The sequence below is a fragment of the Halobacterium sp. KA-6 genome (genome assembly GCF_021029015.1).
Classification (GTDB): Archaea; Halobacteriota; Halobacteria; order Halobacteriales; family Halobacteriaceae; genus Halobacterium.
Window position 1 is genome coordinate 323,475 of the sequence record NZ_JAJJZH010000002.1, and the last position, 54,130, is coordinate 377,604.

61 protein-coding genes, 1 tRNA gene and 1 pseudogene (2 of these 63 only partly in view) are annotated in these 54,130 nt (G+C 67.7%); 33 read left to right on the forward strand and 30 right to left on the reverse strand.

Annotated features, from left to right (window positions below; translation table 11 throughout):
• Positions 1–366, reverse strand: the 5' end (the start) of a protein-coding gene (locus LPA46_RS06705; protein WP_230891917.1) for an aspartate kinase. 819 nt of this gene lie to the left of the window's left edge; the window shows 366 of its 1,185 coding nt (coding positions 1–366); the start codon lies at positions 364–366; its stop codon lies beyond the left edge, outside the window.
• Positions 367–502: 136 nt separating this feature from the next.
• On the opposite strand from LPA46_RS06705, the gene LPA46_RS06710 reads away from it, so the two are divergent.
• Complete coding sequence (locus tag LPA46_RS06710; protein WP_230891918.1) at positions 503–880, forward strand: hypothetical protein; 378 nt, start codon at positions 503–505, stop codon at positions 878–880.
• Here LPA46_RS06710 and LPA46_RS06715 read toward each other — a convergent pair.
• The 4 genes from LPA46_RS06715 to LPA46_RS06730 form a co-directional block, all read right to left on the reverse strand.
• A complete protein-coding gene (locus tag LPA46_RS06715) occupies positions 877–1,725 on the reverse strand; it encodes an ABC transporter permease (RefSeq protein ID WP_230891919.1) in 849 nt (282 codons plus the stop codon). The genes LPA46_RS06710 and LPA46_RS06715 overlap by 4 nt on opposite strands.
• Positions 1,722–2,645 carry an ABC transporter ATP-binding protein gene (locus LPA46_RS06720; protein ID WP_230891920.1) on the reverse strand — a complete coding sequence of 308 codons (924 nt, stop codon included), beginning with the start codon at positions 2,643–2,645 and terminating at the stop codon, positions 1,722–1,724. Before LPA46_RS06720 ends, LPA46_RS06715 begins: the two co-directional genes overlap by 4 nt.
• A gap of 72 nt (positions 2,646–2,717) precedes the next feature.
• Positions 2,718–3,500, reverse strand: coding sequence for an ABC transporter permease subunit (locus LPA46_RS06725; protein ID WP_230891921.1), 783 nt, complete (start codon positions 3,498–3,500; stop codon positions 2,718–2,720).
• 87 nt (positions 3,501–3,587) lie between these two features.
• On the reverse strand, positions 3,588–3,842 hold the full coding sequence (locus LPA46_RS06730) for a hypothetical protein (RefSeq protein WP_230888268.1): 255 nt from the start codon (positions 3,840–3,842) through the stop codon (positions 3,588–3,590).
• 85 nt (positions 3,843–3,927) lie between these two features.
• Between LPA46_RS06730 and LPA46_RS06735 the strand changes: the two genes are divergently transcribed.
• Positions 3,928–5,658 (forward strand): excinuclease ABC subunit C, encoded by a 1,731-nt coding sequence (locus LPA46_RS06735; protein ID WP_230891922.1) that lies wholly within the window; start codon positions 3,928–3,930, stop codon positions 5,656–5,658.
• Between the two features lie 27 nt (positions 5,659–5,685).
• Here LPA46_RS06735 and uvrB read toward each other — a convergent pair whose 3' ends face one another.
• On the reverse strand, positions 5,686–7,752 hold the full coding sequence (gene uvrB / locus LPA46_RS06740) for an excinuclease ABC subunit UvrB (RefSeq protein WP_230888270.1): 2,067 nt from the start codon (positions 7,750–7,752) through the stop codon (positions 5,686–5,688).
• Positions 7,753–7,886: 134 nt separating this feature from the next.
• Between uvrB and LPA46_RS06745 the strand changes: the two genes are divergently transcribed.
• From LPA46_RS06745 to LPA46_RS06770, 6 genes are all read left to right on the forward strand, one after another.
• Complete coding sequence (locus tag LPA46_RS06745) at positions 7,887–9,077, forward strand: outer membrane protein assembly factor BamB family protein (protein ID WP_230891923.1); 1,191 nt, start codon at positions 7,887–7,889, stop codon at positions 9,075–9,077.
• A gap of 42 nt (positions 9,078–9,119) precedes the next feature.
• A complete protein-coding gene (locus tag LPA46_RS06750) occupies positions 9,120–9,419 on the forward strand; it encodes a DUF7553 family protein (protein WP_230888272.1) in 300 nt (99 codons plus the stop codon).
• A gap of 42 nt (positions 9,420–9,461) precedes the next feature.
• On the forward strand, positions 9,462–9,737 hold the full coding sequence (locus tag LPA46_RS06755) for a DUF7553 family protein (RefSeq protein WP_230888273.1): 276 nt from the start codon (positions 9,462–9,464) through the stop codon (positions 9,735–9,737).
• 249 nt (positions 9,738–9,986) lie between these two features.
• Positions 9,987–10,388: an Hsp20/alpha crystallin family protein gene (locus LPA46_RS06760; RefSeq protein ID WP_230891924.1), complete on the forward strand. Its 402-nt coding sequence runs from the start codon at positions 9,987–9,989 to the stop codon at positions 10,386–10,388.
• 273 nt (positions 10,389–10,661) lie between these two features.
• The gene (gene leuS / locus LPA46_RS06765) at positions 10,662–13,511 is read left to right on the forward strand and encodes a leucine--tRNA ligase (RefSeq protein ID WP_230891925.1); all 2,850 of its coding nucleotides are present in this window, start codon (positions 10,662–10,664) and stop codon (positions 13,509–13,511) included.
• A 50-nt stretch (positions 13,512–13,561) separates the two neighbouring features.
• Complete coding sequence (locus LPA46_RS06770; RefSeq protein ID WP_230888276.1) at positions 13,562–13,750, forward strand: DUF7535 family protein; 189 nt, start codon at positions 13,562–13,564, stop codon at positions 13,748–13,750.
• A gap of 159 nt (positions 13,751–13,909) precedes the next feature.
• On the opposite strand, the gene LPA46_RS06775 is transcribed toward LPA46_RS06770, so the two are convergent.
• The 7 genes and pseudogenes from LPA46_RS06775 to eif1A form a co-directional block, all read right to left on the reverse strand.
• Positions 13,910–14,896 carry an ornithine cyclodeaminase family protein gene (locus LPA46_RS06775; protein WP_230888277.1) on the reverse strand — a complete coding sequence of 329 codons (987 nt, stop codon included), beginning with the start codon at positions 14,894–14,896 and terminating at the stop codon, positions 13,910–13,912.
• A 262-nt stretch (positions 14,897–15,158) separates the two neighbouring features.
• Entirely contained in the window at positions 15,159–16,838 is a 1,680-nt protein-coding gene (gene thsA / locus LPA46_RS06780) for a thermosome subunit alpha (RefSeq protein ID WP_442903360.1), read from the reverse strand.
• A gap of 213 nt (positions 16,839–17,051) precedes the next feature.
• Complete coding sequence (locus tag LPA46_RS06785; RefSeq protein ID WP_230888278.1) at positions 17,052–17,603, reverse strand: KH domain-containing protein; 552 nt, start codon at positions 17,601–17,603, stop codon at positions 17,052–17,054.
• 58 nt (positions 17,604–17,661) lie between these two features.
• Complete coding sequence (locus LPA46_RS06790) at positions 17,662–18,471, reverse strand: ArsR/SmtB family transcription factor (protein WP_230891926.1); 810 nt, start codon at positions 18,469–18,471, stop codon at positions 17,662–17,664.
• A gap of 49 nt (positions 18,472–18,520) precedes the next feature.
• Positions 18,521–19,656 (reverse strand): annotated as a pseudogene (locus tag LPA46_RS06795) (tryptophan--tRNA ligase).
• Positions 19,657–19,856: 200 nt separating this feature from the next.
• Positions 19,857–20,741 carry a serine/threonine-protein kinase Rio1 gene (gene rio1 / locus LPA46_RS06800; RefSeq protein WP_230892069.1) on the reverse strand — a complete coding sequence of 295 codons (885 nt, stop codon included), beginning with the start codon at positions 20,739–20,741 and terminating at the stop codon, positions 19,857–19,859.
• A gap of 10 nt (positions 20,742–20,751) precedes the next feature.
• A complete protein-coding gene (gene eif1A, locus LPA46_RS06805) occupies positions 20,752–21,039 on the reverse strand; it encodes a translation initiation factor eIF-1A (RefSeq protein WP_230888281.1) in 288 nt (95 codons plus the stop codon).
• A gap of 106 nt (positions 21,040–21,145) precedes the next feature.
• Between eif1A and LPA46_RS06810 the strand changes: the two genes are divergently transcribed.
• Entirely contained in the window at positions 21,146–21,322 is a 177-nt protein-coding gene (locus tag LPA46_RS06810) for a DUF7470 family protein (protein WP_230888282.1), read from the forward strand.
• A gap of 289 nt (positions 21,323–21,611) precedes the next feature.
• On the opposite strand, the gene sufU is transcribed toward LPA46_RS06810, so the two are convergent.
• The 4 genes from sufU to LPA46_RS06830 form a co-directional block, all read right to left on the reverse strand.
• A complete protein-coding gene (gene sufU, locus LPA46_RS06815; RefSeq protein WP_230888283.1) occupies positions 21,612–22,037 on the reverse strand; it encodes a Fe-S cluster assembly sulfur transfer protein SufU in 426 nt (141 codons plus the stop codon).
• 326 nt (positions 22,038–22,363) lie between these two features.
• Positions 22,364–23,608 (reverse strand): aminotransferase class V-fold PLP-dependent enzyme, encoded by a 1,245-nt coding sequence (locus LPA46_RS06820; RefSeq protein WP_230888284.1) that lies wholly within the window; start codon positions 23,606–23,608, stop codon positions 22,364–22,366.
• 82 nt (positions 23,609–23,690) lie between these two features.
• Complete coding sequence (locus LPA46_RS06825; protein WP_230888285.1) at positions 23,691–23,981, reverse strand: DUF424 domain-containing protein; 291 nt, start codon at positions 23,979–23,981, stop codon at positions 23,691–23,693.
• A complete protein-coding gene (locus LPA46_RS06830) occupies positions 23,981–24,742 on the reverse strand; it encodes a tetratricopeptide repeat protein (protein ID WP_230891927.1) in 762 nt (253 codons plus the stop codon). Before LPA46_RS06830 ends, LPA46_RS06825 begins: the two co-directional genes overlap by 1 nt.
• A 54-nt stretch (positions 24,743–24,796) precedes the next feature.
• Between LPA46_RS06830 and thpR the strand changes: the two genes are divergently transcribed.
• The 7 genes from thpR (at position 24,797) to LPA46_RS06865 (ending at position 29,897) form a co-directional block, all read left to right on the forward strand.
• On the forward strand, positions 24,797–25,354 hold the full coding sequence (gene thpR, locus LPA46_RS06835) for an RNA 2',3'-cyclic phosphodiesterase (protein WP_230891928.1): 558 nt from the start codon (positions 24,797–24,799) through the stop codon (positions 25,352–25,354).
• Between the two features lie 65 nt (positions 25,355–25,419).
• The gene (locus tag LPA46_RS06840) at positions 25,420–25,572 is read left to right on the forward strand and encodes a 50S ribosomal protein L39e (RefSeq protein WP_059057931.1); all 153 of its coding nucleotides are present in this window, start codon (positions 25,420–25,422) and stop codon (positions 25,570–25,572) included.
• Complete coding sequence (locus LPA46_RS06845; RefSeq protein ID WP_230891929.1) at positions 25,572–25,850, forward strand: 50S ribosomal protein L31e; 279 nt, start codon at positions 25,572–25,574, stop codon at positions 25,848–25,850. Before LPA46_RS06840 ends, LPA46_RS06845 begins: the two co-directional genes overlap by 1 nt.
• A 4-nt stretch (positions 25,851–25,854) precedes the next feature.
• Positions 25,855–26,520, forward strand: coding sequence for a translation initiation factor IF-6 (locus LPA46_RS06850; protein WP_230888289.1), 666 nt, complete (start codon positions 25,855–25,857; stop codon positions 26,518–26,520).
• Between the two features lie 136 nt (positions 26,521–26,656).
• Entirely contained in the window at positions 26,657–27,115 is a 459-nt protein-coding gene (pfdA, locus tag LPA46_RS06855) for a prefoldin subunit alpha (RefSeq protein ID WP_230888290.1), read from the forward strand.
• 4 nt (positions 27,116–27,119) lie between these two features.
• Entirely contained in the window at positions 27,120–28,211 is a 1,092-nt protein-coding gene (ftsY, locus tag LPA46_RS06860) for a signal recognition particle-docking protein FtsY (protein ID WP_230888291.1), read from the forward strand.
• Positions 28,212–28,253: 42 nt separating this feature from the next.
• A complete protein-coding gene (locus LPA46_RS06865; RefSeq protein WP_230888292.1) occupies positions 28,254–29,897 on the forward strand; it encodes an aldehyde ferredoxin oxidoreductase family protein in 1,644 nt (547 codons plus the stop codon).
• Here LPA46_RS06865 and LPA46_RS06870 read toward each other — a convergent pair.
• Entirely contained in the window at positions 29,894–30,322 is a 429-nt protein-coding gene (locus tag LPA46_RS06870) for a hypothetical protein (protein ID WP_230888293.1), read from the reverse strand. The two genes, LPA46_RS06865 and LPA46_RS06870, sit on opposite strands and share 4 nt — an antisense overlap.
• Positions 30,323–30,566: 244 nt before the next feature.
• Between LPA46_RS06870 and LPA46_RS06875 the strand changes: the two genes are divergently transcribed.
• Both LPA46_RS06875 and LPA46_RS06880 read left to right on the forward strand, forming a co-directional pair.
• Positions 30,567–31,955, forward strand: coding sequence for a signal recognition particle protein Srp54 (locus tag LPA46_RS06875; RefSeq protein WP_230891930.1), 1,389 nt, complete (start codon positions 30,567–30,569; stop codon positions 31,953–31,955).
• Positions 31,956–32,003: 48 nt separating this feature from the next.
• Complete coding sequence (locus LPA46_RS06880; RefSeq protein ID WP_230891931.1) at positions 32,004–32,930, forward strand: hypothetical protein; 927 nt, start codon at positions 32,004–32,006, stop codon at positions 32,928–32,930.
• On the opposite strand, the gene LPA46_RS06885 is transcribed toward LPA46_RS06880, so the two are convergent.
• Positions 32,922–33,497: an NUDIX domain-containing protein gene (locus LPA46_RS06885; RefSeq protein WP_230891932.1), complete on the reverse strand. Its 576-nt coding sequence runs from the start codon at positions 33,495–33,497 to the stop codon at positions 32,922–32,924. The genes LPA46_RS06880 and LPA46_RS06885 overlap by 9 nt on opposite strands.
• A 78-nt stretch (positions 33,498–33,575) precedes the next feature.
• Here LPA46_RS06885 and LPA46_RS06890 point away from each other — a divergent pair, with 78 nt between their 5' ends.
• Genes LPA46_RS06890 through LPA46_RS06900 form a run of 3 tightly spaced genes read left to right on the forward strand, consistent with a single transcriptional unit; the run spans position 33,576 to position 35,711 of the window.
• Positions 33,576–34,154 (forward strand): magnesium transporter, encoded by a 579-nt coding sequence (locus LPA46_RS06890; protein WP_230891933.1) that lies wholly within the window; start codon positions 33,576–33,578, stop codon positions 34,152–34,154.
• Positions 34,155–34,712: a magnesium transporter gene (locus LPA46_RS06895; protein WP_230889821.1), complete on the forward strand. Its 558-nt coding sequence runs from the start codon at positions 34,155–34,157 to the stop codon at positions 34,710–34,712.
• Positions 34,713–34,757: 45 nt separating this feature from the next.
• Positions 34,758–35,711, forward strand: a complete 954-nt coding sequence (locus LPA46_RS06900; protein ID WP_230889820.1) for a hypothetical protein — start codon at positions 34,758–34,760, stop codon at positions 35,709–35,711.
• A gap of 1 nt (position 35,712) precedes the next feature.
• Here LPA46_RS06900 and LPA46_RS06905 read toward each other — a convergent pair whose 3' ends face one another.
• Together LPA46_RS06905 and LPA46_RS06910 are read right to left on the reverse strand one after the other, a co-directional pair.
• Positions 35,713–36,144 (reverse strand): RNA-binding domain-containing protein, encoded by a 432-nt coding sequence (locus LPA46_RS06905; protein WP_230889819.1) that lies wholly within the window; start codon positions 36,142–36,144, stop codon positions 35,713–35,715.
• Positions 36,141–36,716, reverse strand: a complete 576-nt coding sequence (locus LPA46_RS06910; RefSeq protein WP_230889818.1) for an AAA family ATPase — start codon at positions 36,714–36,716, stop codon at positions 36,141–36,143. Before LPA46_RS06910 ends, LPA46_RS06905 begins: the two co-directional genes overlap by 4 nt.
• Positions 36,717–36,818: 102 nt before the next feature.
• Here LPA46_RS06910 and LPA46_RS06915 point away from each other — a divergent pair.
• Positions 36,819–36,893: transfer RNA gene (locus LPA46_RS06915), tRNA-Arg, on the forward strand.
• Between the two features lie 240 nt (positions 36,894–37,133).
• Positions 37,134–37,628, forward strand: coding sequence for a hypothetical protein (locus LPA46_RS06920; RefSeq protein WP_230889817.1), 495 nt, complete (start codon positions 37,134–37,136; stop codon positions 37,626–37,628).
• 125 nt (positions 37,629–37,753) lie between these two features.
• On the opposite strand, the gene LPA46_RS06925 is transcribed toward LPA46_RS06920, so the two are convergent.
• Together LPA46_RS06925 and LPA46_RS06930 are read right to left on the reverse strand one after the other, a co-directional pair.
• A complete protein-coding gene (locus LPA46_RS06925) occupies positions 37,754–37,903 on the reverse strand; it encodes a hypothetical protein (RefSeq protein ID WP_230889816.1) in 150 nt (49 codons plus the stop codon).
• 309 nt (positions 37,904–38,212) lie between these two features.
• Complete coding sequence (locus LPA46_RS06930) at positions 38,213–39,322, reverse strand: aminopeptidase (protein ID WP_230891934.1); 1,110 nt, start codon at positions 39,320–39,322, stop codon at positions 38,213–38,215.
• Positions 39,323–39,427: 105 nt separating this feature from the next.
• Between LPA46_RS06930 and LPA46_RS06935 the strand changes: the two genes are divergently transcribed.
• The gene (locus tag LPA46_RS06935) at positions 39,428–40,444 is read left to right on the forward strand and encodes a threonine aldolase family protein (protein WP_230891935.1); all 1,017 of its coding nucleotides are present in this window, start codon (positions 39,428–39,430) and stop codon (positions 40,442–40,444) included.
• On the opposite strand, the gene LPA46_RS06940 is transcribed toward LPA46_RS06935, so the two are convergent.
• Positions 40,441–40,578 carry a DUF7859 family protein gene (locus LPA46_RS06940; RefSeq protein WP_230889813.1) on the reverse strand — a complete coding sequence of 46 codons (138 nt, stop codon included), beginning with the start codon at positions 40,576–40,578 and terminating at the stop codon, positions 40,441–40,443. The genes LPA46_RS06935 and LPA46_RS06940 overlap by 4 nt on opposite strands.
• Positions 40,579–40,681: 103 nt before the next feature.
• Between LPA46_RS06940 and LPA46_RS06945 the strand changes: the two genes are divergently transcribed.
• Complete coding sequence (locus LPA46_RS06945) at positions 40,682–41,311, forward strand: ArsR/SmtB family transcription factor (protein WP_230891936.1); 630 nt, start codon at positions 40,682–40,684, stop codon at positions 41,309–41,311.
• Between the two features lie 95 nt (positions 41,312–41,406).
• Here the strand turns inward: LPA46_RS06945 and LPA46_RS06950 are convergent, their stop codons facing one another.
• Together LPA46_RS06950 and LPA46_RS06955 are read right to left on the reverse strand one after the other, a co-directional pair.
• Complete coding sequence (locus LPA46_RS06950; RefSeq protein ID WP_230889811.1) at positions 41,407–41,919, reverse strand: metallophosphoesterase; 513 nt, start codon at positions 41,917–41,919, stop codon at positions 41,407–41,409.
• A gap of 37 nt (positions 41,920–41,956) precedes the next feature.
• Positions 41,957–42,343 (reverse strand): hypothetical protein, encoded by a 387-nt coding sequence (locus LPA46_RS06955; protein ID WP_230891937.1) that lies wholly within the window; start codon positions 42,341–42,343, stop codon positions 41,957–41,959.
• Between the two features lie 57 nt (positions 42,344–42,400).
• Here LPA46_RS06955 and LPA46_RS06960 point away from each other — a divergent pair, with 57 nt between their 5' ends.
• Together LPA46_RS06960 and dpsA are read left to right on the forward strand one after the other, a co-directional pair.
• Complete coding sequence (locus LPA46_RS06960; RefSeq protein ID WP_230891938.1) at positions 42,401–43,348, forward strand: cation diffusion facilitator family transporter; 948 nt, start codon at positions 42,401–42,403, stop codon at positions 43,346–43,348.
• Positions 43,349–43,444: 96 nt separating this feature from the next.
• Complete coding sequence (dpsA, locus tag LPA46_RS06965; protein ID WP_230891939.1) at positions 43,445–43,984, forward strand: DNA starvation/stationary phase protection protein DpsA; 540 nt, start codon at positions 43,445–43,447, stop codon at positions 43,982–43,984.
• Positions 43,985–44,072: 88 nt separating this feature from the next.
• Here dpsA and LPA46_RS06970 read toward each other — a convergent pair whose 3' ends face one another.
• The gene (locus tag LPA46_RS06970) at positions 44,073–44,225 is read right to left on the reverse strand and encodes a hypothetical protein (protein ID WP_230889807.1); all 153 of its coding nucleotides are present in this window, start codon (positions 44,223–44,225) and stop codon (positions 44,073–44,075) included.
• 173 nt (positions 44,226–44,398) lie between these two features.
• On the opposite strand from LPA46_RS06970, the gene LPA46_RS06975 reads away from it, so the two are divergent.
• The 4 genes from LPA46_RS06975 (at position 44,399) to LPA46_RS06990 (ending at position 51,100) form a co-directional block, all read left to right on the forward strand.
• Positions 44,399–46,582 carry an ATP-dependent DNA helicase gene (locus LPA46_RS06975; protein ID WP_230892070.1) on the forward strand — a complete coding sequence of 728 codons (2,184 nt, stop codon included), beginning with the start codon at positions 44,399–44,401 and terminating at the stop codon, positions 46,580–46,582.
• Between the two features lie 111 nt (positions 46,583–46,693).
• Complete coding sequence (locus LPA46_RS06980) at positions 46,694–47,983, forward strand: amidohydrolase (protein WP_230891940.1); 1,290 nt, start codon at positions 46,694–46,696, stop codon at positions 47,981–47,983.
• A 98-nt stretch (positions 47,984–48,081) separates the two neighbouring features.
• Positions 48,082–49,512, forward strand: coding sequence for a hypothetical protein (locus LPA46_RS06985; protein WP_230891941.1), 1,431 nt, complete (start codon positions 48,082–48,084; stop codon positions 49,510–49,512).
• Between the two features lie 304 nt (positions 49,513–49,816).
• Positions 49,817–51,100, forward strand: coding sequence for an adenosylhomocysteinase (locus LPA46_RS06990; RefSeq protein ID WP_230891942.1), 1,284 nt, complete (start codon positions 49,817–49,819; stop codon positions 51,098–51,100).
• Positions 51,101–51,257: 157 nt separating this feature from the next.
• Here LPA46_RS06990 and LPA46_RS06995 read toward each other — a convergent pair whose 3' ends face one another.
• Positions 51,258–51,680: a dCTP deaminase gene (locus tag LPA46_RS06995; protein WP_230891943.1), complete on the reverse strand. Its 423-nt coding sequence runs from the start codon at positions 51,678–51,680 to the stop codon at positions 51,258–51,260.
• 111 nt (positions 51,681–51,791) lie between these two features.
• Between LPA46_RS06995 and hjc the strand changes: the two genes are divergently transcribed.
• Positions 51,792–52,286 (forward strand): Holliday junction resolvase Hjc, encoded by a 495-nt coding sequence (hjc, locus tag LPA46_RS07000; protein ID WP_230889802.1) that lies wholly within the window; start codon positions 51,792–51,794, stop codon positions 52,284–52,286.
• Here hjc and LPA46_RS07005 read toward each other — a convergent pair.
• Positions 52,283–52,885: an SWIM zinc finger family protein gene (locus tag LPA46_RS07005; RefSeq protein ID WP_230889801.1), complete on the reverse strand. Its 603-nt coding sequence runs from the start codon at positions 52,883–52,885 to the stop codon at positions 52,283–52,285. The genes hjc and LPA46_RS07005 overlap by 4 nt on opposite strands.
• A 177-nt stretch (positions 52,886–53,062) precedes the next feature.
• Between LPA46_RS07005 and LPA46_RS07010 the strand changes: the two genes are divergently transcribed.
• Complete coding sequence (locus LPA46_RS07010; RefSeq protein ID WP_230889800.1) at positions 53,063–53,263, forward strand: DUF7472 family protein; 201 nt, start codon at positions 53,063–53,065, stop codon at positions 53,261–53,263.
• Here the strand turns inward: LPA46_RS07010 and priL are convergent, their stop codons facing one another.
• Positions 53,264–54,130, reverse strand: partial view of a DNA primase regulatory subunit PriL gene (gene priL / locus LPA46_RS07015; protein ID WP_230889799.1) — the 3' portion only. 228 nt of this gene lie beyond the right edge of the window; the window shows 867 of its 1,095 coding nt (coding positions 229–1,095); its start codon lies beyond the right edge, outside the window — the gene reads right to left on this strand; its stop codon occupies positions 53,264–53,266. It lies immediately after the preceding gene.

The following is a 54,130-nucleotide window of genomic DNA, read 5'->3' on the forward strand; positions in this document are numbered from 1 at the left end:
CTCGGCGAGCGCTTCGACGCGTTTCTTCGTCTCCTCGACGTCGACTTCGCCGCGGTCGTTGGCGACGACCGGCCAGTCGGGGTGGCCGGGTTCGAGGAAGACGGCGTCGACGCCGCGGGCGGCCAGCGCCGCCTTCAGCATCCGCACCGACGTGCGTTCGCCCATCGAGACGATTTCCGCGCGGTCGGCATCGTCGGCGTCGAACGTGATGTCGTCGAGGAGTTCGTCGGTCGTGTTCCCCATCGCCGACGCGACAACCGCCAGTTCGTGGCCGGCGGCGACCGCGTCTGCGATGGAGTCGGCGGCCCGCTCGATGCGGTCGCCGCTCCCGAGACTAGTGCCGCCGAACTTCGCGACTACGCGCATCGCTTCCCACCGGTCCTCGGAGCCGTGCTCATAGCCGGGTCGTAGGGACGCGGGCGGTGATAACTGCTTGCATGCACGAAACGGTTGCCGTTCTCGCGGCCGCGGCGTTAAGTTGGTCGCTCGCGTACTTGAGGGTATGAACGTTCGTGACGCGACGGCCGAGGACGCGGCCGCGCTGGACGCGCTCGCCGACGACGACCTCGACGCCGCGCGCCTCGTCAGGGACCGCACGGTACGCGTCGCGGAGAACGACGACGGGCTCGCGGGGTTCGTCGCGTTCGACGCGTGGCGCGGCGCCGTCCACGTCACGCGACTGGCGGGCGACCCGGAGACGCTCGGCGAACTGCTGGACGGCCCCCGCGACTTCGCGGCCCACGAGGGGCTCGCGGTGGAGGCCGTGCTGGTCGAGGGTGACGAACTCGGCGACGTCCTGTTGAACGAGGGCTTCGAGGACGCCGGGGCGGGACCGCGCTTCGACGGCGAGCAGACGCGGCGGTACCGGTACGTGCCCTAGAGGTCCGCGCGCTCGAAAACGTAGTAGCCGAGCGCGGGGACGACGACGAGCCACGCGAACATGGTCGCGAGCGCGGCCCACTTCGAGAGGTAGATGGGGGGATTCTGCGGGAACAGCTGGGCGACGAGCGTGGACTGCCCGGGGAGGAACTGGAAAACGGCGTTCGTGAACGCCGAGGACGGCGGGACGCGGTTCAACAGGAGGTACCAGTCCGGAACCGAGCCGGCGCTCATGGGCCCGAAGGTGCCGTTCAGGAGGTAGTAGACACCGCTGACGACGGCGCCCCACGCGACCTCGAAGACGACGAAGAACGCTGCGGCGACGATGGTGGCGCGCCCGGAGTCCTTGGTGGTCGCGGAGAGCCCGACGCCGATGGCGGTGTACAGCACGGCGAGCAGCACCGTGAGCGCCGAGAAGCCGAGGAACGCCAGCGCGTCGAAGCTGTCGTAGAGCGCGACCGTGACGACGGCCGCCACGACGAGCCCGACGACGACGGAGACGCCGAGGACAGCGCCGCGACCCACGACTTTCCCGACGATGGCGTCCCGGCGGGTGTGGGGCAGCGACAGCAGGAACTTCGCGCTCCCGGACTCGACTTCGCCCGCGATGGCCTTGTGGGACATCACGAGCGCGGTCAGCGGGATGAGCAGCGTCACCGGGCTGAGCAGGAAGAAAATGAGCCCGATCGTCTCCAACTCCCCGCCGCCCTGCCCGCCGCTCTGGAGGAGCGTGTAGACGTACGCGACGCCGGCCATGAACAGCACGAACAGCGCGGTGAGCGCCCACAGCGCCTTCGAGCGCGCGGCGTCGTGGAAGTCCTTGCGCGCGATTGCCGGCCAGCTCATGCCGACACCTCCTCGTCGCGGTCGTTCGTGTACGCCGCGAACACGTCGTCCAGCGACGCTTCCCGGGTGGCGAAGTCGACGACCTCCCCGCCCGCGGCCTCGATGGCGTCGAGGATGTCGGTCTTGGACGCGTCGTCGGCGCTCACGGTGAGCACGTCGCGGTCGGTGTCCACGCTCGTGACGCCGGGGACGTCCTCGACGGCTTCGACGATGTCGGGTGTGAGTGCTTCGACGGTGACCGTCAGCGTCGCGCCCGTGCCGGCAGCCTCGCGGAGCCCGCGGATGGTGTCCTGAGCGACGAGTTCGCCCTGCTGGAGGATGCCGACGCGGTCGCAGACGGCTTCGACCTGTTCGAGGATGTGACTGGAGAAGAAGATGGTCGCGCCCCGAGCGGCCTCCTCAGTGATGATTTCGCGCATCTCGCGGGCGCCGTTCGGGTCCAACCCCGTCGAAGGCTCATCCAGAATGAGGAGGTCGGGTTCGCCGACGAGGGCGATAGCGAGCGCGAGCCGCTGCTGCATCCCCTTCGAGAAGCCGCCAGCCTTCCGATCGGCGGCTTCCGGGATGCCGACGCGCTCCAGCAGGGCTTCGACGTCGTCGTCGGCGTCCTTCGACTCGATGGCGAATTCGAGGTGCTGGCGGGCGGTGAGGCGTTCGTAGACGTGGAACCCCTCGGGGAGGACGCCGATGCGCTGGCGGATGGCCAGCGACTCGTCGTGGGCGTCGTGACCGAGCACGGTCGCGGTGCCCGAGGTCGGGCGCACGAAATCCAGGAGGATGTCGATGGTGGTCGACTTCCCGGCGCCGTTCGGCCCGAGGAAGCCGTATATCTCCCCGGACTGGACCTGGAGGTCGAGGTCGTGGAGGGCGGTGACGTCACCGTATCGCTTGGTGACGCCAGCGAGTTCGATTGCTGCCATGCGGGGGAAGTCTCGCCGACCGCCTAAATCGATTGGGGTGGTTTGCAGCGCGAGCGACCGCGCGCCGGCGTCTCAGAGTTCGATGCGGGCGAATCGGCGCGACGCGAGCGCGAACCCGACCAACGTCCAGGCCAGTAGCACGGCGACGCCGACGCCGTCGGGGACGGAGCCGGTCGTCGCGACCGGGTCGATGCCGACGACGGTGAGCGCGTTCACGTACGCGTACAGCGGGCTGGCGACGACGAGCAAGTCCGTGAGACCGAGACGTACCTGCACGCCGAACTGGCCGGCGAGGACGACCCGCACGAGGCTCAGTGCAATCGGCCAGAACAGCGCGAGCGCGAAGAAGCCGAAGGTGGTCGCGGCGGCGAGCGTCGTGGACGTCGAGCGTGCGGTGAACGCGAGCGTCGCGGCGACGAACGCGGCGGCCAGCAGCGCGGCGAGCGCGAGCACGGCGAGCACCCGGAGCGCCGGCACCGGCGCGCCGCGGAGCGCGTAGACGACGGTGGCGACGACGATTGCAGCGACGACGGCGACGAGCGTCGTCGTGAGGCGGGCGGCGCCCGCGCCAGCGAGGAACGTCGAGCGCGAGTGTGGCAGCGAGAGCGTGAGTCGGACGCGACCGCTGGCGACGGCGCTCGGCACAGCTTCGTGGGTGAGCGTGCCGGCGGCCAGCGGCACGGCAAACATGAACAGGAGCGCGAGTGCGGTCGAGAGCGGGGTGACGCCGGCGCCGTTCGTGGCACCGTACGCGAGGACGGCCGCCAGCAGCGCGAAGAAGCCGCCGAACACCGCCAGCGAGTTGTCGGCGTGGAGGGCGCGGAGGTCGCGGCGCGCGACGACCGGCCACGTCACGCTACCACCACGGGGAGGGCTGACTGCATGGTCGGGCCGTCGCAGTGCGGCGGGAAGTGTCTTGCTCCCGACCGCAGCCGCTGCGAACTACACGCGGTCGTCGGGGTCGTGGGAGTCCCGCATCCGGCTGGCTTCCTGGCCGTAGCGCTCGCGGTCCTCGGGGTCTTCGACGGGTTCGAGGTCGTCGACGTCGGCGTCGACGGCGGCGGTGGGGTCGCCGGCGTTCAGCGAGCGCTGCTTGCGGAGCACGCGGTCACCCTCTGGCGTCGCGTAGACGAGGTTGAGCAGCCCCTTGTCGGTGTACTCCCGGAAGACCAGCCAGACGCGCTCGGTTTCGGGCATAGGTGCGGGTTCGGCGGCATTCGGTTCAAGCCTGGCGGTTCGGCGACCGCGCAGTTGAAAGTCGCCGCGGCCGTACCTCGAAGCGATGGACGCGGACGCGGTTCGGGAGCGCGCAACCGACCTGCCGACGGAGCCCGGCGTCTACCAGTTCCTCGACGGCGACACCGTCCTCTACGTCGGGAAGGCGGTGGACATCCGGGACCGCGTGCGGTCGTACGCAGACCCGCGCAGCGAGCGCATCGCGCGGATGGTCGAGCGCGCGGACGCCATCGACTTCGCGGTGACGGACACGGAGACGCAGGCGCTGCTGCTGGAAGCGAACCTCGTGAAGCGCCACCAGCCGCGGTACAACGTCCGCCTCAAAGACGACAAGTCCTACCCGCTCGTGCAATTCACGGACCACGCCGTCCCCCGCATTGAGGTGACCCGCGACCCCGACGAGGGCGCGGCGGCGTACGGCCCGTACACGGACAAGGGCGACGTCGAGATTGTGGTGAAGGCGATTCGGGAGGTGTACGGGCTCCGCGGCTGCTCGGACCACAAGTACCGGAACCGCGAGCGCCCCTGCCTCGACTACGAGATGGGGCTGTGTTCGGCGCCCTGCACGGGCGAAATCGGCGAGGCCGACTACGCGGCTGACGTGGAGTCCGCCCGCAGATTCTTCGAGGGGGAGACGGGTGCGCTCGCGGACCCCCTCGAACGCGCGATGGAGCAGGCCGCGCAAGCGCAGAACTTCGAGCGCGCGGCGCACCTCCGAGACCGCCTGGACGCCGTCGAAGCGTTCCACGGCGGCGCGGGCGCGGCGGTCGCGGGCGGCGACGACGCGGCGACGACGGACGTGCTCGGCGTCGCTGTGGAGGGCGAGGATGCGACGGTCGCGCGCCTGCACGCCGAACGCGGGCAGCTCGTGGAGCGTGACCAGCACCACTTGGATGCACCAGAGAACGAGAGTCCGGCGGACGTGCTGGCGGCGTTCCTCGTGCAGTTCTACGCGGAACGCGACCTCCCGGACCGCCTGCTGTTGCCCGAGCGCCACGGCGACGACGACGTGGCGGCGTGGCTCGACGAGGCGGGCGTCGAGGTCCGGGTGCCGGGCGCGGGCCGCGAGGCGACGCTCGTCGACCTGGCGCTGAAGAACGCCCACCGGCGCTCCGGCGAGCGGGACGAACTCGGCGCGCTCGCGGACGCGCTCGGCATCGACCGGCCGACCCGCATCGAGGGCTTCGACGTGAGCCACGCGCAGGGGAAGGCCGTGGTCGGCAGCGACGTCTGTTTCGTGGACGGGAGCGCCGAGAAGTCCGACTACCGCCGGAAGAAACTCGACGAGGAGAACGACGACTACGCGAACATGTACCGGCTGCTCCGCTGGCGCGCCGACCGCGCGGTCGAAGAACGAGACGACCGCCCAGCCCCCGACCTGCTCCTCATCGATGGCGGCGAGGGGCAACTGGACGCGGCGCGCGAAGCGCTCGCGGACGCGGGCTGGGACGTGCCGGCGGTCGCGCTGGCGAAGGACGAGGAGGTCGTCATCACGGAGCGCCGGACGTACGACTGGGCCGACGGCGCACCCCAACTGCACGTCCTCCAGCGCGTGCGCGACGAAGCCCACCGGTTCGCGGTCGCCTACCACCAGACGATCCGGGACGACGTGGAGACGACACTCGACAACGTCGATGGCGTCGGCCCGGAACTCCGCAAGCGCCTGCTGCGGCGGTTCGGGAGCGTCAAGGGCGTGCGCGAAGCCTCCGTCGAGGACTTGCGGGACGTGGAGGGCGTGGGCGAGGCAACTGCAGAAACTATCACGAGTCGACTCTGAGAGGGGAATCAGGGCGACGTCCGGCCGCTACCACTCGCCGGGTTCAGGCGCGACACCCGCGTCCTCGCCCTCGTCGCCCCCGGCGAGGTCGTACTCCTCGCGAACTTCGCGGATGCGGTCGCGGATATCCGCCGCGAGCTCGAATTCGAGGTTGCTGGCGGCCGCTTCCATGCGTTCTTCGAGGTCCTCGACGAGGATGGCGGCTTCCTGCTCGTCGCTCGGGCCGTCGCCGGCGACGTCGGACGTGTCGGTCTCCGCGCCGGGGAGGTTCATGTCGCCGACCTCCTTGTCGATGGTCGTCGGCGTCGTGCCGTGCTCCTCGTTGAACTGGCGCTGGATGCGGCGGCGGCGCTGAGTCTCCTCGATGGCGTCCCGCATCGCGTCCGTACGCTCGTCGGCATACAGCACGACCTCGCCGTTGACGTTCCGGGCGGCACGGCCCATCGTCTGGACGAGACTCGTCTCCGAACGCAGGAACCCCTCCTGGTCCGCGTCCAGAATCGCGACCAGCGAAACCTCCGGGATGTCCAGACCCTCGCGGAGGAGGTTGATACCGACGAGCACGTCGTACTCGCCGAGCCGGAGCCCGCGCACGAGCTCGTGGCGCTCGAGCGTGTCCGTCTCGTCGTGCATGTACTCGACGGCGACGCCCGCTTCTTCGAGGTACTCCGTGAGGTCCTCGGCCATGCGCTTGGTGAGCGTCGTCACGAGCACGCGCTCGTCGTTGGCGACGCGGTCGTCGATACGGTCCATCAGGTCCTCGACCTGGCCCGTGGCGTCGGCGATGTCGATTTCGGGGTCGACGAGGTGCGTCGGGCGAACAATCTGCTCGACGACCTGGTCGGAGCGCTCGCGCTCGTAGTCGCCCGGCGTCGCGGAGACGTACAGCGTCTGGTCGGTCTTCTCCTCGAACTCCTCGAACGTCAGCGGGCGGTTGTCGTACGCCGTCGGGAGCCGGAAGCCGTTCTCTACCAAACTATCTTTCCGGGACTTGTCGCCCGCGTACTGGCCCTTGATTTGGGGGACCGTGCGGTGGGACTCGTCGATGACGGTGAGGAAGTCGTCGGGGAAGTAGTCCAGGAGTGTGTATGGCGCGTCCCCGGGCTCGCGGTCCGAGAGGTACACCGAGTAGTTCTCGATGCCCGAACAGTAGCCCGCCTCCGCCATCATCTCGAGGTCGAACGTGGTGCGCTCCTCGATACGCTGGGCGGCCACCATGTCGCCGTTGCGCTCGAAGTGCCGGACGCGCTCGTGCATGTCCGTCCGAATCTTCTCGATGGCTTCCTCCATCTCGTCCTCGGGGACCGAGTAGTGCTCCGCGGGGTGGAACAGGACCGCGGGCTCCTCGCTCTCGACGGTTCCCTCGAGGGGGTCGAGTTTCGCCATTCGGTCGACCTCCTCGCCCCAGAACTCCACGCGCACGGGGTAGCGACCGTACATCGGGAACACCTCGACGGTGTCCCCGCGGACGCGGAACGTGCCCTGCGTGAAGTCCACGTCGTTGCGCTCGTAGTTCAGGTCCACGAGCCGCCCCAGCAGTTCGTCGCGCTCGATTTCCTGGCCGACTTCGAGGCGGAGGCTCATCTCCTCGTAGTTGCCCGGGTCACCCAGTCCGTAAATCGCGGAGACCGACGCCACGACGATGACATCGTCCCGGGTCAACAGCGAGCGCGTCGCAGAGTGACGCAGCCGGTCGATTTCATCGTTGATGGAGGCGTCCTTCTCGATGTACTTGTCCGTCTGCTCGACGTACGCCTCCGGCTGGTAGTAGTTGTAGTACGAGACGAAGTACTCGACGGCGTTGTCCGGGAAGAGGTTCCGCAGTTCCTCGTAGAGTTGGGCCGCGAGCGTCTTGTTGTGTGCGATGACCAGCGTCGGCTGCTGGAGCTCCTCGACCACCCACGAGACGGTGTTGGTCTTCCCGGAGCCCGTCACCCCGAGCAGCGTCTGTGCGTCGGCACCGTTCTCGAACCCCTCGACCAGCTGCTCGATGGCGTCGGACTGGTCGCCCGCGGGGTCGAACGGCGCGTCCACGCGGAACGGCACGTCGGCCTCCGGCCGGTCCGGCTGGAGGGGACCGCTGGCGTCGCTCATTATCTGATAGTAGGCGCGAGGACACTTCAGGGGCTCGCCACCGGCGGCGTGGGCGACCGCAGGGGGACCACGTTATCGCGAGCGGCGTGCGACCCGACAACAGACACTTGCCGGCGCCGGACGAACCGTCGACGATGCCCTCCAGACGCGACGTGTTGAAGACCGGCGCGCTCGGTGCAGCAGGCCTGCTCGCTGGCGGCGCGGCGCGATACGGTGCGTGGTCGCCGGCGCCGCTGGACCCGCCCGAGGGGACGTGGCTACAGCCGCGGTACGACGATGGCAACACCGGCCACAATCCGGACGCGTCCCCACCAACTGGGGACCCAAGTCTCGCGTGGACCTACGACGTTGCCGGGGCCGTGAACGCGCTCGCCTCGGGCGTCGGCCACCTGTACGTCGGCACCGACCACGCCGTCTACGCGTTCGCGGACGGCGACCAGCATCCGCGCTGGGACCGGGCCGCGAGCGGGTACCGAATCGCCGTCGGCCCGGACGTGGTCGTCGCGGTCGGCCGCGGGATGGTCGCCGCATTCGCGGCGTCGAACGGCGCGCTGCGGTGGCGGCACGACGTCGAGAGCCGGGTCTACGGCGTGCTCGTCGACCAGCGGACGGCGTACGTCGGCGTCGACGACCGGCTCGACGCGTACGCACTCGACTCCGGCCGTCGCCGATGGCGCGTGGAAACCGGCGCCGACACCTTCCCCGCGCTCGACGGGCGCCACCTGCTCGCCGGTGCGTCGAACCTCGCTGCGTACGAGCCACGAGGCGCGCTCCGGGGCGTCCTCGTGGACGCGCCGACACGCGCCTGGACGTCTCGCGACGTGTTCGGCCCGACGAGGCCGGTCGTCACCGGTAACCGCATCGTCGCGGGAGAGACCACCTGCTTCCAGACGGAGACCTGTGGCGTGAACGTGGTTTTGCCGGACGGCACCCGCGAGCACTATGTCGAACTCGGGAACAGCGCGGGTAGCATTGCCAGCGACGGTGACCGCGCGTACGTCGTCTCCATCCAGTACGAGGACTCCGAGAACGGCTACAACGTTCCGGACTTCTCAACGCTACACGGCATCGACGTCGACACCGCCGAGGAACGCTGGTCGTTCCAGCGACCCGGCTGGTTCTGTCCGCCGGTCGTCGCGAACGATACCGTCTACGTCGGCGAGGCTGGGAACGAACACGGCGACGGGAACGTGTACGCACTCGACGCGGAGACAGGCGAGACGCGCTGGACGTACGGCGAACCCAACGGCGTGACCGTCCTCGCTGCGGTGCGGGATGCCCTCCTCGTCGGCACGGACGACGGCGGGGTCCTCGAACTCCAGTAGTCGGCCCCAACGCTTTCGCCGCGACCGGGCGAAGCCGCGAGCATGAGCGACGACACCGGCAACGGCGAGCAACTGCTGTCCGCCGTGGAGTGCCTTCGAGACGCCGAGGAACTCGTCGAGGGTGGCGACATCGAGGATCAGTTGTACGCGGAAGCCGAGACGCTCGAAGAACTCGCGGCGCGGGACCGTGCGCCCGACCAGCGCCGGCTCTCGGGCCACCGCCACACGCTCCGGGAGTTCCACGGGCGCGTCGACGAAGACGCCCGCGACCTCGTCGCGAGCGCGCTCGACCACGTCGTCAGCGTCGAGGACGCCGTCGGCGAAGGGTCGGGGCCCTGGTAGCCACACCGCACCTATTTCCCGGACCCGGACGATATTCGACGCATGGTACGCGAAGACCTGCGCGCGGCGAGCGACCACCTCCGAGCCGCCTCCGTCGCCGCCGACGACCCCGACCACGAGCAGCGCCTCTACGACCAGTCCGACGCGCTCGCGGAACTCGCGACCGCCGACGACGGGCCCGACCACGGCCGCCTCGCCCGCATCACGCACGCGCTCGACGACCTCGCGGACGCGGTCGAAGACGAGGAAGCACGCGAGAGCATCGCCGACGCCAAAGCCAGCGTCGAAGCCTACCGCGAGACCGTCGAGGGGGTCTAAGACGCACTTTTGCTGTGAGAAGGCGCCAGAGGCGCCCTCTCTAGCAAGAACTTGCGGAAAAAGCACTCCTCGCTCCTGCCGCGCCCTGCGGGCGCGTTAGTCGGTCGTCGGCCTCGCGGCTTCGCCGCGAGTGAACCGCTCGCGCATTCCGAGGCGCTATGCACCTCGCGGCGCTCGCGGATGCTCGTCAGCCGTTATTTGACTCGGCTAGCCAGTAGATTTTCCGTGGTTCGCGGTGAATCCGGGTGTATGGCACGAGGCAGCCCGTTCGACGAGTTGGAGCGACTGCTGGACAAGATGAACGACGCACGCGAGCGCGCTGGCGGCGGGCTCGCGGTCGACGTTGAGGATGAGGACGACCAGTTCGTTGTGACCGCTGACCTCCCGGGATTCGACAAGGAGGACATCGACGTGGAGGTCCACGACCGGACGCTCCGTATCGAAGCCCGCCACGAGGAGGAGACCGAGGAGGAGGGCGAGGACAACTACGTTCGCCGGGAACGCAGCAAGCGCTCGCTCTCGCGGAGCGTCACACTCCCCGAGGAAGTCGACGAGGCGGGCGCGTCGGCATCCTTCGAGAACGGCGTGCTGACCGTGACGCTCCCGAAGGTCCATACGAGCGAGGAGTCGACGAGCGTCGACATCGAGTAGCGTCGCGGGCGTCCACGAGTCCTTTTCAGAGGCCGCCCGTGATGCGGTCGGCAACGCGTGCGACGGTGTGCTCGGCGTCACCGCGGACCGGCGGCGAGCGCGTCACGGCGGTGTACGTGCCCGGCACCGGTGAACTCGCCCACGACCTCGCGAGAGACACCTGGGCGTCAAAGACGTTCTGCGTGGGCCGACACCGGCAATCGAGTCCGGGAAGTGACAGGCCCCAGAGTCACGATGGGAGGGCTTTTGGCCCGGCAGAGTGTCACACCGGATATGACCTACGAGCCACGGGAAGTCGAGCGGAAGTGGCAGGACCGCTGGGAGGACGGCGGCCGCTACCACGCCGACCCCGACCCCGACGAGGACGCGACGTTCGTGACGGTCCCGTACCCGTACCCCTCCGGCGGGATGCACATCGGGCACGCTCGCACGTACACGGTGCCAGACGTCTACGCCCGCTACCGACGCCTCCAGGGTGACAACGTCCTGTTCCCCATCGCGTGGCACGTGACCGGTACGCCCATCGTGGGTGCCGTCAACCGCCTCCAGAAGCGCGAGGAAGAGCAGATGTCGGTGCTGCGGGACACCTACGACGTCCCCGAGTCCGAACTCGAACAGTTGGAGACGCCGATGGGGTTCGCGCGCTACTTCATCGAGAACCACTACAAGCAGAACATGAAGTCCCTCGGCCTCAGCATCGACTGGCGGAGGGAATTCACGACCAACGACGAGCGCTACTCGAAGTTCGTCACGTGGCAGTACGAGACGCTGCGCGACCACGGGCGCCTGGAGAAGGGCCTCCACCCCGTGAAGTACTGCACCGACGAGGAGAACCCCGTCACCACCCACGACCTGCTCGAAGGTGAGGAGGCGGAGTTCCAGGAGTACACGCTCGTCAAATTCCGGAAAGGCGACACGGTCGTGCCGATGGCGACGCTGCGCCCGGAGACCGTGCGTGGCGTGACGAACGCGTACATCGACCCGGACGCGAACTACGTGGAGGCGAACGTGGACGGCGAGACGTGGCTCCTCAGCGACGAGGCCGCGGAGAAACTCGTCCTCCAGCAGCGCGACGTCGAGATTCTCGACCGGTTCACGGGCGAGGCGCTGGTCGGCGAGCGCGTCACCAACCCCGTCACGGGCGAGGACGTGCTCGTGCTGCCCGCGAGCTTCGTGGACGCGGACAACGCCACGGGGATCGTGATGTCCGTGCCGGCGCACTCGCCGGACGACTGGATGGCCCTGCAGGAGGCCAAGGCCGACGACGAGCGGATGCGCGAGTACGGCATCGACCCCGCTGAGGTTGACGAAATCCAGCCGAAGGCCATCATCGACGTGGACGCCTACGACGACCCGTTCCCGGCGCGGGCGGCCGTCGAAGAGCACGGTATCGAGTCCAGTGACGACCCCGCGCTCGAGGAGGCCACGCAGGAGGTGTACAACCGCGAATTCCACGCGGGCGAACTGAAGGACATGTACGACGAGTACGCGGGCGCCGTCGTCGAGGACGTCCGCGACGAGCTGGCCGAGCACTTCCGCTCGACCGGCGAGTTCGACTCGATGTACGAGTTCTCCGAGGAGGTCGTCTGTCGCTGCGGCGGCGACGTCGAAGTCGCCAAGCAGGACACGTGGTTCCTGACGTACAGCGACGGTGACTGGAAGGAACTCGCTCACGACGCGATTAGCGACCTGGACGCGCGCCCGGACAGCGCGGGCGACCAGCTCGACCACACGGTCGACTGGCTCAACGAGTGGCCGTGCATCCGGAACTTCGGGCTCGGCACGAACCTGCCGTGGGACGACGACTTCGTCATCGAGCCGCTGTCGGACTCGACGGTGTACATGTCCTACTACACCATCGCCCACCGGCTCCAGGACGTACCGCCGGAGGAGATGGACCGCGAGTTCTTCGACACGCTGTTCTACGGCGAGGACGCCGTCGACGACCCCGACGAGACTGCCCTGGACCTGCGCGAGGAGTGGGACTACTGGTACCCCGTCGACCAGCGTGTCTCCGGCAACGACCTCATCTCGAACCACCTGACGTTCTACCTCTTCCACCACACCGACCTCTTCGAGAAGGCGAAGTGGCCGGAGGGAATCACCGTGATGGGGATGGTGTTGCTGGAGGGCGACGCGATGTCCTCCTCGAAGGGGCACGTCGTGCTCCCCACCGAAGCCATCGAGGAGTACGGCGCGGACACCGTCCGCTTCGTGCTGTTGAACTCCGCGGAGCCGTGGCAGGACGTCGACTGGCGCGACGACGAAGTCGGCACCACGAAAGACCAGCTCGCGCGCTTCTACGAGCGCGCGCAGGACGTCATCGAGAACGCGGAGGGCGTCGGCGACCGCGAGGACGTCGAGCTGAAGCGCATCGACCGCTGGCTGCTGTCGAAGCTCCAGTCGACGATTCGTGACGCGACCGGCGCGATGGACGAGTTCCAGACGCGCGCCGCCAGCCAGGAGGCGTTCTACCACTTCGAGGAGCACCTGACGTGGTACCGCAAGCGCACGGACCTCGACCGCGACGGCGCGCGGTGGACGCTCCGAGAAGTGCTGCGGACGCGACTCCGCCTGCTCGCGCCCATCGTGCCGTTCCTCTCGAACGAACTCCACGAGCAGCTCGCGGGCGAGCCCGTCGGCCAGGACGACTGGCCGGAGGCCGACCCCGAATTGGAGTCCGAGCGCGTGGAGGTCGAAGAACAGCTCGTGGAGTCGCTGACCGACGACGTGCGCGAGGTCATCGACGTGACCGACACCGACCCCGACCAGATTACCGTGTTCACGCCCGCGCCGTGGAAGCAGACCGTCTACGAGACGGTTCGGGAGACCGGCACTGATATCGGCGCGGTGATGGGGAAAGTGATGCAACACGAGAGCCTGCGCGAGAAGGGCGACGCGGTCAACGACCTCGTGCAGGACCTCGTCGCGGACGTCCGCGAGCGCTCCGCCGAGGAACTGACGGCGCTCGACGAGGTCGACGAGCAGGACGTCTACGAGAACGCGGCGGGCTTCCTCGCGCGCCAGTTCGACGCCGACGTCGACGTCGTCCCCGAGACGGAAACTGACGCCGAGCGCGCCTCACGCGCGGTGCCGTTCCGTCCCGCCATCGAACTCGAGTAGCGAGCCTGTCGGCCAGACTGCTTTTTCCGCGGCGCGTCGAACCGCGACACATGAGCGACCAGAACGACGAAGCGCCGCGGAGCGTCCGGCGACATGCGGAGGTGCGGCGGAATCCCGAGATGACCAGCGTCGGCTACGCGATGCTGCTCGGCCTACTCGTGTTGCTGATGCCGCTACTGCCGTTCCTCGTCATCATTTGGGTCATCGCGCGGCTCACGGACTACGCTGCGGGACGCTGAACAGCCGCGGACGAGCATTCGTGGCCTCGTGCCGCGATTCATCGCGCGAACGTAGTGAGCGCGGGCCGACGACTGACCATCGGGAGGGAGGAGTGCTTTCTCCGCAAGGTTTTGGAAGTGAGGCGCGCGGAGCGCGCCGAGCGCAGCAAAAAGTGCGTCTTAGACGCCGAGCATGTCGAAGCCGTAGCCGTTGTCGTGTTCTTCGGCGTGTTCGTAGGCGACGTGGGCGGCGGCGACGTCCTGGATGGCGAGACCCGTGGAGTCGAAGACGGTGATGCCGTCATCGGCGGTGCGGCCGTCCTTGAGGCCGGTGACGAGTTCGCCGACTTCGCCGTAGATGTCGTCGTCGCCGAGCACACCAGTATTGTAGGGGACGTTGATTTCGCCGGAGTGGGTGGTCTGGTCGTGGTCGTCGATGACGAGTTTGCTGTCGAGGAGGAGGTCGTCGGCGAGTTCGTGTTTGCCCTCGGCGTCCGCGCCCATGGCGTTGATGTGGGTGTGGTCGCCGACGTCCTCGCGGGAGACGATGGGGTCTTCGACGGGAGTGACCGTCGAGAGGACGTCGCAGTGGCCGGCGTCGCTGATGGAGCCTTCACGGACGTCGAAGCGGTCCTGGAAGTGCTCGACGAACGCGCGAACGGCGTCCTCGTTGACGTCGCTGACGACGACTTCCTCGATGTCGCGGACGGTGGCGATGGCTTCCAGTTGCGTGTATGACTGGACGCCAGCGCCGACGACGCCGAAGGACGTGGCGTCCTCGATGGCGAGGTAGTCGGTGGCGACGGCTGCGGCGGCGCCCGTGCGCTGCATCGTGAGTTCGGTGCCGTCCATGATGGCGAGCGGGTAGGCGTTCTCGGGGTCCGAGTACACCATCGTCCCCATGACGGTCGGGAGATCGTAGTGCGTGGGGTTGTCGGGGTGGACGTTCACCCACTTGATGCCGGCGGCGTCCCAGTCGCCGGCGTCGAGGTACGCGGGCATCGACCGGAAGTCGCCGTTGTACTCGGGGAGGTCGATGTAGGACTTCGAGGGCATCTGGGCGTCGCCCTTCTGGTAGGCCGCGAACGCGTCCTCGACGGCCGGAATCAGGTCCGCCATCTGGACGTTCTCGCTGACGTCTTCCTTGTTGAGCAGCAGCGTCTCCATGCCGCAAAAATTGCAGGCACCGCACTTAGAACCTCCCTTGTGTCGACAGCGGCCGCTATCCGGTAATTTCGAAAGAAAGTCGCGAGTCGGTGAGCGAGCGGTGCAGCGCGGCGGAACGGGAGTATCCGGCGACCGGAGGTCGCCGGTTCACAGCGCGCGAAGCGCGCTGGCGCCGAACCCACCGAAAGTGGGCGACGGGGCTTTTTCCCAAGTTTTTGCGAACGAGGACGGCGAAGCCGTCCGAGTGTAGCAAAAAGTGGGTTTACATCATCCCGCCCATGCCGCCGCCCATACCGCCGCCCATGCCGCCGGGGCCGCCGGCGGGCGGGCCTTCGTCGCCGCCTTCGTCGCCGCCGACCTGACCGCCAGCGAGGTCGCCCGCGGCGATGACGTCGTCGATGCGGAGAATCATCGTCGCCGCTTCGGTGGCGGATTCGATGGCCTGGGTCTTCACGCGGAGCGGCTCGACGACACCTTCGGCGTCCATGTCGATGACTTCGCCGGTGTAGGCGTCGAGGCCGGCCGCGGAGTTGCCGGCGTCGTGCTGGCTGCGGAGGTCCACGAGGGAGTCGATGGGGTCGTGGCCCGCGTTCTCGGCGAGGGTGCGCGGGATGACTTCGAGGGCGTCCGCGAACGCTTCGACGGCGAGCTGTTCGCGCCCACCGACGGAGTCAGCGAACTGGCGGAGCTGCATCGCGAGCTCGGTTTCGGGGGCGCCGCCACCGGGCAGCACCTTGCCGTCCTCGAGCGTGACGCGAACGACGCCGAGCGAGTCGTCGATGGCGCGCTCGACTTCGTCGACGACGTGCGCGGTGCCGCCGCGGAGGATGAGCGTGACGGACTTCGCCTCTTCGACGTCCTCGACGAAGATGCGTTCGTCGCCGCCGATGTCCTTCTGGGCGACGCTGCCGGCTTCACCGAGGTCGTCGGCTTCGATGTCCGTGACGTTCGAGACGGGCGTCGCGCCGGTGGCGCGGGACAGACGGGTGAAGTCGTCGGATTTCACGCGGCGGACGGCGAGGATGCCTTCCTCCGCGAGATAGTGCTGGGCCATGTCGTCGATGCCGCCGTCCACGAAGACGACGTTGGTACCGGCGGCCGCGAGCGCGTCGACCATCTCCTTGAGCTGCTCCTCTTCCTGGTCGAGGAACTGCTGGAGCTGGTCGGGGTCGGTGACGTTGACCTCGGTGTCGATTTCGGTCTCCTTGACTTCGAGGCCGTCGTCGACGAGCGCGATGTTGGCGTCCTCGACGCCGAAGGGCATGTTCTCGTTGACGCGCTCCTTGTCCACGATGACGCCCTCGATGAGTTCGGAGTTCTCGATGGCGCCGCCGGTGACCTTCTCGACTTTGATGTTGTCCGTGTCGACGCTGCCGTCGTCGGCGACCGACTGGACGGCGCGCACGACGAGACCCGAGAGGACGTCCTTGGCGTTCTCCGCGCCCTTACCGGTCATCGAGGTCGCGGCGAGCTTCTCGAGTTCCTCGGTGTCGTCCGGGGAGATGTCGACGGCCTTCTCCTCGAGGAACGTGCGAGCCTGCTCGGCGGCCTGTCGGTAACCCTGCGCGAGCGTGGTCGCGTGGATGTCCTGTTCGAGGAGGTCCTCGGCCTCGGAGAGGAGTTCGCCGGAGACGACGACGGCGGAGGTGGTGCCGTCGCCGACCTCGGTCTCCTGCGTCTCGGCGACCTCGACGATCATGTTGGCCGCCGGGTGCTCGATGTCCATCTCCTTGAGGATGGTGACGCCGTCGTTCGTGACGACGACTTCACCCGTGGAGTCCACGAGCATCTTGTCCATCCCTTTGGGGCCGAGTGTGGTACGTACGGCCTCGGAGACGGCTTTCCCGGCGGTGATGTTCATCGACTGTGCGTCCTCTCCGGAGGTGCGCTGGCTATCCTCCGAAAGTACGATAAGCGGCTGATTACCCATCTGCTGCGCCATAGTCACTGTTTGATTGAATGCGATTCTATTTAAATATTGTGCGAAAGGGAGTAACACACCCGGGGAGACGCGCTGAGACGCCAGTCAACGCCAAATTCGAAAATTCACGACGGGGTATTTATGCTTAAATCGGGTTTTCTCGTCGGGAGACGGCGCTCGCGCTCGGCGAGCACAGAGAACGAGAAGGTAGCAGAAAATCCTGAGTGTGCCGCCTCAGCCGGAGAACTCGTGGTACTCCATGCCCTGCTGTTTGAGCTCCTCGGCGCGCTTGCGCTCAAGGAACGAGTAGACGGAGCCGTGGGGTGCCCCGTCGAGCAGCATCTCGGCGGCCGACCGGGCGACGTCGACCTCGTTGGGCTGGCCGATGACGCCGAACGTCGACCCGTAGATGACGACGTTCGCGCCGGTGAGTTCCTCCATCAGTTCGCGCGTGCGGCCGTTCTCGCCGATGAGTCGGCCCTTCTTGCGGCGGAGGTCGTTGTCGTTGCGGGCGGCGCGTTCGATGTCGACGGTCTCGAACATCCGCATGTCGTCGTCCAGCAGGCTGAGCGCGGCGTCCGGGTCGAACCCGCGGCCGATTGCGCGGACGATTTCGGGCGCCTGCATCCCGCGAACGGGGTCGCCGGTCCGCTCGATGGCGACCGACCCGTCCTCGGAGTCGACGTCGAGGCGAACCTCAGCGGCCTGCTCGATGCGGCGCAGCGTCTCACCTCCCTCGCCGATGAGCGCGCCGATGCGGTCCTGCGGAATCTTCACGTGTTTCATGATACACCAGAATACTGGACGGGCGCGTAAAAGCCTTCTCTCCCGTCTTGTGACCGGTTCACGCCCGCTCCGGCGTGCTGACGGCCAGCGACTCGTCGACGACGAGGTCGAGTTCGTCGCCGTCGAGTTCGACGGTCACGTGGGCGGTGTCGTTCTCGTACGTCGCGTCGTGGAGCCAGTCGACCTCCCAGATGGGGACGGTCCGCACGTCGAGGCCGTGCTCGAAGTAGAACGCGACGACTGCCGCGTGGTCGAGCGCGACGGCGGCCGCGGTCCCGCGGAATGTGCCGCCGCACCGCTCGCACTCGAAGACCGCTCGCGGCCCGTGGTCGGGGTCGTGTTTGAGGCGGCCGACGACCGGGCCGCTGCACTGCGTGCAGAAGCCCGCTCTGACCTCCCGCAGCATCGTCCGGAAGTAGCCGTCAAGGGCGGTCGCGAGATCGTCCTCGCGGTCGTCCACGAACGCCGGCGGAACGCCGCCCGACAGCAGCGCCACGTCACAGTCAGTGCAGTCGACGCGCCCGCGTTCGTCCTCGTAGCTCGCTTCGAGGGCCCCGCCGCAGCTCGTACACGTGCCCTCGACTGGCACCGGTCCGACGGACGCCTCCTCCGTGAACACGCCCGAGTACAGCGCGCCGACGAGCCGGCTTCCCGCGAACCGGAGGTCGTAGCCGTCGTCGGTCTGCTCGACGAACCGGCCGCGGAGCTTCCCGAGGTGGTAGTTGAACCGCCCGGAGTCCCGGACGTCGACGCGCTCGCGGAGCTCGGAGAACGACAGCGGGTCGTCGGCCTCCCACAGCGCACGGAGGATGCGAATGCGGAGTTCGTCCGCGACCGCGCCGAACGCGGCCTCTGCGTCGCCGCTCATGTAGGGACGACGACACCGAACCGGCTTCAGCGTTATGCCGGTGTGGGAACTACTCGCGCTGGAAGCCGACCGCGGCTCGCGCACGGTCGCGTTCGTCCTGAGTGAGCCGGTAGGCAGCGAGTTCCTCGCGCACGTCACCGAGCGCGGCCCGGCGGCGCTGGTGCCCCTCCAGGAAGTCGACGATGCGGTCGGCGGCGAATTCCTTCAGTTCGCCAGAGAGCAGGTCGCCGTTCCGGTAGTCCCGCTCGATGCGCGCGACTTCGCGGTCGTCGCGCTCGAAGAACGCCGCGATGTACTGGAACGGGACGTCGACCTCGGGGTCGCCGCCGTGCTCGCGGTGCTCCTCGACGCTCGCGCAGCCGCCCGTGTAGGCGTTCTCGCAGACTTTCCGTCGGACTGTCTCGCCGTCATCCGTGAGCCGAATCGCGACGCCCTCGGAACTACTCATCTTTCCGGGGCCACCAAGCGACGGTAGGAACTGCAGCAGCAGCGCGCCCGGCTTGTTCGCGGGGTAGCGCGCTTTCGCGGCGACGTCCCGGCTCACGCGGACGTGCGGATCCTGGTCGACGGCGATGGGGACGAGCGTCTCGTGCGCACCGTGAACGAGCTGCGGGAGCAGCAGGTGCGCGGTCTGCACGGCCGGGTAGAACCCCTGCCCGACGTTCTCGGGGGTCCCGTAGACGGCTTCGAGCGTCGAATGCGTGATGTCCCGACCGAACGCCTCGCCAGCGGGTAGACCACGTCGGCGTCCTCCGTGTCGACGACGATTCTGGTCAACGCGGGGTCGAGGCCGACCGCGAGCAGGTCCCGGAGGTTGGATTCCAGATAGTCGGTGGTCTCCGCGGCGGTCTGGTCCTTGAACCAGTACTTCTCGTCGTCGGAGACGGGCACGTAGACGCGCGCGCCGAATTCGTCCTGGAGGCGTTTGGCGAAGTAGAACACCATCGCGTGCCCGAGGTGCATCGGCCCGGACGGCCCGATGCCCGTGACGATTGACTGGTCGTCCGAATCGAGGAAGGCGTCCACGTCGCGGCCTGCGTAGAACGAGCCGCGGCGCACGAGCGGGTGGTCGGGGAAGCGGCGGCGTTGGTCGTCGGTCAGTGCGTCCGCGCCGAACTGGGCGAGCAGTTTCTCGTAGTCGAGAACGCCCGCGACGCTGTACGGTGTGACGGAGTCGGCTGGCATGCTGTGTAGTGGGTGTGGCAGGTGCTCGGCGAAGCGATGCGCGAGAGAAGCGAGGGAGCCACGCGCCCGACCCGACCGGGTGACGCCCGTCAGGCCGCGGCGGCGAGACTGTCCGCTCCCGGAGCACGCCAGCGCCAGCCAGTGGGAGCGGACTGCATACGCGGCGGTAGTCGAAGACCAGTAAAAATGATTGCGGTCGGTTACTCGTCGGGGCGCTCGGTCTCCTCGTCCGACCGCGGCGACGCGTTCTCGACGACGTAGTCGTACAGCGACTCGGGGTCGACGTCCGCGCCCTGCCGCGCGAAGAAATTCGCGATATTCCGGCAGTCCCGCTGCAGGAACTCGTCGTGTTTGTTGTGGTGGATGGTGACCGCCTGCCCGACGTCGATGACGACGAGTTCGCCGTCGTACACCACGAGGTTGTACTCCGAGAGGTCGCCGTGCACGAGGCCCGCGTCGTACAGCCGGCGGATGTACTCGCGGACGACCTCGTAGGCCGTCTCGGGGTTGTCGACGTCGACGTCGTTCAGCGTCGGCGCGGCGTCGCCCTCCTGCCCGATGAGTTCCATCACGAGCACGTTTCGCTGGACCGCGATGGGTTCGGGGACGCGTACGCCGGCCTCGCGGGCGCGCTGGAGGTTCGCGAACTCCTTGCGCGTCCACGACAACACGACGGCCTTCTTGTCGCCGCGAATCCCCTCGAAGCGCGGGTCGCCCTCGAGGTAGCCCCGCATCTGCTTGAAATTCGACGCGTTGATGCGGTAGACTTTGACCGCGACGTCGCCGCCATCGTGGTCGAGCGCCTCGTAGACGTTGGCCTCCTTCCCGGTCGAAATCGGGCCGCCGAACGCGCCCACGTAGCCGTCCTCGACGAGCTTGTAGATGGCCGCGTACGTCGCGTCGTCGAACGCGCCGTCGTCGAGCTTGAACCGCTCGTTGTCCTTCAGGCGCTTCCGGAACTCCGCGAACTCCCGGTCCTGTCTGCGCGCGATACGGTCCGCCTCCGTGTCCGAGACGTCGATTTCCTCGAACTCGTCGCCGGACGCTCCCTCGGTGTCCTCGGCGAGACCGAACCCGTCGGTCACCGCCGACCCATTATTTGATGTGTCCTTCTTCACGTAGTTGGTCCGCCTCCGATTTCTCGTATCGCCACACGACGTCGGCCTTCTCGTCCTGCCAATCCCACGGCTCAACGAGCACGACGTCGCCTTCCCGAATCCAGATGCGCTTCTGCATCCGGCCGGGGATGCGGGCAGTCCGCTCCTCCCCGTCCGCGCAACGAACCCGGACGCGGTTCGCGCCGAGCATGTCTGTGACTTCCGCGAACACCTCGTCGTCCTCGGGCATCCGAAGGTTCGTGCGTCCACCTTCGTCGTCGCTCATGGGCGCGAATAGGACAGCGAGCGGTTTAAACCCTGTACAATTCGGGGTGTACACAACCCCACGCGGGACCAGTACGCTTACCCTCGTGGTGGCGCTCGTCCCGCACATGCTCGACAAACTCGGCCTCTCCGGGCTGTTCGGCGTCCTGCTGATTCTCGCCGGCATCGGCGTCGTCGCGTGGAACGCCCCCATCGTCGCCGCTGGTCTCGTCCTCGTCCTGCTCGGCCTCGCACTCGTCGTGCGTCGCGCCGCCAAGTCCGTCATGGGGATGTTCGGGTTCTAGAACCCAATTTTTGCCAGGGAGAACGTCAGAGGCGCCCTCCCTGGCAAGAACTTGCGGCAAAACACTCCTCGCCCCCGTCGTCTGCAGGCGACCTGTGAGTCGCCACAGGCCCGAGGGGCGGCTCCGTCGTCCCTCTCTGGTCGCTCGATGAATCGCGGTGCTCGGGTCTGTCAGACTGCTCGCACCGCGAATGCTCGCAACGGCGGTTGGATGGCAGAACGAGAGAAGTCGCTGTTTTCGCGGGACGACAGAGAGGCAGAGAAGTGAAAGTATCGGTGAGCAGCGAGCGTTACTCGTCGTCTTCGGTGGTCGTCTCGTCGACGTCGGCTTCACCCTCGTAGATTTTCGCGCCGTCCTGCACGACCTTCTCGGAGAGCACCGCGCACTTCACGCGCATCGGCGTCACTTCGACACCGAGCATGTCGAGGACGTCGTCGGTGTCGAGGTCTTTCACTTCGTCGAGGGTCATCCCCGGGAGCTTCTGCGTGAGCATGCTCGCGGAGGCCTGACTGATGGCGCAGCCGTCGCCGCGGAACGCCACGCGCTCGATCGTCTCCCCGTCGTCTTCGAGCTTCACGTCGAACTCCAGTTCGTCGCCACACGAGGGGTTGTAGCCGTCGTGGGAGAACGTCGCGTCGCCGAGCTCGCCGTGGTTCCGGGGGTTGCGGTAGTGGTCGAGAATCTGCTGCCGGTACATGTCCGAGCCCATACTCATATTGAGCGTTTGTAGGGCAGAACGCCGTAAAAACGTTCCGCGGAACGACACACCAGAGAGAGTTAGCATCCGCGAGTGAGCGGTCCGAAGGATCCGAAACTGAGGAGACCTCCGGTCTGCTTGCCCCTCGTGAGTGAAACGAACGAGGACGAAGGGGTTCACCGCGAGCCGGAGGCTCGCTGGCCGACGACTGAGGGGCGCGAGGCACTACGCGCCTCGAAATGCGCGAACGGCGTCGCCGTGAGCGCGAAGCGGACCGAAGGAGGAGTGCTTTCTCCGCAAGTTTTGCAAGTGAGGCGCGCCGAGCGCAGCAAAAAGTGCGTGCGCTAGTTGAAAATCTCCCGCGCGGCGTCCAGCGAGTCGACGAGCGCGTCGACTTCTTCTTTCGTGTTGTAGAGGTAGAACGAGGCGCGCACGGACGCAGCGATGTCGAGTTTCTGGTGGAGCGGCTGCGTGCAGTGGTCGCCGGCGCGGATGGCGACGCCGTGGTCGTTCAGAATCGAGGCGAGGTCGTGGGCGTGGATGCCGTCGACGTTGAACGCGACGACGGCGCCACGGTCGTCCGCGGGGGGGCCGTAGATTTCCACGTCGTCGAATTCGTCGAGGCGCTCGTAAGCGTACTCGGTGATGCGTTCCTCGTGGGCCTGGATGGCTTCCATGCCGACGTCGTCAAGATAGTCGGCGGCTTCCGCGAGCGCGATGCCCTGCGCGATGAGCGGCGTGCCGGCCTCGTACTTCCACGGCAGGTCGTTCCACGTGGTGTCCTCGAAGGAGACGCGCCGAATCATGTCGCCGCCGTAGAGGAACGGCTCCATATCCTCCAGAATCTCCTGCTTGCCATAGAGCCCGCCGATGCCGGTCGGCCCCGCCATCTTGTGCCCGGAAAAGACGTAGAAGTCGACGTCGAGTTCCTTCACGTCGACGGGGCGGTTCGGGACGGATTGCGCGCCGTCACCGAGGATGAGCGCGTCCTGCTCGTGGGCGAGGTCCGCGAGTTCGCGCATCGGGTTGACGGTGCCGAGGACGTTCGAGGCGTGCACCACGGAGACCATCTCAACGTCCTCGTCGATGAGTTCCGCGGCGTGGTCCATGTCGAGGTAGCCGTTCTCGTCGACGCGGATGTAGCGGACTTCGGCGCCAACCTTCTTCGCGATTTCGCGCCACGTCACGAACGACGAGTGGTGCTCCATCTCGGAGAGCACGACCGCGTCGCCCTCCGAGAGCTCGTTGAGCCCCCACGCGTACGCCACGAGGTTGATGGACTCGGTGGTGTTCTTCGTGAAAATCATCTCCTCGCGGCCGTCCGCGCCGACGAAGTCGGCGAGGCGGTCGTGGGCCTCCTCGTACGCGATGGAGGCTTCCTGACTGAGCTGGTGGATGCCGCGGTGGACGTTCGCGTTGTACCCGCGGTAGTAGTCCGAGAAGACGTCGACGACCTGCTCGGGCGTCTGCGTCGTCGCCGCGTTGTCGAGGTAGACGAGCCGCTGGCCGTCGCTGACCTCCCGGTCGAGGATGGGGAAGTCGGCCCGGATGGCGTCGACGTCGAGGGGGTCCTGCTCGGTGGCTTCCATTACAGTCGGATAAGAGGCGCGGACACTATTGTTCTTCGGTGCCGGGAGCGCTGCCGGTATCGCTGACGCCCGAAAACAGGGATTAGAGACGCATGAACTGCGCGTGCACGGTGCCGTCGAGGTCGAGCACGTTCGCTTCCTCGACGTGGCCCTCCTCGATGGCGAGGTCGACGACGTCGACGCCGACGAGGTTCGCGACGTTCGCGCGGGCCAGCGACTCGCGGACGGCGTCCGGGTCGACGGTTTCGCCGCCGTAGAACTCCTCGTTCACGGTGAACTCCGTGTCACCGTTGGCGAACGTCTCCCCGAGGACGTCCGGGTCGCAGGCGGTGACGAGGAGGCCGCGGTCGGTCTGTCGTTCGCTGAGTATCATCACTCGCGCTCGACGAGGTCCCGCTCTTGGGCCTCCCGGATGTCTTCGGCTTGCTCGGCGACCTTCTGGGCTTCCTCGTCACGACCGAGCGCTTCGAGGGCGCGCTGCTTCTCCTCGTAGACGTCGGCCTGCTGGAAGCCCAGCCGGACGGCGTTGTTCAGCGCGTCGAGGGCCTGCTCGTGGCGGCTGCGCTCGTTCTCGATGAAGCCGAGGTTGTACCACGCCTGCGGGAGGCGGTCGTTCTTCCGGACGGCCTCCTCGGCGTGCTCGTAGGCTTGTTCGTCCTCGCTGAACTCCCAGAGCGCGTACGCGAGGTTCGTGTGGGCTTCCGCCTCGAAGTCGCCGTCCTCGGCGACGAAGAGTGCTTCGCGGTGGGCGCCGACGGCCTCGTCCCACTCTTCCATCTGGCCGTGCGCGATGCCCTTGTTCACCCACGCCTCCTGCTCGATGTCCTCGTCGTCGGTGAAGCGTGCGGCGCGCTCGAAGGCGTCGGCGGCCTGCTCGTGGCGGTTGATGCCGAGGTAGCTGAGGCCGACGTCGATGAGTTCGTCGGCGTCGACGTCGTCGTTCTGGACGACGCGCTCGTCCAGGGAGTCGCTGACGACGCGGCTGTCGACGGGGTCGACGCTGGACGGGTCGTCGACGGAGAGCTCCGGCGGGTCGAGGTCGAACCCATCGTAGGGCTCGTCGAAGCCCTGCCCCTCGGAGAACTCGTGGTCGTCGGGTGCCTCGGGCGGCTCGGGCTCCTCTCGGTCAGTCATACACGCGTCTAGCGCGGCCGGGAGGTTAAGGGCAACGCACCGAGAACGGCCGGTATGCGGCTGTTCGTCAGCGTCGACCTCCCCGACCGGCTCGCCGACGACGTAGCGGACCTGCAAGCCGAATTCGCCGACGCCGAGGGCCTGGACTTCGTGGGCCCCAGCCAGACCCACGTCACGATGAAGTTCCTCGGCGAGGTCGAGGACGCCCGCGTGGACGAACTCGCGGCTGCCCTGGGGCGCGCGGTCGACGAGAGCGGCGTCGAGCCGTTCGACGCGGAACTCGGCGGCCTCGGCGTGTTCCCGAGTCTCGACTACATCTCCGTGGTGTGGCTCGGCGTCGGCGACGGCAGCGCCGAACTCGCGCGGTTGCACGAGGCCATTGAGATGGAGTTCGTCGAGGAGCACGGCTTCGAGGCTGAGGAACACGACTTCACGCCCCACGTCACGCTCGCGCGGATGAAACACGCCGGCGGGAAGGAACTCGTCCAGGACCTCGTGCGCGACCGCCACCCCGAAGTCGGGACGATGCGCGTCTCCGAGGTCCGGCTCACGGAGAGCGTGCTCACCCACGAGGGCCCCGAATACGAGACTGTCCACGCCGTCGACCTCTAGCGGCGGCGCTGACGCGGCTTCAGAAGAACAAGGTTTTAACGACGGCGGTGGTAGCGACGACCACTATGGGCAAGAAATCGAAGGCGCAGAAGAAGCGACTGGCGAAACTCGAACGCCAGAACAGCCGCGTGCCCGCGTGGGTCATGATGAAGACGAACCGGGACGTCCAGCGTAACCCGAAGCGCCGCAACTGGCGGCGTAACGACACCGACGAATAATGTCCGCCAGCGACTTCGAGGAGCGCATCGTCACTGTCCCACTGCGCGACGTGACGAAGGTGCCCCAACACGAGCAGGCCGGACAGGCGATGACCATCATCCGCGAACACCTCGCGAAGCACTTCGCGGTCGACGAGGACGAGGTCCGTCTGGACCCCTCCATCAACGAGGCCGTCTGGTCGGAAGGCCAGAAGAACCCGCCGCGGAAGGTCCGCGTGCACGCCGCGCGCTTCGTCGAGGACGGCGAGACCGTCGTCGAAGCCGAATACGAAGAGTAAGAACTTGTTACGCGCTGCCTTCCTCGGGTCCCCGTACGTCGGCGTCTTCGCCCGCGCGACCAACGACTGCGTCGTCGTCCGGCCGGACATCTCCGAGGAACTGACCGACGAACTCGCCGAGGAACTCGGCGTCCCCGCCGTTCCGACGAACGTCGGCGGCTCGTCGACGGTCGGCTCGCTAGTCGCGGGCAACTCCAATGGCCTGCTGGCGAGCAGCCGCATCCGGCAGCGCGAACGCGACCGCATTGAGGACGCCGCCGACGTCTCCGTCGGCGAACTCCCCGGACGCGTGAACGCCGCCGGCAACGTCGTCGTGGCGAACGACACGGGCGCGTACGTCCACTCGGAACTCTCACGGGAGGCCGTTCAGGCTGTCGAGGACGCCCTCGACGTGCCCGTGACCCGTGGCCGACTCGCAGGCGTGAACACGGTCGGCACCGCCGCCGTCGCGACGAATGACGGCGTGCTCTGCCACCCGAAGTCCACGGACGAGGAACTCGACGCAATCGAGGACGCCCTCGGCGTCCCCGCGGACATCGGGACCGTGAATTACGGCGCGCCGCTGGTCGGCTCCGGGCTCGTCGCCAACGACAACGGCTACGTCGTCGGCGAGGACACTACCGGCCCCGAACTCGGGCGCATCGACGACGCGCTCGGCTTCATCGACTGACGATCCTCTCGACTTCGTTTTCCCGGTTCTCTATCTCCGTCACGAGCGCTGTCGCCTGCGAGGGCGGGCGTCTCACACGCCGTCGCCGAGTTCCCGAGTAGGAAGATACTTCCCGCTCGCTCCCCGAATTTTGGGTATGAGTCTTGGAGGCGGCGGCGGTCAACAGCAGCTTCAGCAGCTTTCACAGGAAATTCAGGCCCTCGAAGAGGAGAAAGAGGAGCTCGAAGAAGAAGTCGAGGCCCTCGAAGAGGAGAAAATCGAGGTCGACGAGGCGCAGGAAGCGCTCGACGTCCTCGAAACCGGTTCGACCGTGCAGGTCCCGCTCGGCGGCGACGCGTACGTTCGCGCCGAAGTGCAGGACATGGACGAGGTCGTCGTCAGCCTTGGCGGCGGTTACGCGGCAGAGCAGGACGCCGACGACGCGGCCGACGTGCTCGACGAGAAGCGCGAAGCGCTTGACGAGCGCATCGAGGACGTTCGCTCCGAAATCGCCGAAGTCGAGGAGGAGCAGTCCGCCCTCGAACAGCAGGCACAGCAGGCCCAGCAGCAGATGATGCAGCAGCAGATGCAGGCCCAGCAGCAGGACGGCGAATAAGGGCATGTTCGACGGGCTGAAGGACAAACTCTCGAACTTCCGCGAGGACGCCGAGGAGGTCGCGGAGGAGAACGCAGAAGAACTCGACAGCGACGAGGCCGCCGGAGCCGAATCCGAGGCGGACGTCGCGGAGGCCGACGCAGAGGCCGCCGACGTCGAGGGCGAAGCAGCCGAACCCGAGGCGGAAGCCGAGGAGTCCGAGAGTTCTAGCGGCGGGTTCGTGAGCAAGGCGTCGTCGCTGGCGCGCGGGCGCGTCGTCATCGACGAGGAGGACCTCGACGGCCCGCTGCGCGAACTCGAACTCGCGTTGCTGGAGAGCGACGTGGAGATGAGCGTCGCCGAGGAGATCCTCGACCAGATTCGCGCGGACCTCGTCGGCGAGGAGCGCAAATTCACGGAGAGCACCGGCGCGCTCGTGGAGGACGCGCTCCGCGACGCGCTGCTGTCGGTCATCGACGTGAACGGCTTCGACTTCGAGGAAGCCATCGCCGACGCGGAGAAGCCGGTGACGGTCGTGTTCACGGGCGTCAACGGCGTCGGGAAGACGACGACTATCGCGAAGCTCGCGCGACGACTCGAAGACCAGGGCTACTCGGTCGTGCTGGCGAACGGCGACACGTACCGCGCCGGCGCGAACGAACAGTTGCAGGAGCACGCCGACAACCTCGGCGTGAAGCTCATCAGCCACGAGCAGGGCGGCGACCCGACCGCGGTCGTGTACGACGCCGTCGAGTACGCCGAGGCCAACGACGTCGACGTCGTGCTCGGCGACACGGCCGGCCGACTGCACACGTCAAGCGGGCTGATGGACCAGCTCGCGAAACTCGACCGCGTCGTCGACCCCGACTACACGGTGTTCGTCGACGAGGCAGTCGCGGGCCAGGACGCCGTCAACCGCGCTCGCGAATTCGACGACGCCGCGAGCATCGACGGCACGATTCTGACGATGGCCGACGCGGACAGCCAGGGCGGCGCCGCCATCTCGGTGTCGCACGTGACGGGGAAGCCGATTCTGTTCCTCGGCACCGGGCAGGGGTACGACGACCTCCAGAAGTTCGACCCGGAGGCGCTCGTCGACGACCTGCTCGCGGACTGACCCGCCAGCAGCCATTTCCGGACGCCACCCGCAGCCGCGGGTATGCGACATCTCCCCGGACCGCTGCTGGTCGTGAACCTCGACGACCGGGAGGCGTGGACCGAAGACGTCAGCGACGTCACCGAGCAGTACGTCGGCGGTCGCGGCGTCGCGACGCGGCTCGCGCACGAGCGCATCCCGTTCGACGCCGACCCGCTCGGCCCCGAGAATCGACTGTTCTTCGCAGTAGGTCCGCTCCAGACGACGACCACGAGCTTCGCCGGCCGTACGAACCTGACGGGCGTTAGCCCGCTCACTGGTGGCTTGCTCTCCTCGAACGCGGGCGGTTATCTCTCCCGAAACCTCGCGAGTACCGGCTACGCCGCGGTCGAACTCCGTGGTGCGAGTGACGACCTCGTCGCCGTCCACGTCACCGACGATGGCGTCGAGTTCGAGGACGTGCCTGAACTCGCCGACGCACTCGTGCCCGCAGTCTCGCGACGCATGGCCGAGGCCCACGACCTCGACGCGGCGCACCTCGCGACCGTCGGCCCGGCGGGCGAGCACGGCGTGCGCTTCGCGTCCGTGATGACCTACGACCACCGCGCGTTCGGCCGCGGCGGCCTCGGTGCCGTCCTCGGCGCGAAGGGCGTGAAGTGCGTGTCTTTCGACGGCGACAGCGAACCCACGCTCGATGTCCCCGAGGGCGCGCTGTCGGCCATCGACGAGGCGGCCGCGACCAGCGACGACCCCAAGCGCACGCAGGGCACGCCGAGCACGGTCAACCTCCTCAACGACGAGTACTCGCTGCCGACGCGGTACTTCAGTGAGCAGTCCTTTGAGGGCGCGGACGAACTGAACGGCGACGCGGTCGAGGCGAAGAAGTACGAGAAGGCGACGTGTTCGGACTGCGTGTTCGCGTGCAAGCTCCCGACCCGCGACGAGGAGACGGGAATCGAAACGGAGGGCCCGGAGTACGAGGCGACGTTCTCGCTGGGCGCGAACGTCGGCGTCGGCGACCTCGTCGACGTGATGCAGTCCAACGACCTGTGTGACGCGCTCGGCCTGGACGTCATCTCCTGCGGGGACGCTATCGCGGCGTACCTTGCCAGCGAGGACGCGTTCGGGGACGCCGACCACGTCCACGACCTCGTCACGAAAATCGCGTACCGCGAGGGCGTCGGTGACGTGCTCGCGGAGGGCGTGAGCGCGGCGGCCGACGAATTCGGCGTCCGCGACTGGACGGTCAAGAACCTCGGGTTCCCCGGCCACGACGGCCGCGTTCTCCACGGCCAGGGGCTCTCGTACGCGGTCGCGAATCGCGGCGCCGACCACCTCTACGCGTCCGTGCTCTCCGACGAGTACGGCGACGTCCCCGAGGACACGCTCGACGGGAAACCCGAACTAGTCGTCCAGCGCGAGAACGAGCGCGCGCTCGAGGACGCCGCCATCGCGTGTACGTTCTCCGGCGGCAACGTCACCGACGAGCAGTACGAGGCACTGCTCGACGCCTCGATGGAGGAATTACGGAACGTGGGCGCTCGCATCGTCACCCTAGAGCGCCACTTCAACAACGAGCGCGGCTTCGACCGCGGCGACGACCGCCTCCCGTTCGACCTGCCGGGGCTGGCGGCCGCCATCGACGAGTACTACGAGCGCCGCGGCTGGAACGACGACGGCACGGTCCCGGAACAAGTCGTCCCCTAAATCGGCGCTTCGGGGTCTGGCGTCTCCGCGTCCACGAGGACGAGGTCGAGGCGCTCGTCGTCGCGGTCGTACGCGCGCACGTCTTCGATGTCCCACGGCGGCACCGCCACCAGCACGGTCGCGTGGAGGTCGTCGGTAACCGAAACTGTCGGGTCGCCGTCCGGATGGGAGACGAACCGCCCCGCCGTCTGGCCGGTCGGCGCCGCGAGGTCCATCCCGAAGACGCCGGACAGCGAACTGCCCGCGTCCGGGAAGTAGAACTCCGAGAGCACGCGCGTCTCCGGGTCCAGCCCGATCTGTCCGTCCGTCGGCTGGAGGTCGCCCGCGCGCGTCGCGGCGAGCCGCACCGAGATGCTGTCCGGGTCGGCGTCCGCCGCGAGTTCACAGAGCACGGAGACGAGCGCTCTCGTTGCGTACGTAGGCACGACCCGACGTAGGGCGGGCGTGCGGTTGAACGTACCGACTGTGTGGCTCGCGTGCTACGTCGCTCGCCGACGCTGGTCGCTTCGGCGGAGAGCACCACGCTGCTCGCGGGTCACTCCGTTCCCCGCTCGCCATCTGGTGGCGCGCGACTCACGGCTCGCTATCGCTCACCGTTCGTCTTAACGTGGCGCGCCACGCTTTCCAGAAAAAGGCTCTTACGGGCCCACCACCTATCGGACAGTAATAATGGTACTCGACGACCTCGGGAGTTCCCTGCGGGGGACACTCGACAAGCTCCGTGGGAAGTCCCGCATCTCCGAGGAGGACGTCGACGAAATCGTCAAGGAGATTCAGCGCTCGCTTCTCCAAGCCGACGTCGACGTGAGCCTCGTGATGGAGCTGTCCGACTCCATCGAAGAACGCGCCCTCGAGGAGGAGCCGCCGGGCGGCACGTCCGCCCGCGACCACGTCCTCCGCATCGTCTACGAGGAACTCGTCGACCTCGTCGGCGACTCCACCGAGATTCCGCTCGAAAACCAGACCATCCTGCTGGCCGGCCTGCAGGGGTCGGGGAAGACCACGACCGCGGCGAAGATGGCGTGGTGGTTCTCGAAGAAGGGGCTGCGCCCCGCAATCATCCAGACGGACACGTTCCGTCCGGGCGCGTACGACCAGGCCGAGCAGATGGCCGAGCGCGCGGAGGTCGCGTTCTACGGCGACCCCGACGAGGACGACCCCGTGAAAATCGCACGGGACGGCCTCGAAGCCACCGAGGACGCCGACGTCCACATCGTGGACACGGCGGGTCGCCACGCGCTCGAAGACGACCTCATCAGCGAAATCGAGGACATCGAGTCGACGGTCGAACCCGACCGCAGCCTGCTCGTGCTCGACGCCGCAATCGGCCAGGGCGCGAAAGACCAGGCCCGGGAGTTCGACGACTCCATCGGCATCGACGGCGTCGCCATCACGAAACTCGACGGGACGGCGAAAGGTGGCGGTGCGCTGACAGCCGTCGACGAGACGGGGTCGACCATCGCGTTCCTCGGGAGCGGGGAGACCGTCCAGGACATCGAGCGCTTCGAGCCGGACAGTTTCATCTCGCGGCTGCTCGGGATGGGCGACCTCAAGCAGCTCACCGAGCGCGTCGAGCGCGCGATGGAGGAGACGGGGCTCGAGGAGGACGACGACTGGGACCCCGAGGACCTGATGAAAGGGGAGTTCACCCTCAAGGACATGCGCAAGCAGATGGAGGCCATGGACAACATGGGCCCCCTCGACCAGGTGATGGACATGATTCCGGGGATGGGCGGCGGCATGATGGACCAGCTCCCGGACGACGCGATGGACGTCACCCAGGAGCGCATGCGGAACTTCAGCGTCATCATGGACTCGATGACCGAGGACGAACTGGAGAACCCCCGCTCCATCGGCGCCTCGCAGGTCCGCCGCATCGCGAAGGGTTCCGGGCAGAGCGAGGAGACCATCCGCGAACTGCTCGACCAGCACAAGATGATGGCCCAGACGATGAAGCAGTTCCAGGGGATGGGCGACGGCGACATGCAGCGCATGATGAAGCAGATGCAGCAGGGCGGCGGTGGCGGTGGAGGCGGCGGCTTCGGCGGCATGTTCTGAGGCTGCCGACCAGTACTGTTTTGCCGTGGGGCGCGTACCTCGGCGTGAATGCCGGCACGACAACAGTCCCCACAGCACGCCCGCGTCCGGCGAGTGACGCGCGTGCCGGTCGACGAGGTGCCCGACGGGTACCCGTTCGACGTGGACGCCAGCCACGCGCTCGAACTCGTCGTCGAGCGCGAGGGCGAGTCCGAGGACGCCCCCGAGATCGTTCGCGTCTTCGAGGCGTGGCCGAGCGGCGGCCACACCGGCAGTCGGCTGGCGCGCGTGCTGGACGCGGTCGGCGAGCCGGCCGGCAATCCGGGCGCGCTCGATGGAGAACGCGTCGCCCTCGAGTCGCGGGACGGCGCGTACCGCGTGGACGTCGAGAGAACACAGGCACTCCGCGAGCGGACGGTGCCCACGAGCGAGCGTACGCACTCGCTGGCGGAGGTCGCCATCGTCGCCGGCGCGCTCTCTGGCTTGCTTGGCTTCTTCCTCGCGTGGACGACGTACCGGTGGGCAGCGACGCCACTCGTGACGCTCGCAATCGTCGTGCTCGCGCTCTCGCTGGGCTACGACGCGTGGCGAACGCACGACACGACGTGGTCGCCGCGCCCACTCCCGTGGGCCGCTGGGGGCGTCGTCCCCATGTTGAACGTCGCCGTCGCCGCGGCGTACCTCTCGCGGAAGGCAGTCGCGCTCAACACGCCCGACGACGCCGCGGAGGTCTGGTGCGACCTCCTCGCGGGGACGGTCGTCGCGTTCGCGGTAGGGCTCGCGCTCGCAGCGTTCGACCTCACGTTCCCCGTCGGCGCGACTATCTTCGTGCACGCGTGGGCGCTCGCTCCGGTCGGCGTCTACCTCGACGCGCGCTCGGACCGCCACGGCTCCGACCAGCCCAAGCGGACGCTGTGGCTCGCCGGCGCGGCCGTGTTCGGCGGCGCGGGCGCGCTCGTCTACCTCCTGCGGACGGACAGCGTCGACCTACAGTAACTCCAGAATCCGCTCGCGGTCCCGGAAGTCCTCGGGGAGGCTCTCGGCGTCGAACCAGCGGACATCCTCGATTTCGGGTTCGCCCGAGGAGACGCGCACGAGCGGCGCGGCCCGGCTACCGCCGACGCGCCGTCCCGTGAACACGACCAGCGGCACGTGGACTCGCTCGGGGCCGCCGTAGTCGATGGCGAAGTCCCGCGCGTACAGCACGCCCGTCACCTCGGCCTCGATGTTCGTCTCCTCGCGGGTCTCCCGGACCGCGGTCTCGGCGAGCGACTCGCCGGGGTCCTGCGCGCCGCCCGGGTTCGTCCAGCCGTCCCGGTAGCCCTGCCTGACGCCGAGCACGCGCCCCTCGTCGACGACGACGAGGCCGCCGACGCCCGGCAGCCGGTCGAGCTGTTCCTCGACGGACTCGGGAAACGCGTCCTCGGTGGCGTGCGGCGGCGGGTCGATTGGCTGCGGGTCCAGCATCAGGGGGTCGTCGGCGTATTCGGCGACTGCCTGCTCGCGGAGGCGGCGGGCACGCTCGCGGAGCCGCGCGGCGACCGTCTCGGGGTCCTCGCTCACAGTAGTATTTCGTGCGCATTCCGCAAAAAGCCACGCCCGCCGGCGGGTTTTTTCCCGGGCGGACGCGTGCACTCGGCCATGACCATTCGCGCGGTCGCCGAGGACGCCTACCGCGAGGCGTTCGGCATCCTCGTGCTGTCCGCCGTCGCGAGCGTCTTCTCCGGGGTCGTGCTCGGCGGGATGGAACGCGAACTTACCGTCGTCCCCGGTCTGCTCACCATCGTTCCCGCACTCTTGGCGACCCGCGGGAGCGTCTACGGGTCGCTGGGCGCGCGACTCGCGACCGGGCTCCACCAGGGGCTCGTCGAACCCGACCTCGGCGTGCCGGATGAGCGCGTGCGCTCGGCAGTCGCTGCCGCGATGCTCAACGGCGTCGTCATCTCCGCGGTCGCCGCCGCCGCCGGCTACGGCATCCGGGTCGCGCTCGACCTCCCCGTCGCGCCGCTGTCCGCGCTGCTCGTCGTCGCGCTCGTCGCCGGCGTGCTTTCGGGCGCGGGGCTCACGCTCGTCGTCATCGTCACGGTGTTCGTCGGCTTCCGCCGCGGCCTCAACCCGGACGCGCTCGCCGGCCCCGTCGTCACCACAACCGGCGACGTCATCGGCATCGCGACGATGCTCGCGGGTGCACGGCTCGCTATCGCCGCCGGGGTGGTCTGAGTGACCGAGGAGTGGAGCGTCCGTGGCATCGTCGCGGCGACGTTCCCGCTCCTGGCCGTGCTCACCGTCGTCGAACTCTGGGGCGGGCTCGTGCTGGACGGCAGCCGCGCCGTCCTCACGCAGTACCCGTCGCTGCTGACGCTCGTCCCCGGCATCATCGCGGTCGCGGGCAACCTCGGGAGCGTGCTCGCCAGCCGGCTGTCGACGGCGTTCCACCTCGGCACCCTCGCGTTCGACCCGACTGACGACGCGCTCGCGGGGAACGCAGCCGCGACGTTCGCGCTCGCCGTCACGCTGTTTCCCGCGGTCGGCGCGGGCGCGTGGCTCGCCCGGTACGCGCTCGGCGACGTCTCGCTCGCACTCGGGACGGTCGTCTTCATCGCGGCCGCGTCCGGCCTCCTGCTCGCCGTCGTCGCCGTCGCCATCGCGACCACCGCGACCTACGCCGCCTTCCAACTCCAACTCGACCCCGACGACGTCGTCGTCCCGGTCGTCACCACGACCTGCGACGTGCTCGGCGTCGTCGTCTTCCTGCTGGTCGTCGGCGCCGTCGTGTAGTGGGAGACCGACACCGGTAATTCGCCCGCGTGCGAATCCTCGGACGTGCAACTCGTGGCGCTCCTCGCGGACGTCCTCCCCCGCGTAGCGGCGGTCTCGGTCGCCATCGCGGTGGGCCTCACGCTCGCCAACCTCGCGGTCGCGTTCGGCGCGGTGCAGTACGTCGCCCGGTTCGCGAAGCCGCTCACCGGCCCCGCGAACCTCCCGGACGAGGTCGGGACGGCCATCCTCGCGACCACCGCGTCGCCGACCGCCGGCTACGGCATGCTCAAGGAGTACCGGGACGCCGGCGTGCTCGACGACCGCGCCACCCTGATTGCGGTGACGATAAACACGTTCTTCGGATTCGTCCAGCACATCTTCACGTTCTACGCGCCCGTCCTGATTCCGATTCTCGGGCTAGAGGTCGGGCTCACGTACGTCGGCGCGCGTGCGGGCGTCAGCCTCGCCATCACGCTCGTCGGCGTGCTCGCGGGCGCGCTCTTCCTCACGGAGCGCAACGTCGCGCCCGCCACCGACGCGGACGTCGACCTCCCCGGCGACGACGACCAGACCCGCGGCGAGGCCGTCCGGGGCGCGCTCGCGAAGACCAGAGCGAAGCTGTTCAGCATCGTGCCACGGCTCGCAATCGTCTACACGGCCGTCGTCTACCTCACGATGGCCTACGACGTCACGGAGTACACAGCCGCCGCTGCGCCGCTGACCGACCTTATCGGACTGCCCTCCGCGAGCGTGCCCGCTATCGCTACGTTCGCCGTGGATACGACGACTGGCGCCATCTTCATCGCGCCACAAGTCCCCGGGACGTTCACCGCCCGGGAGGCCGTCGCGACGATGCTCGTCGGCGGCGTCGTCTCGTTCGCCGTCTCGACGTTCAAGCGCTCGATTCCGTTCCAGTACGGCATCTGGGGGGCGCGCTTCGGGTCGAAAGTCATCGCCGTCAACGTCGCCACAAAAGTCGTCTTCATCGCGGTCGCAATCGCCGTCCTGCTCGCGTAGGCTACTCGTCGGCTTCGACGGGTTTGCCGTCCTCGGTCCGCGGCGCGAGGTACGCGATGAACGATTCCACGTCGGGCTCGTTCACCGTGACCTCGACGTGGAGGTCGCCGAGTTCGTCCGGGCTGCCCACCGAGAAGTTCACCTTCCCGACATACGCCGCCTGCTTCTTCAGGTCGAAACTGAAGCCGCTGTCCGTCTGATTTCGCAGAAACTCCTTGCGTGCGGTGTCGAGGATGCGCTGCTCGAACAACTGCTCGCGGAACGTCTCGACGTCGTGGCACTCCGCCGTGACGCGGTCGCCGTGCGTTTCGACGTCCGCCGTCGGAAACAGTCCGGTAATCGTCTCGACGACGCGGTCCGTGACCTCCGTCGGCTTGACCGGCGCGGACAGTTCCACGTCCACGCTGTAGAGGACGCCCTGGTCGTCGCTCACGACTCCTCCACCTCCGCTGCCGGCGGGTCGTCGACCTCCTCCGTGAGGAGTTCGGTGACGCGCTCGTGGAACTCCTCGAGGCTCCCCGTGTTCTCCACACGAACGTCGGCGGCTTCGATGGCTTCGTCCATCCCGAACCCGCGCTCGCGCTCCTCGCGCTCCGCGAGCGTCTCGCCCTCGACGTCACCGGGGCGGCCGCGCCCCTCGATGCGCTCGCGGCGCAGGTCGTAGGGCGCGTACACTTCCACGAGCGTGAACGCGCCGTCGAACGCCTCGCGGAACTGCTCGACCTCCACGCCCGACCGGATGCCGTCCACGAGCACCACGTCGTTGTCCTCGAGGTGGTCGCGGATGATGGGCAGCGAGCGCTCGGCGATAGCGCCCGGGCCGCCCTCCTCACGGAGTTTCTGTGCGATGCGTCCGTGGTGTTCCGCCGGGTCGAGGCCGCGGTCCCGGCACTCCTGCCGGATGACGTCGCCCATGATGACGACGGGCACGCCGAGCTCCTCGGCGACGGCAGCGGCCTCGCTCTTGCCGCTGCCCGGCATCCCCACGGTACCGATAACTCTCATTACACCGACGTAGCAGCCGACCGTACCTGTGTGCTTCGACTCGGTACCCGCCGTCGACGCCAACCCGTCGGTTTTTACTCGCGTCGCCTGTACCTTCCGGCAGGGCACGTAGCTCAGTTCGGACAGAGCATTCGGCTTCTAACCGAAATGCCGGGGGTTCGAATCCCTCCGTGCCCGTGTAGTGACCGTCGAGAGCGAACCGGCTTGACGAAATTCGTAACCCTGCGAGACGAACGAAGTGAGTCTCGCATCGGTTCGAATCCCTCCGTGCTCGTCTACCGTTTTCAACTTCGGATGCGCTCTCACGGCTCCCGCTCACCCCGTTCGAGCAGTTCGAGGTTCCCGTCGGCCAGCCTCGTGCTTGCCAGGGCGCTACCGACGACAAGTGTTATTCGCTGCGTACACCTTCGAACGATTATGTATCAGACGTTTCTGAAGCGTGTCCGTCGGCATCCCGTGCTGACGTTCGGAGCTGCGGGTGGCGGATTCGCGCTGCTGTTCGTTCTACTCGAGCCGATTCGGAGCGTGCTTTCCGGACAGGGGCTCCCCTTGCCCTCCGGTTCCTTGTGGCTGCTCGTCGTCGGCGGGTTTCTCGGTGGGTCACTGCTCGCGTGGCTTCTCTGGGAGCGTCTCGGCGGGGAATGGTCGCCGATTCGTGGAACGGCAGTCGGAGCGCTCGTCGGGTTACTCGCGCTTCCAGTCCCGTTCTACGTCCTCGAGATTGCCCTCGTCGTGCTCGGCGAGAACGTGTTCGAACCACTACCGGGGGCATCGCCGGTCGTGCAACTACTGTCTGATTCCCTATTGTTTCTCCTGACGCCACTACTGCTCGGCGCGCTGGGACTAATTCCGACGTACGGCGGAACGGTCGTCGTCGGTGCGCTCGTTGGCTACCTCCTCGCCCACGATTGAGTAACGAGACGGATAGTTGGCAGTCGCTAGCGCGAGAATCGGAGTGGTCGTGCCCGTGGCTCGGCAGCGGCACGCGCGGCAGCCCACCAGCCGGCCACGCGGCTCGCCGAACGCACCGTCGAGGGTTACATCAGCTGCTTGACTTCCTCGAAGTCGGCGCGGCAGAACGGGCAGCGGTAGCTCGTCTCGAATCCCGTGGTCTGGGCGACGGTTCGCGTTTCGAGTTCGTGCATCGCGATGCCGCGACCACAGTCAGGGCAGTCGAGCTTTGGCACGTGACATGCATACACACGCCACTGTCTTAAAACGAGGGTTGATAGATGATAACATACCAGCGCTGGAGACGGCTCCTTCGCGCCGGTAGCGGGCGTTCCGTCGAGCGAGCGGCAACACGAACGTGGCATACGTCTTGTGGCGTACCTTTTGCGCGGTCGCGAGGCGACCGCGCAAAAACCTACACCGGGAGAGCACGCTCTCCCGAGCCCTGCCTCACTGCGTTCGGCAGGACGCTAAAAAGACCGCACCGCTCTGAGGAATTACCAGCTCACTGTTCGTACTGGCCGAAATACGAGGTCGCGCTCTCGCTACCCTTCGAATCCGTCCTCGAATTTGAACGTCCCGTTCCGCTGGACGACTTCGCCGTCGACCTCGATGAACGAATCCTCGCTCATGTCCACAATCATGTCGACGTGCTTCGCGGAGTCGTTCTGCTCGACGCCCTCGCCGACCGTCGCGGGGTACGCGCGGCCGAGCGCCATGTGGACGGTGTCGCCCATTTTCTCGTCGAAGAGCATGTTGTAGGTGAACCGGTCGATGTCCCGGTTCATCCCGATGCCCAATTCCCCGAGGCGGCGAGCGCCCTCGTCCGTTTCGAGGATGGCCTCCAGGACCTCCTCGTTCTGGTCAGCGCTGAAGTCAACGACCTCGCCGTCCTCGAATTTCAGCCACGCGCCCTGAATCTCGCGGGCCTGGTGGTAGACTGGCTTGTCGAAGAGGACTTCGCCCTCCACGGAGTCGGGGACGGGCGCGGTGAACACCTCGCCCGCCGGAAGGTTGTTCGTCCCGCAGTCGTTGAGCGTCGTCATGTTCGCCACGCTCATCGTGACGTCGGTCGTGTCGCCAGAGACGATGTGGACCTCCTCGGCGGGGTCGAGAATCTCGACCATCTGCTCCTGGTGGGCTTCGACCTCGTCCCAGTCTTTGAGCATCGCGTCGTAGACGAAGTCCTCGTAGGCCTCCGTGGACATCTCCGCGAGCTGGGCGTCCGCGGACGCGGGGTAGTGCGTGAGACACCACTTCGTGTCGAGGCGGGCGTTCAGCACGTCACGGTAGGCGGCGGCGAACGCGGAGCCGACCTTCGTGCTGACGTCGCTCTGTTCGCTGACGTTCTCGTGGGGGCGGCCGACGACGGCAGCGTCGGCGTGCTCGAACAACTGCAGGAGGTGTTCGGGCTCGGTGAGGTCGTCGGGGTCGACTTCGCGGAGGTACGCGCGGGCGGCGCGGTCCGTGCCGATGCCGCGGTCGCCGCGCGCGAGCATCACGGGATTGGCGCCGACCTTCCCGATTTCCTCGTAGAGGGCGACGGCGAGGTCCTCGGCGACCGGCGGCAGGCTTACCACGACGTTCTCGTCGGGCTGGAGGTCGATGGCGCGGTCGACGATGATTTCGGCGTGCCGGTGGATGCGGTCGTCCATACGGCACGTGTACGCGCGAACGCGCGGAAGGACTTTTCGAATCGAAGCGCACGCCAACGACCCTGGGACGCCTCATTTTTGCCGCTGCGACTCGAATCACCGGGCGTGATAGACCTCCGCAGCGACACCGTCACGACACCGAGCGAGGAGATGCGGGCGGCCGCGGCCGACGCCGAGGTCGGCGACGACGTCTACGGCGAGGACCCGACGGTCAACGAATTGGAGCGCCGCGCGGCCGACGCGGTCGGCAAGGACGCCGCGATGTACGTGCCGACGGGGACGATGGGCAACCAGATTGCCGCGCGCGTCCACACCGACCGCGGGCAGGAGGCCCTCGTCGAACGCGAGAGCCACGTCTACAAGTACGAACTCGGTGGGTTCGCCCAGCACTCCCAGCTCCAGGTGCGGACGTACGACGGCGGCGCGAACGGCGCGCCGAACCCCGAGCAGGTCCGCGCGGGCTTCGTCGAAGAAGACCTCCACCGCGCGGGCACGGGGCTACTCTGCTTGGAGAACACGCACAACGTGAAGGGCGGCGTCCCGGTGCCCGCCGACGACGTCGCGACGGCGGCGCGAGCGGCCCACGACCTCGGCGTCCCGGTCCACGTCGACGGCGCGCGCCTGTTCAACGCCGCGACCGCGCTCGACACCGACGCCGCGGACCTGCTAGCGCCCGTGGACTCCGTGATGTTCTGTCTCTCGAAGGGGCTCGGCGCGCCCGTCGGGTCGATGCTCGCGGGGAGCGAAGCATTCGTCGCGGAAGCGCGCCGCGTCCGCAAACTCATGGGCGGCGGGATGCGGCAAGCCGGCATCATCGCCGCGCCCGGGCTGCAGGCGCTGGAGAACCGCGACCGCCTCCACCGCGACCACGAGCGCGCGAAGGAACTCGCCGCCGGCCTCGACGCCCTCGACGGGCTCTCGGTCGCGGAACCCGCGACGAACATCGTGCTCGTGGACACGACAGAATCGGGCCTCACCGCGGCGACGCTGCTGGAGCGCTGCGAGCAGGAGGGCGTGCGCGGGTCCGAATTCGGCGAGTACACGATTCGATTCTGCACGCACCTCGACGTGGACGACGAGGACGTCGAGGCCGCTATCGCTGCGGTCGAACGCGCGCTCTAGCCGTCGCCGCGCTTCCCGCTCTGGAAGCCCTCCTTGAAGCCCGCGAGGGTCCGCCGGAGGAACATGAACAGGAAGAACACGAACAACAGAAACGCGGCGGCGAGGACGTAGAACGCGGTTCCGAGCTCCACCATACCCGGGGCTTCGAGCCGCGGGCATTAGTCGTTTCCCCCGCGTCGGTGGGTCGCGGCGGTCGTGTCAGGAAAAACTGATTGCGTTCCAACTCGAAGCGGGGGTATGTCCGGTCTGCTGCCCTCCCGCTCGGAGGCCGACGACCCCGAGGGCGAGCCCCGCGTGGTCGGCGTCGACTCCGACGACGCAGACCGCTTCCTGTCCGCGCTCTCCTCGGGGACCGCCCGGGACCTGTATGGTGCCCTTCACGACACACCGGCGACCCCCTCCGAACTCGCCGAGGAGTGCGAGACGTCCCTCCAGAACGCCCAGTACCACCTCGAGAAGCTTGAGGACGCCGACCTCGTCGAGGAGTGCGACACGCGCTACTCCGCGAAGGGCCGCGAGATGAGCGTCTACGCGCCCGCCGACGCCCCCGTAGTGTTGTTCGCGGGCGACGAGGAGGAGAGCAAGTCCGTGCGCTCGGCGCTCACGAACCTGCTTGGCGCGGTCGGGCTGCTGGGCGTCACAAGCCTGCTCGTCCAGCGGTTCGTCGGCTCGGGCCTGCAGGCCCCGGGAACAGGCGCTGGGAGTGGTGCCGTGGAGACGACCAGCGAGTTCTCGGGGCTCGTCGTGGAGAGCGACCAGCCCGCAGCGGCCGCCGACGCCGCCGCGTCGCTGCCGGCTGGCGCGTTGTTCTTCCTCGGCGGCCTGCTCGTGCTGGCGCTCGTCGGCGTCGCGTGGTACGCGCGATAGCCGGAGGGTAAAATCGCGTTTTGAGTCTGCGTCGGCTATTTGCTACTTCCGGGTGTACGACGTGGTACAGGCTCCCCGGCCTGCCCCCGTTGACGCTACCGGCCCTCCACATGGAACTCCCGGAGGACGTTCCCGCTGCGGTCCCGAATCTCGCCGCGCACGCCCCCGTTCTCGGGGTACAACTCGGCGTGCGCCGCGGGGTTGCCACGCGGGTCGGCGTGACTCCCGGGATTCAACAACGTCACGTCTTCTGTCTCGGTCACCGTCGGCTGGTGGGTGTGTCCCGACACCACGAGGTCCGCGCCGCGCTCGCGCCCGAAGAACGCCAAGCCAGTGGTTCCGCCGCGTTGGCGGTGCGTGACCGCGATGCGGATGCCGCCCGCTTCGAGCGTCCGCGCTCCGGGCAGGCGGTCGCGGACCGCAGGTTCGTCGGCGTTGCCGTGGACTGCGAGCAGCTCGTCGCTGACGTCGTAGAAGGCGTCAAGGGCGGCTTCGGTGGTGAAGTCGCCGGCGTGCACCACGAGGTCCGCCTCTCGAACCGCGTCCAGCGCGCGGTCCTGTAAGTCGTGCCCGTCCGTGCTGTGTGTGTCGGACAGAACAGCTATCATGCCCGGGCGTAGCGGCTGCGCTGCCGTGACTGTTGGGTTACGAGAGGAGGCCGGCGCCGACGTAGAGCGCGAGCGCGCCGACGGTTGCCGCGACGAGCGCCTTCACCGAGAGGACGATAGCGCGCTTGCGGTCGGCGCGCTGGCCGGCTTCCGGCGCCGGCTGGCGGCGCTCGCCAGAGACCGTGACGTCGTAGACGCCCGCCATCGCGTAGCCGACACAAAAATTCGCCCGCGCCTGGAGGACGCCGAGGAAGCCGACGAACAGTGGTGCGACGGCGGCGAGCAGCCACGCGGGGTCGGCGTGGAGCGCCGCGACGGCGACGACGAGCAGCGCGGTAGCTGCGAACCCGGCGACGCCGGTCAGGTAGCGTTTGCGTCGCTCCGCGTGACCGATGTTGCACGCGCCCGGCTGGTACTCTAGCACATCCGCGTCTTGGGGCCGGGCCAATACCTATGTATCGGCGGGCTGAATCACGACGAAATGGCCGGAAGCAAGTCCGTCGTGCTCGCGGCGCTGTTCGCGAACGGCGCGATTGCGGTGCTGAAGTTCCTCGCCTTTCTCGTGACGCAGAGCCCGGCGATGCTCTCGGAGGTGTACCACTCCGTCTCCGACACCGGCAACCAGGTGTTCCTGCTCATCGGGCTACGGTACGGGGAGCGCGAACGCACGCGCTCGCACCCGTTCGGCTACGGGAAGGCACAGTTCTTCTACTCGTTTCTCGTCAGCGTGATGCTGTTCGGCATCGCGGGCTGGGAGTCCGCGACCCATGGCTACGAAGCGCTGACCGGGCACGGCCGCGTACTCGGCCGGCAGGCGGACCTGTTCGGCTACGAGTTCCCGGGTGTGTGGGCGAGCTACGCGGTGTTGCTCGGCGCCATCGGCTTCGAGACGTACGCGTTCGTGAAGGCCTACCGGGAGATGCAACGCCAAATCGAGCGCCACGGCTGGAGCGGGTTCCGGGAGGCGTTCCGCCGCACCAGCGACACGACGACGCTGACCGCGCTCACGGAGGACACGGTGGCGCTGCTCGGCCTGGGCCTGGCGCTGGTGGGCATCTTTCTCACCGAGCAGACCGGCAACCACGTCTACGACGCGGCGGCGGCGCTGCTCATCGGGCTGCTGTTGATGGGGTTCGCGGCGGCGCTGGCGTGGGAGAACAAGCGCCTGCTCCTCGGGGAGAGCCTCCCGGCGGCCGACGAGAACGACCTGCGGCGCATCGTCAAGGAGCACCCCGAGGTCGAGTCCATCGTGGGCTTCCGGACGGTGTACTTCGGCCCGAACGAGGTGCTCGTGACGGCGGACGTGGCGTTCGACCCCGCACTGGACACCGAGGGGATGGACGACGCGATAACGAGCCTCGAAGACGCGCTCCGGGAGGCGAACCCGGCGGTGTCGAAGGTGTACGTCGAGCCCGAGACTGAGAGATAGTCGCACGGGATTCGGGAAGTCTGTTTTCGCGTCTGCAAAATATATTTCTCCAGTTGGTAAACATTTAAGTGAGATGCGGACGAACGTCGGAGTGTAATGAGCACCCAGAAGCACGTGCTGAAGCACGCTGGCGACGTCGAAGGCTCGGAAGGCCTCCGCATCGACGAGGAGAAAGCCGAACAGATAATCGACGCGCTCAACGCCGACCTCGCGGCGACGTACGTCCTCTACCACCAGCTCCGGAAGCACCACTGGAACGTCGAGGGCGCGGAGTTCCGCGATCTCCACCTCTTCCTCGGCGACGCCGCCGCGAACGCCGAAGAGTTCGCGGACGAACTCGCCGAACGCGTGCAGGCGCTGGGCGGCGTCCCGCACGCCAGCCCCGCGACGCTCCAGGAGGAGTCGCCGGTCGAACCCGAGGACGAGGACGTCTACGACATCCGGACGTCCCTGCAGAACGACCTCGAGATGTACGGCGACATCATCGAGACGCTGCGCGAGCACGTCGACCTCGCCCAGAACCTCGGCGACCACACGAGCGCGGAAATCGTCCGCGAGAACCTCGTACAGGTCGAGGAGGACGCTCACCACGTCGAACACTACCTCGAAGGCGACACGCTCGTCGTCAACGAGTAACCTCGCGCGGACCGAGCTCCAGTTTTCTGCGCGCTACCGGTGAATAGTGACGCGTAGGCATCAGTAGGCGGAACGCGGAGGAGAGCGACTACCGTTCGACGGGGATGGTTTCGTCGGTGGAAATCCAGCCGTCGGGGTTGTCCGACTCGGTGAACACCGTCCGGGTGGGCGAGGACTGGAACGCCGCGACGCCCTCGCCGGCGGCCGGCGCGTCGTCCTCGCGGTCCTGCGTGACTGCCATCACTACCCCGTACGGACCCACCCACGAATATACGTTTTGGTGTGCCTAAACCTGTCCGGGGTGGCCGCCACACCGCCGCTACCTCCGCGACCACTTCCGCTGGGAGCCGGACGTTTATACGGCATCGAGCCGAATCAGCCCGTAACGTGGCCGCGAGCAACTCCCCGGACTACATGGAGTTCTTCCCGAAGGCGTCGCCGTACGACAACCAGCGGGAGGCGATGGACGGCATCCGCGACGCCCTCGATAGCGGCCGTGACGTGCTGTTCGAGGGGGCCTGTGGGACTGGGAAGACCCTCGCGGCGCTCGCGCCGGCGCTCTCGCACGCCCGTGAGACGAACAAGACGGTCGTCATCACGACGAACGTCCACCAGCAGATGCGCCAGTTCGTGCGCGAAGCCCGCGAGATTCACGACGCCGCGCCGCTGCGCGCGGTCGTGTTCAAGGGGAAGGGGTCGATGTGCCACATCGACGTCGACTACGAGGAGTGCCAGGTGCTCCGCGACAACACCCACGAAGTCGTGGACGCCGAACGCGACAAACAGCAGTTAGAGGAACGCCAACAGGCCCTCCTCGAAGAGAGTCAGGACGGCGACAGCGAGGCCGCGGAGGCCCGCGAAGCGGTGCTGGACGAACTGGAGTCCGTCGAGGACGACCTCGAGGACCTCCGGGGGGGCAACGTCTGCGAGCGCTACTACGACAACCTCGTTGGGGACAACGACGAGTTCTACGACTGGCTCTACGACGGCGTCCGCACCCCGAAGGACATCTACGACTACGCCGACGAACGGGGGCTCTGCGGGTACGAGCTCCTCAAGGACGGCATCGAGGGCGTGGACCTCGCGGTCTGCAACTACCACCACCTGCTGGACCCGGGGATTCGCGCGCAGTTCTTCCGCTGGCTTGGCCGCGACCCCGAAGACGTGGTGGTGGTGTTCGACGAGGCGCACAACGTCGAGGACGCCGCCCGCGACCACGCCACGCGGACGCTCACGGAGAACAGCCTCGACAGCGCGCTCTCCGAGTTGGAGGAGGTAACCGACGACCGAGGGGAAGCCGCGGAGCGAGTTCTGTCGGCGTTCCGCGACGCGCTCGTGGAGACCTACGAGGGCGCGTTCGGTCCCGGCGGCGACGGCCCCGCGCTCGCGCGCTCGGAGGTCGACGGTAACTGGACGGACGTCCCCGTGGCGAACGAGGACAAGCGCGACGACCTCACACTGGAATTCCTCCAGCAGTACACCGGCCCCGGTATCCGAGAAGACGTCGACGACGCGCTCGCGCTCGGCGAGTACCTCGACGAGGAGTACGACGAGGCCTACCGGAACGGCGAGACGACCACGCGCCGGGAGTGTTTCGTGCTCGAGGCCGCGGAGTTCGTGGAGACGTACGTCGAGGACAGCGGCGAACTCGGCCAGTACCCGACCGCGGCGGTGCGCCGCGACGAAGGAACGAACGACGTCTACGGCCGTGCGGAACTGTACACATGCATCCCGCGAGACGTGACGACGGACCTCTTCGACGCCGTCCACGCCAGCGTCCTGATGAGCGCGACGCTGCGCCCGTTCGACGTCACCGCAGACGTGCTCGGGCTCGACGACCCGGAGACGATGGCGTTCGGCCTCCAGTTCCCCGAGGAGCGCCGCCGCACGTTCGCGGTGGACACGGAGCCGCTGTTCTCCTCGAACCGCGACGACCCCGACACCCAAGAGGAAGTCGCGGGCGCGCTCCGGGACGCCGTGAATTTCACGCCCGGGAACTGCCTGTTCTTCTTCCCGAGCTACAGCGAAGCCGAACGCTACCACGACTTACTCGGGGACGTGGACGCCGCGCGCTACCTCGACGAACCCGGCACCAGCGCCGAAGACCTCCGGCAGACGTTCACCGACGACCGCAACGGCGTCCTGTTCACGTCGCTGTGGGGGACGCTCGCGGAGGGCGTGAGTTTCGACGGCGACGACGCCCGCACGGTCGCGGTCGTCGGTGTCCCCTACCCCCACCTCGACGCGCGCGCCGAAGCCGTCCAGGAGGCCTACGGCCGCGTGTTCGGCGACCGCGACGACCGCCATAACGAGGACGCTGGCTGGCGCTACGCCGTTGAGATTCCCACCGTCCGCAAGACGCGGCAGGCGATGGGGCGGGTGATTCGCTCCCCGGACGACTTCGGCGTGCGCATGCTCGTCGACCGCCGCTACACCAAGGAGAGCCGCACCGCGATGCGAAAGTACAGCGTCAACCCGACGTTCCCCGCCGAAGAACGCCGCGAATTGGTCGACATCGACCCCGAGAAGCTCCGCGTGTCCATGCTGAACTTCTACACGGACCTCGACGCCTACGACGGTCAGCCGCCTCACCCCTGAATCGGCAGTGGAGTTCGGAGGCAGAGTAGGCCATCAAAGAGGACATCTCGAAACTGACCCCACGAACGCGAAACCCACAGACACACAAGCCAGTCGGGCGAACCCCAGCGCATGACCACACTGCGAATCGCGGGCGGGCGGGTGCTCCACCCGGACCTGTCCGTGTCGGAGGCGGACGTGCTCGTGGACCAGCACAGCGGCGAGGTTCTGGACGTCGGGGAGACGGAGCCGGGCGACGAGCGGTTGGACGCCGAGGAGAGCCTCGTGATGCCGGGGTTGGTCAACGCGCACTGCCACGCGGCGATGACGCTACTGCGGGGGTACGCCGACGACAAGCCGCTGGACGCGTGGCTACAGGAGGACATCTGGCCGGCCGAGGGCGAACTCACCGAGGGCGACGTGCGTGCAGGCGCGGAGTTGGCGCTCGTGGAGATGATTCGGACGGGGACGACGGCGTTCGCGGACATGTACTTCCACGTCCCCGAAATCGCCGAGGCCGTCGAGGAGGCTGGCGTGCGGTCCCGACTCGGACACGGCGTCGTCACTGTCGGGAAGGACGACGGCGACGCGTACCGGGACAACGACGAGAGCATCGAGGTCGCGCGCGAGTACGACGGCGTCGCCGGCGGGCGCGTGAAGACGGCGTACATGCCCCACAGCCTGACGACCGTCGGCGAGGAGTACCTCCGGGAGTTCGTCGGGAAGGCGCGCGAGTACGACGTGCCCGTGCACTTCCACGCGAACGAGACGCGCGACGAGGTCGACCCAATCGTCGACGAGCGCGGCGAGCGCCCCATCGAGTACGCCGACGACCTCGGGATGGTCACCGACGAGGATTTCCTCGCGCACGGCGTGCACACCGACGAAACCGAGCACGAGCTGCTCGCGGCGCGCGGCGCGAGCGTCGTCCACTGTCCGGCGTCGAACATGAAGCTCGCGTCCGGGATGGCGCCCGTCCAAGCCATGCGCGACGCGGGCGTGAACGTCGCGCTCGGGACGGACGGCGCGGCGTCGAACAACGACCTCGACCTCTTCGACGAGCTCCGGGACGCGGCGATGCTCGGGAAACTCGCGGCCGACGACGCCGCCGCAGTCCCCGCCGAGGCCGCCGTCGAGATGGCGACCGCGGGCGGCGCAGAAGCCCTCGGGTTCGACAGCGGGCGCATCGAGGAAGGCGTGAACGCCGACCTCGCGGTCGTGGACTTCTCCGCGCCCCACCTGACGCCCGTCCACGACTACGTCTCCCACCTCGCGTACGCCGCGACCGGCGGCGACGTGCGGCACACGGTCTGCGACGGCGAGGTGCTGATGCGGGACCGCGAAGTCCAGACGCTCGACGAAGCCGCGATTCGGGAGCACGCCGAGTCGCGGGCGGCCGCCGTCGCCGAACGCGCCGAGTAGCGAACCCGTCGAATCGGGTAGTTGCGGCCCACGAATGTCGTTTCTCGTTGACGTGTGCCACTACGCTTATTCGGCTCGTGGCCGAACGCGGGGAGTGCATGCGGCACCAGAGGCACACACTACTGGTCGCCGCGCTCGTCGTTGCGGTCATCGCTGCGGTTCCGGGTGGAGCGGTGGCTGCCGACGGCTTGAGCGTGAGCGGCGACCAAGCGGAGGATGGCACCGTCACGGTGACGGTTGCCGAGAACAACACCACGGTGGCGAACGCGTCCGTCACCGTCGAAGCACTGAACAACTCCTCGTACGTCGGCGAGGGCAACTACACGACCGACGAGAACGGCACGGTAACGCTGTCGGCGCCCGACCAGAACGTCTCCGTCTCGGTGACGGCGACAGCCGACAACACCACCGCAGAGACGACGCTGGACCTCGTCGCACCGACCGACGACACCAGCGACATCTCCGTGAACGTCACGCAGGCCGACGACGGTAACGCGACGGTCAGCGTGACGAACGCTAGTGGCGCCGGCGTCGCCAACGCGTCCGTGTCCGTGAGCGAAGCGGGCAACGTGACGTACGCCGGCGCGGACAACTACACGACTGGCGAGAACGGCACCGTCAGTCTGCCCGCGCCCGAACAGAACGTCACCGTCGACGTCGTCGCGGAAGCCGACAACGCCACGGCAGCGACGACGGTCGACCTCGTCGCACCGACTGACGACGCGGCCGAGCTGTCCGTCGGCGTCTCGCAGAGCGAGGACGCCTCAGCGACCGTCTCCGTGACGAACGCCAGCGGCGACGGCGTCGCCAACGCGTCGGTCTCCGTCGACGCGCTGGACAACATTTCGTACGCTGGCGAAGGCGACTACACGACCGACGAGAGCGGCACCGTCGGCCTGCCGGCGCCCGAGCAGAACGTCACCGTCAGCGTGGTCGCGGAAGCAAACAACGTGACCGCCGAGACGACGGCGACCCTCACCGTGAGCGAGGACGGCAACGCCACGGAGTCGTTCGGCGAGCGCGTCTCCGCGTTCGTCGCAGCCCTCCAGGCCGAGGGCAACATGAGCGGGCAGGCGGTCGCAGCGTTCGTGGTCGACAACAATCCGGGCGCGGACAACCGCCCGGACCACGTCGACCCCGGACCGAAGGAAGACGAGGGCGATGAGTCCGAGGCAGACGAGAGTGATGATTCCGAGGCAGACGAGAGTGATGATTCCGAGGCAGACGAGAGTGATGATTCCGAGGCAGACGAGAGTGATGATTCCGAGGCAGACGAGAGTGATGATTCCGAGGCAGACGAGAGCGACGAGGCCAACGGTAACGGCCACGGCGCCGACGGCAACAACGGCAACGGGAACGGCGCCGGCGCCGCGAACGACGGTAACGGCAACAACGGGAACGGAAATGAAAACGGCCACGGGAACGGCCCGGGGCCGGACGACGATAGCGGCGGTCCCGGGAACGGCAACGCTGGCGGTAACGGGCCGGGCAACGGGAACGGCAACGGCAATTCCGGAAACGGTAACTGAGCGCCGGAACGGCTTCGAATCCGAACAAGTCAATTCCCGGCCAACGAACTTTTTCAGTACCCGTCCGAGGCATCCAACGCAGGCCAGACGGCCTGCGGCACCCACTGTCGACGGCGTCAGCACCCCCTCGCTGGGCGGCCACGGAATGTGAGTCGAGCACGTGGCGTCCCGGCCGCCCACGAGGATTTCCGTTCGGGCGACGGACGGCGGCAACCACCGCCACCATCGGACACGCGCCCGCCGTCCCGCCCGCTTTCTCCGCGGCTTCGGTAGGGTTTTGAATCCACTCTTCGTCCACACCCGTATGACAACTGCGTCGCCGATTAGCGAGCAACTCGACGAGGTCGGGTCCGCTCGCGACGCCGGCCGGAAGAAGATCGACTGGGCGTTCGAACACATGCCGATTCTCTCCTCACTGCGCGCGGACTTTCAGGAGAACGAGCCGCTCGCGGGCGAGACCGTTGGGATGGCGCTACACGTCGAAGCGAAGACCGCCGCGCTCGTCGAGACGATGGCCGACGCCGGCGCGGAAGTCGCAATCACGGGCTGCAACCCGCTGTCGACCCACGACGACGTCTCCGCGGCGCTCGACGCCCACCCCTCGATTACGAGCTACGCCAAGCACGGCGTCGGCGACACCGAGTACTACGAGGCCATCGACGCCGTCCTCAACCACGAGCCAACCGTCACGGTCGACGACGGCGGCGACCTCGTCTTCCGCGTACACGAGCACCACCCCGAGCTCATCGACACCATCGTCGGCGGCACCGAGGAGACCACGACCGGCGTCCACCGTCTCCGCGCGATGGACGACGACGACGCGCTCGAGTACCCCGTCATCGCCGTCAACGACACACCGATGAAGCGCCTCTTCGACAACGTCCACGGCACCGGCGAGTCCTCGCTGGCCTCGATTGCGATGACCACGAACCTCTCATGGGCGGGCAAGGACGTCGTCGTCGCGGGCTACGGCCAGTGCGGCCGCGGCGTCGCCAAGAAGGCCAGCGGCCAGAACGCGAACGTCATCGTCACCGAAATCGACCCGCGGCGCGCGCTCGAAGCCCACATGGAGGGCTACGACGTCATGTCGATGAGCGAGGCCGCCGAAGTCGGCGACGTCTTCATCACGACCACGGGCAACCGCGACGTCATCGTCGAGGACCACTTCGAGCAGATGCAGGACGGCGTCGTCCTCGCCAACGCCGGCCACTTCGACATCGAAATCGACCTCGAAGCGCTCCGCGAGATGGCCGAGAGCGAACAGGAAGTCCGGGACGGCGTCCGCGAGTACGAACTCCCCTCCGGCAAGCGCATCAACGTGCTCGCCGAAGGCCGCCTCGTCAACCTCGCGACCCCCGTCAGCCTCGGCCACCCGGTCGAAGTCATGGACCAGTCCTTCGGCGTGCAGGCCGTCTCCATCCGCGAACTCGTCGAAAACGCCGACGACTACGACGCCGGCGTCCACGAAGTCCCCGACCACCTCGACCGCAAACTCGCGGAAATCAAACTCAACGCCGAAGGCGTCGAACTCGACACCCTCAGCGAAGAACAGGAGGAGTACATGACCTCCTGGCAGCACGGGACGTAACGCACGCACTTTTTTGCGCTGCGGGGGTGCGCCTCCGGCGCCCTTCCTGGCAAAACTTGCGGAAAAAGCACTCCTCGCGGCTTCGCCGCGAGTGAACCGCTCGCCTCGGGTCTTTCAGACCACTCGGCTCGCGGATGTTGTCCCGTCGGCTGGTCGGTTATCGATCCATCAGTGTCGAGACGCGCGCGTTCTCCTTGAGTTCGACGCCGCCCTCCGGGACGGTCAGCGGCATCGGACCGAGTTCTGTGGTGACGATGGAGGGGTGATAGGCACCGTTCTCGCGGAGTTCGCGGCGGGTCTGGACGCGCAGCGGCGCGCCCTCGCGCAGCGACTCGTTGAACTCGACGAGGTACGTGCCGGCTTTCAGCGTCCACCACTCGTACTCGTCGTCAGGGTCACGGAGCGCGGACGCCAGCGGGCGGAGGTCCGCGTCGGCGAACTCGTCGCCGCCGAAGTCGAGGTGGCCGCGCTCGGCGACCTCGTAGACGGCCGCGACGGTCAAGTCGACGCCGTACTCGTGGACCTGGGTCTCCTCGTGGACGATGCCGTCGACGCGGTCGACGATGTATTCACCGGGCATACGAGGGGTGTGAAGCGCAGTCGTGAAACGATTGATGGCAGGCGCGTGGCGCAAGCCTCCTATCCCCCGACTGCGTAGCGGCGGGTATGACAGCGGGCACGGGGTCGGAGTATGTCTAACTCGAACGCGAAGGGGAACAGGCGGGAGCGCGAGCTCGTGAACGCGTTCGACGAGCGCGGGTTCGCCGTGATGCGGGCACCCGCCAGCGGCGCGGCGACGGAGCGCGAACTCCCGGACGTGCTCGCGGGCGACGGCAGCGTCTTCTACGCCGTCGAAGCCAAGTCCAGCGCAGGCGACCCCATCTACCTCACGGGCGAGGAGGTCGAAGCGCTCGTCTACTTCAGTCAGAACTTCGGGGCGAAGCCCAAGATCGGCGTGCGCTTCGACCGCGAGGATTGGTACTTCTTCCACCCCGCGGACGTCTACCAGACCGACGGCGGGAACTACCGCGTGAAGAAGGAGACCGCCATCGAGGACGGCGAGACGTTCGACGACCTCCAGGGGAGCGACGAGGACGACGCCGAGGGCAACGACATCAAGGACGTGCTGCACGCCGTCGAGCAGGGCGTGCTCACGCCCGAGGAAGCGGCGTCGATGCTCGACTAGTCGCGGCGTTCGAGGCGGCCGCGTGGGAACGAGTACCGGCGGAGGTCCTGCGGCGAGATGTCCTCCGGGGAGACGCTGCGTTCCAGCGGGTAGAGCACGTCGACGACGCGGTCGTCGGCGTCGTAGTCGCGGTTCGAGTGGTGGTCGGCGACCGACCAGCCGCACTCCGGGATGCGGACGTCGCTCGCGCGGTCGTCCGTGGATTCGACGACGACTACGAGCTTGTCGGTCTCGCGGTCGACAACGGTCTCACCGGGTTCGAGCGTGCAGTCCTCGCAGTAGACCGGGTCGGCGGCCTCGCGGTCGACGAATAGGTCGTCGCCGCAGGCTGCACACGTCGCGTCGCGCTCGCCGGGCGCGGGAACTTCGCCGAGCGTAATGTCGATGGCGACGCGGCGCAGGTGCTTGCAGCGGACGCCCCGGAACTGGTGATCGGGACACGTGCACTCGCCGGCGTCGAGGTCGGCGTCGTAGACGTTGCCGGACGGAGATTCGACTGCATAGGTACCGTCGCCGAGCGCGGTCACGCGCAGTTCCTCGCGGCGGGCGCGGCGGCTCCGGTCGTTGGGCGGCTGTCGGGACTTCGTGGCGGGAGCCATACCACAGTGTAGGCGCTGGAGACGCCTAAACCCCGCAAAATCGGGGTTGATATACGACTCCGAGCCCTATTAGTTCGGACGACGAATCACCGGCCGTCGACAGGGCTGTCCGCCACGAGTCGCGGCCGGCGTGACGGCTTCGAAGCGCTTTTGCCCGGGCCGACGAAATCTCGCAGTATGTCTGAAGGGCCCGACGCCCGCCTCGAAGCGGGTATCGCCATCCTGTCTACTCTCGTCTTCATCGCCATCCTCGTGGCCGCCGGCACGATGAGCGAGGGGTTCGGGGAGACGGGCGCCTACGGCGTCGTCACTGCCGTGGTCGTCTTCATTCTCGTGATGGCCGGCGTCGGCTACTGGCTCTCCGGCAAGCAGGAGTAGTCAGGCTTCGGCGTCCGCATCCGCTTCCGCGTCCTCGTTCTCGCGCTCGCGCCAGTCCTCTAGGTCGTCGTCGTCCTCGTCGTCGAGTTTCGCCTCGTAGTACGACAGTGGGTGATTGATGGCGTCACAGAGGTCGTCTGGGTTCGTGCAGTCTCCGTACGCCTTCATCGTCGCGCACGACGGCGCCGTGTACTCGGTGGGGCTGGACTCCCCGCGGATGTGGTCGGTCTGATAGCGGGTCATCTCCTCGCCGAACCCCGGGTTCACTTTGTAGATGTCGACGATTTCGTCGGTCGTTAGTCCGATGTTGGCGAGGAACGTGGTGATGGCGAAGCGGCTGTGGTGCGGGAGGTGTTCGCCGCGCTGCACCTGGTCGAGGAGGTGCTGCATGCACGGCGGGAACAGTTCCGGGACGACGGTGTCGATTTCGCGCGTGAGGTCCATCTCCGAGAGCACGTCCCGGACGGCGGCCTCCGGGCCTTCGAGTGCGTCGGCGACCTCGTCAGGGACGTTCAGCGGCAGGCCCTCGGCGACCCGGTCCCGGACGGCTTCGCGGAGGAGTGTGTCCAATTCGGGCTCGCTGACGGGGACGCGGCCGTCGTCGAGCGCGCGGTTGACGAGCCGCCACTTGTCCGGGCGCAGCGACGACGACAGCAGGAGGTACGTCGGCACGTCCACATCGTAGCCGTCCTGCGTGGCGTGGACATGGTTCGTCAGGTCGAACTCCCGGAGGAGGTCCTTCCGGGAGAGACTGGCGTCGTCGCCGACGCTCTTGAATTCGGAGTCGTCGGTCTCGTCAGCGGTAAAGCGCTCGTAGGCGGCGTTGGCTTCGGCGTCAGCGTACTTCCGCACGAGCACGTGTTCGTC

Excerpts from the sequence above, each read along its gene's own strand:
- LPA46_RS07005 (WP_230889801.1), bottom strand. The coding sequence starts at position 52,885 with ATGGCTCCCGCCACGAAGTCCCGACAGCCGCCCAACGACCGGAGCCGC.
- LPA46_RS06995 (WP_230891943.1), bottom strand. The coding sequence starts at position 51,680 with ATGCCCGGTGAATACATCGTCGACCGCGTCGACGGCATCGTCCACGAG.
- LPA46_RS06775 (WP_230888277.1), bottom strand. The coding sequence starts at position 14,896 with ATGGAGACGCTGCTGCTCAACAAGGAAGACGTCAGCGAGAACGTCCAG.
- LPA46_RS06980 (WP_230891940.1), top strand. The coding sequence starts at position 46,694 with ATGACCACACTGCGAATCGCGGGCGGGCGGGTGCTCCACCCGGACCTG.
- LPA46_RS06920 (WP_230889817.1), top strand. The coding sequence starts at position 37,134 with ATGTATCAGACGTTTCTGAAGCGTGTCCGTCGGCATCCCGTGCTGACG.
- LPA46_RS06710 (WP_230891918.1), top strand. The coding sequence starts at position 503 with ATGAACGTTCGTGACGCGACGGCCGAGGACGCGGCCGCGCTGGACGCG.
- eif1A (WP_230888281.1), bottom strand. The coding sequence starts at position 21,039 with ATGAGCGACGACGAAGGTGGACGCACGAACCTTCGGATGCCCGAGGAC.
- LPA46_RS06840 (WP_059057931.1), top strand. The coding sequence starts at position 25,420 with ATGGGCAAGAAATCGAAGGCGCAGAAGAAGCGACTGGCGAAACTCGAA.
- LPA46_RS06810 (WP_230888282.1), top strand. The coding sequence starts at position 21,146 with ATGCTCGACAAACTCGGCCTCTCCGGGCTGTTCGGCGTCCTGCTGATT.
- LPA46_RS06890 (WP_230891933.1), top strand. The coding sequence starts at position 33,576 with ATGACCATTCGCGCGGTCGCCGAGGACGCCTACCGCGAGGCGTTCGGC.
- LPA46_RS06770 (WP_230888276.1), top strand. The coding sequence starts at position 13,562 with ATGAGCGACCAGAACGACGAAGCGCCGCGGAGCGTCCGGCGACATGCG.
- LPA46_RS06745 (WP_230891923.1), top strand. The coding sequence starts at position 7,887 with ATGCCCTCCAGACGCGACGTGTTGAAGACCGGCGCGCTCGGTGCAGCA.
- LPA46_RS06990 (WP_230891942.1), top strand. The coding sequence starts at position 49,817 with ATGACAACTGCGTCGCCGATTAGCGAGCAACTCGACGAGGTCGGGTCC.
- hjc (WP_230889802.1), top strand. The coding sequence starts at position 51,792 with ATGTCTAACTCGAACGCGAAGGGGAACAGGCGGGAGCGCGAGCTCGTG.
- LPA46_RS06760 (WP_230891924.1), top strand. The coding sequence starts at position 9,987 with ATGGCACGAGGCAGCCCGTTCGACGAGTTGGAGCGACTGCTGGACAAG.
- LPA46_RS06830 (WP_230891927.1), bottom strand. The coding sequence starts at position 24,742 with ATGACTGACCGAGAGGAGCCCGAGCCGCCCGAGGCACCCGACGACCAC.
- LPA46_RS07010 (WP_230889800.1), top strand. The coding sequence starts at position 53,063 with ATGTCTGAAGGGCCCGACGCCCGCCTCGAAGCGGGTATCGCCATCCTG.
- LPA46_RS06940 (WP_230889813.1), bottom strand. The coding sequence starts at position 40,578 with ATGGTGGAGCTCGGAACCGCGTTCTACGTCCTCGCCGCCGCGTTTCTG.
- LPA46_RS06875 (WP_230891930.1), top strand. The coding sequence starts at position 30,567 with ATGGTACTCGACGACCTCGGGAGTTCCCTGCGGGGGACACTCGACAAG.
- LPA46_RS06820 (WP_230888284.1), bottom strand. The coding sequence starts at position 23,608 with ATGGAAGCCACCGAGCAGGACCCCCTCGACGTCGACGCCATCCGGGCC.
- LPA46_RS06865 (WP_230888292.1), top strand. The coding sequence starts at position 28,254 with ATGCGACATCTCCCCGGACCGCTGCTGGTCGTGAACCTCGACGACCGG.
- LPA46_RS06735 (WP_230891922.1), top strand. The coding sequence starts at position 3,928 with ATGGACGCGGACGCGGTTCGGGAGCGCGCAACCGACCTGCCGACGGAG.
- LPA46_RS06825 (WP_230888285.1), bottom strand. The coding sequence starts at position 23,981 with ATGATACTCAGCGAACGACAGACCGACCGCGGCCTCCTCGTCACCGCC.
- LPA46_RS06985 (WP_230891941.1), top strand. The coding sequence starts at position 48,082 with ATGCGGCACCAGAGGCACACACTACTGGTCGCCGCGCTCGTCGTTGCG.
- LPA46_RS06930 (WP_230891934.1), bottom strand. The coding sequence starts at position 39,322 with ATGGACGACCGCATCCACCGGCACGCCGAAATCATCGTCGACCGCGCC.
- LPA46_RS06720 (WP_230891920.1), bottom strand. The coding sequence starts at position 2,645 with ATGGCAGCAATCGAACTCGCTGGCGTCACCAAGCGATACGGTGACGTC.
- LPA46_RS06715 (WP_230891919.1), bottom strand. The coding sequence starts at position 1,725 with ATGAGCTGGCCGGCAATCGCGCGCAAGGACTTCCACGACGCCGCGCGC.
- LPA46_RS06950 (WP_230889811.1), bottom strand. The coding sequence starts at position 41,919 with ATGATAGCTGTTCTGTCCGACACACACAGCACGGACGGGCACGACTTA.
- LPA46_RS06910 (WP_230889818.1), bottom strand. The coding sequence starts at position 36,716 with ATGAGAGTTATCGGTACCGTGGGGATGCCGGGCAGCGGCAAGAGCGAG.
- LPA46_RS06790 (WP_230891926.1), bottom strand. The coding sequence starts at position 18,471 with ATGAGCGGCGACGCAGAGGCCGCGTTCGGCGCGGTCGCGGACGAACTC.
- LPA46_RS06845 (WP_230891929.1), top strand. The coding sequence starts at position 25,572 with ATGTCCGCCAGCGACTTCGAGGAGCGCATCGTCACTGTCCCACTGCGC.
- ftsY (WP_230888291.1), top strand. The coding sequence starts at position 27,120 with ATGTTCGACGGGCTGAAGGACAAACTCTCGAACTTCCGCGAGGACGCC.
- LPA46_RS06755 (WP_230888273.1), top strand. The coding sequence starts at position 9,462 with ATGGTACGCGAAGACCTGCGCGCGGCGAGCGACCACCTCCGAGCCGCC.
- sufU (WP_230888283.1), bottom strand. The coding sequence starts at position 22,037 with ATGAGTATGGGCTCGGACATGTACCGGCAGCAGATTCTCGACCACTAC.
- pfdA (WP_230888290.1), top strand. The coding sequence starts at position 26,657 with ATGAGTCTTGGAGGCGGCGGCGGTCAACAGCAGCTTCAGCAGCTTTCA.
- uvrB (WP_230888270.1), bottom strand. The coding sequence starts at position 7,752 with ATGAGCGACGCCAGCGGTCCCCTCCAGCCGGACCGGCCGGAGGCCGAC.
- thsA (WP_442903360.1), bottom strand. The coding sequence starts at position 16,838 with ATGGCGCAGCAGATGGGTAATCAGCCGCTTATCGTACTTTCGGAGGAT.
- LPA46_RS06975 (WP_230892070.1), top strand. The coding sequence starts at position 44,399 with ATGGAGTTCTTCCCGAAGGCGTCGCCGTACGACAACCAGCGGGAGGCG.
- LPA46_RS06750 (WP_230888272.1), top strand. The coding sequence starts at position 9,120 with ATGAGCGACGACACCGGCAACGGCGAGCAACTGCTGTCCGCCGTGGAG.
- dpsA (WP_230891939.1), top strand. The coding sequence starts at position 43,445 with ATGAGCACCCAGAAGCACGTGCTGAAGCACGCTGGCGACGTCGAAGGC.
- LPA46_RS06945 (WP_230891936.1), top strand. The coding sequence starts at position 40,682 with ATGTCCGGTCTGCTGCCCTCCCGCTCGGAGGCCGACGACCCCGAGGGC.
- LPA46_RS06785 (WP_230888278.1), bottom strand. The coding sequence starts at position 17,603 with ATGAAACACGTGAAGATTCCGCAGGACCGCATCGGCGCGCTCATCGGC.
- leuS (WP_230891925.1), top strand. The coding sequence starts at position 10,662 with ATGACCTACGAGCCACGGGAAGTCGAGCGGAAGTGGCAGGACCGCTGG.
- LPA46_RS06880 (WP_230891931.1), top strand. The coding sequence starts at position 32,004 with ATGCCGGCACGACAACAGTCCCCACAGCACGCCCGCGTCCGGCGAGTG.
- LPA46_RS06970 (WP_230889807.1), bottom strand. The coding sequence starts at position 44,225 with ATGGCAGTCACGCAGGACCGCGAGGACGACGCGCCGGCCGCCGGCGAG.
- LPA46_RS06960 (WP_230891938.1), top strand. The coding sequence starts at position 42,401 with ATGGCCGGAAGCAAGTCCGTCGTGCTCGCGGCGCTGTTCGCGAACGGC.
- LPA46_RS06730 (WP_230888268.1), bottom strand. The coding sequence starts at position 3,842 with ATGCCCGAAACCGAGCGCGTCTGGCTGGTCTTCCGGGAGTACACCGAC.
- thpR (WP_230891928.1), top strand. The coding sequence starts at position 24,797 with ATGCGGCTGTTCGTCAGCGTCGACCTCCCCGACCGGCTCGCCGACGAC.